Here is a 57,671-nt window from a genome sequence, read left to right as displayed (position 1 = left end):
CGGGAGTGACGAATGGCTGTTGCTCCGCAGCGTCCACCCTTGCGTTCAGGTGACGGACATCTCCACGACGCTTTTCGGCGGCGATGCGAGAAGTGTTCGCCAAGCTCAGGGCCGATAGCCGGCAGTCGGCGCCGTAGCCGAGAACCTCTGCCGGAGCCGTTTTCCGGCCAGTTGTTCATCCGCTTGTCCTAGGCTCGCGGTCGCTGCACCCGGTGCCCCGAGTGCATGCCGTGCTTGCGCGTCGTGCGTCGGTCGCCCGAAGGGAAGGAGACCTCGCGATGACGATGGACAAGAAGAGCAAGAAGCAGTAATTCCCGAGCTTCTCGCCCGGCCTGTCCTGGCGAGACGCCTGCCTGTCCCGCAAGCCTTCCACTTGCCTTCAGGGACCGGCGCGATGATATCGATACCGCTCAGACAAGGCCCCTTCATGCACGCTGACGTACTGGAACTGCTGGACAGTCACCTCGCGCAATTGCAGTCATTGCGTCGCAACCTCACCTCGCCCCGTCCGAGCCGGCCAGGAGAACGCCACGACGCCGCGGCGGCGACCCTGCATTCCACCCAGCATTTCGCGGCCGAACTCAAGCAGATCCTCGATCCGCCCGCTCTCCGGTCAGCGGGCCCGTTGCCCTAGGCGGGGCGCGGACGGGCCGACCTGCCGCCCGTGGTGACGCATCGGCCGTACCGGCACCCGGCGGGCGTGGCCGATTGTTCATCACCGACTCATGTCGGCGCCGGGTACACCGCCTACCGTGAGTGGCGATATCGACGCCCTGCGATGGAGGCTGCGATGACCGTACGCCGCAAGATGGTGACCACTCTGGTCGTTCTGGCCGTGACGGCGGTGCCGGGGATCGCCCACGCGGGTGATGCCCGGCCGTGGAGGACCTCCTTCGACCTTCAGGCCCATCGCGGCGGTATCGGGATGACGACCGAGGAGTCGCCCGAGGCGTTCGGCAAAGCGATGCGCCTCGGGGTCAGCACACTCGAACTGGACACCCATGTGACGCGGGACCTGAAGGTGGTCGTCAACCACGATCGTCAGGTCAGCGCGCAGAAATGCCGCGACACCGGGCCGGTGACGCCGGGCGACCCGCTGTACCCGTACGTGGGCAGGTACCTCAAGGACCTCACACTCGCGCAGATCAAGACCATGGACTGCGGCTACCAGCAGCTGCCCGGATTCCCCGATCAGGAGCAGATCAAAGGCTTCCGGATGGTCGAACTCCGTGAGGTCTTCGACCTGGTCAAGCGCTACCGCGCCGACCGGGTGATGCTCAACATCGAGACCAAGGTCGAGGCGGGCGCACCCGAGCAGACCGCGCCCCGGGCGTTGTTCGTCCGGCGGGTCTTCGAGGAGATCCGCGAGTCCGGCCTGGAGCGCCAGGTCACCGTCCAGTCCTTCGACTGGGGCGCGCTCGCCGCCATGCACCGTCTCGCGCCGCGCCTGCCGCTGGTGGCGCTGACCAACCACGACTTCCTTCAGATCGGCAGACCCGGGGCGTCACCGTGGCTGGGCGGTATCGACGTGGACGACTACGACGGCGACGTCGTCCGCGCGGCTGCCACCGTCCGGGGCGTACGGACGTTGTCGCCGGTCTACGGCTTCCCGCAGAACGGAAAGGTCGGCGACGAGGGTTTCCGGTTCTACCCGGACCGGGCCATGATCGCCGCGGCGCACGCACGCGGCCTGCGGGTCGTCCCGTGGACGTGCGACGACCCGGCCACCGTGGAGGCGCTGATGGACCTGGGTGTCGACGGCATCATCACCAACTATCCCGACCGGGTCCGCGACATCATGGCCGCGCGCGGCATGCGCCTACCCAGGGCGTACCACCCGCGGTGATCCATTGGCGTCAAGCCCGCCCGGTCGGGCCGAGCCTGAGGGCGTCAGCCGGGTGATGTTCACCGGAGCGTCATGTTGAGCAGGCGGGGGCCGGGTACTGGCCGGTGGTGGATGACGAGGGCACCATCATGGTCTTCGCGCCGGTCCCGCAGCTCACCGTCACCATCGAGCAGCAGGGCGAAGCGCCGGAACTACACGTTCACCCCGGTGGGCAGGGTATCTGGCAGGCACGGATGTGCTCCGCGCTAGGAGCGTCGGTCACCCTTTGTGCGGCTGTCGGCGGCGAGATCGGGACCGTCATCACGGGACTGCTGAAACATGAGAACCTTCGGGTGCGTACGGTCACGCGCGAGACCGACAGCGGATGGTACGTACACGACCGCCGCGATGGACAACGGACAGCCGTCGTCGAGCATCCCGGTGTCCCACTGGGCCGCCACGACCTCGACGAGCTGTACACCAACGCGCTCGCCGAGGGTCTGCGAGCCCGGGTGGCCCTGCTCAGCGGTGCGGCCGGACCGCGGGTGGTACGCCCGGACGTGTACCGGCGGCTGGCCACCGACCTGAACGCCCATGGCACGAGTGTCGTCGCCGATCTCTCCGGCGACCATCTGACCGCCGTGCTGGCCGGCGGTGTCACGTTCCTGAAGGTCGGTCACGACGAGTTGATCGAAGCCGGGCGCGCCACCGACGACAGCGACGAGGCGCTCCTCGAAGCGGCGCACCGGCTACGCGAGGAGGGCGCCGGGGCCGTGCTGATCAGCCGGGCCGAGCGCCCCGGTATCGCCCTGATCGACGATGAGGCACTTCTCGTCTGCCTGCCACCGCTACAGGCCGTGGATCACCGCGGCGCGGGCGACTCCATGACCGCCGGCATTGCCTCCGTGATGGCCCAGGGCGGAGACCTCCGGGACGCCGTTCGCACCGGTGCCGCCGCCGGCGCTCTCAACGTCACCCGCCACGGCCTGGGAACCGGCCACCGCGACGCCATCGCCGAACTGGCCCAGCGAGTGGAACTGACCCCGATGCGAGCGTGACGGAAACGCCACATCGGCACAACGGGTCCCCCCGGAGATGAACATGTCTCCAACCGGCTCAGTTGCGGCAACTCCCGTGCCGAACAGGCAATAGCAGACGGGAGGTCGAAAGTGACTGCAGCTCGTGGATTGGGTCAGTGGTGCCGGGACCGGAAGGTCTCCACCAAGGTGCTCGCGGTGGCCGGAGTGGCGATCGCCGGGACGGTGGTGACCGGTGTGTTGAGCGTGGCCGGGATCAACGACATGGCGAGCACCCGCAACGCCGAGGCCGGCCAGATGATGCCCTATATCACCAACCTGAACGACGCGGCGCTGTCACTCAAAGCCGCCGCCAACGACGAGCGCGGCTATCTCCTCGAAGGCGACGAGAAATTCGCCACCGAGGCGCTCGGCCGGCAGGAGAAGGTCGACGCGTCGTTCGCTGCGGCCCGTGAGGTCGCCGCTGGTGAGGGCGCCAAGGTCGACGCGATCGAGGCGGCCAGCGACACCTGGTTCGAGGCCGTCAAGTCAGAGTTCGACCTCTACAAGAGCACACCCGCGGCCGCGACCGACCTGGCACTGGGAGCGAATCGCGACCTGCGCAAGGTGTACGAAGGGCTGCTGACCGAGGAGATCTCCTCGGCCAACCAGGCGATGCTGGCCGGCAAAGGCTTCGACCAGGCGGTGACCCGTACCCGCACTCTGGTGATCGTCGCGCTCGGCGTGGCCCTGCTCCTGGGGGTAGCGAGCGCGCTCTACGTCGCGCGGCTGATCATCGTGCCGCTGCGCAAGGTCAGCCGGGTCCTGGATCAGGTCGCCGAGGGTGATCTCTCCGGTGACCCGGACGTACGGCAGCGCGACGAACTCGGCCACATGGCCGACTCGCTACGGGCCGCGACCAGCTCACTGCGCCAGACCGTCGCCGACCTCGCCACCCATTCCGAGTCGTTGGCCCGGGAGGCCAGCGCGCTCGCCGAGACCAGCCGGCAGAGTTCCGGCAACGCCGAGCGGGGCGCCCAGCAGGCCGCGACCGTGGCCGAATCGGCGGCGACCATGTCGCTGAACATCCAGACCGTCGCGGCCGGGTCCGAGGAGATGGGCGCGTCGATCCGGGAGATCAGTGAGAGCGCCACCCAGGCCGTGCACGTGGCGAACCGGGCGGTCGAGGTCACCCTGAACACCAGCGAGGTGATGGCCAAACTGGGTGCGTCGTCGGCGGAGATCGGCGAGGTGATCAAGACCATCACCGCGATCGCCGAGCAGACGAACCTGCTCGCGCTCAACGCCACCATCGAGGCGGCCCGCGCCGGTGAGATGGGCAAGGGCTTCGCGGTGGTGGCCAGCGAGGTCAAGGAGCTGTCCCAGGAGACCGCACGAGCCACCGAGGACATCGGTACCCGGGTCGCGGCGATCCAGTCCGACACCGCCGGCGCGATCACCGCCATCGAGGAGATCAGCGAGATCATCGGCCGGATCAACGAGTTCCAGACCACCATCGCCTCCGCGGTGGAGGAGCAGACCGTGACCACGAACGAGATGAGCCGCAACGTCACCGAAGCCGCCCAGGCCGGTACCCGGGTCGCCGACACGATCTCCGGCGTGGCCACGTCGGTGCAGCTCACCACGGTCGGCGTCGCCGAGGCCGACAAGGCCGCTACCCAGCTCGCCGGGATGTCGACCGACCTGCGCCGGATCGTCGACCGGTTCCGGGTTTGAGACGGTAGGCGAATTCGACGCACCCGGGACCGGGCCTCCGCTCACCCGGTCACGAGGATGCATCGACCGTGTGACCGGCGGCGTCGAGGACGCCCAGAGCCTCAGCGAGGCGATTCTCGGGGACGAGGACCAGATCGGAATGGAAGGTCGAGGCGACGAAGACCGGGATGGCCGCCGCGCCCAGTGGTGCCACGACGGCCGCCAGCATGCCCGGCAGATCGAGGTCGTGCGGATCGTCCCCGTACAACCCGAGCCAATGCTCCGCCGCCGAATCGGACTGACCATCCTCGATCGTTCGGATGACGGTGAGTCCTTCGGGCCCGCGGACTGCCGCGAACCAGGAGTCGTCGAGTGGTGACGAGCGCTCGCTGTGGTGGTCGATGACGAAGCGGGACGGCAAGATCCGCAGATGCCGGCGCGGGAAGCTCATGGATCCAGGGTAGGGATCTTCAGCGGCGAACCCGCACGCTCCAGACTCCAGGTTCGGCGAATGCCGGCAGGTCGTCCAGGCGCCGATCTGGTGCCCGACCGGACGGATTCTGCGGGCAGGCTCTACCGACAGCGTGGCCGACCGGGGCCTCGAACCATCGCCGGCGCGGGCTGATCAGGTTCTGATCAACCCGCGCCGGGCGCCTGTGAATCAGGCTGGCAGGCCGCCGGTCTGGGTGTTCACCCAGGGGCGGATGGATGGCAGGTCACCGTAGATGGACGGGCCTGTCGCGCAGACGGGGCTGTTGTTGCCGGCCCGGCTGGTCACGCCGATCAGTGCCCAGCGGCCGTCGATCAGGCGTACCTGGGGTCCTCCGGAGTCGCCGTAGCAGGCGCCGGTGGTGTTGCGGGGGTTGGCGGTGCAGATCTCACGGGCGGCGTCGATGTCGAGGCAGTGGTCGTCCGCGAGGATCGAGGTGTCGAGTTCGTTGGCGATGCGAGGGAGCGATCCACAGCCTCGGGTGGGACAGGTCTGGCCCCAGCCGATGATGCGGGTCACGGTGCCGACAGCACCGGATGTGGTCGGGATCGGTGCGGGGACATAGGGCACCGGGGTGGCGAGTTCCAGGAGTTTGACGTCGATGCGGGGGTGGACGACCTCACGGCGAACCGCGACGACGGTGCCGCCGGTGGCTCGGTCGATGCTGCCCACGCGGACCGTACGAGGTGTGCGGCAGTGCTCGGCGGTCACAACCCAGTTCGCTTTGATCAGCGTGCCGGTGCAGCCGGATGCATAGACCATGAACGGGTAGTCCTGGCTGGCTCGTGCACCGCCGATGACGGGCGGTGCCGCTACTGCGGAGGCGGGTGCGAGTAGACCGCCGAGGGTGATTGCGGTGGCGAGGAGGAGTCGGGCTGAGCTGCGCATGTGAAGCTTCCTTTCTGGTGGCGGATGGGTCCGGCGAACTGCGGGTGACCTTCCGGTCCAAGCTAGATAGACAGACATTTATGTATTTAGGGTGTTGCCTCCCCTCGGTAGGCGTGGTTCGGGTGCGCCTGGGCAGGGCTGGGGTTGGTGCAATGCCCGTGGGGGACTACAGCGCTAGTCCGCGATCAGCCCGGCATGGTCCAGCCGGGCCTGGGCCAGGCGGTGCCCCCGGTGCGGGCCGCATCCGAGGCGACGAGGCCGGCCGGCGAGAGGGCTGCAGGCCCCGATGGTCATCCGCGTGCCGCCGCTCGATCGACGATCGGTGCGGCGTCGTCCGATCCGGGCAACTTCCTGGATCCGAACTGACAGCTACGGGTAGTGAGCATGTTGTACATGGCGTCCTCCGGTGAGTTCCTGGCGGTGACACCAGAAGACGCCCCTCGGACGGTGTTCACCGCGCGCGAGTGAACACTTTTCAGGCCTGGTCGGGCATGAGGAGGGAAGTCTCGCCTCAATGGCTGGTGCGCTGGTGAACAGGCTGAACGCCAGGGCCCGGGGTCCTCACCCTCGAATTCATGGCCACACACGGTGATCAGGCGCGGACCGCAGAGAAAAGTCCCGGTGGGGCCATCAGCCAGGTCTTTGCCGGTAGTACGGCCCCCGGCGCGGGCGGGGCAGTCGGCCCTCCATGGCATCGGCGACGCAGAGCGAGAAGGCTCAGGCTCGGGTTTCCGCAGTGATCCAGTCGAGGTAGGGGCTCCACCCGCCGGTGATGGGCAGGACGATCAGTTCGGGGACCTCGTAGCTGTGATGCTCGGGAAGCCACGCCATGAGATCTTCGACCTTGTCGGAGGCGGTCTTGATCCACAGCTGCCATTCCGGCTCGTCGTAGACCTCACCCTTCCACCGGTAGACCGACCGAATCTGAGAGCTCATCTGTACGCATGCAGCGAGCCGCGCGTCGACCAGCTCGCGAGCGAGCCGACGGCCTTCCTCCTCGGACGGGGCCGTGGTCAGGACCAATACATGATCAGTCGCCATCAGGACGTTCCTTCCTCCAGCAGACACTGCCGCCGGGATTCACGGTAGTGACGTCGCCGCCGACGAAACCCATGATTCCCCCCGACAGACCTGATCCTTGCGGGGCGGGTGAGGATCCGGGCCGACGAAGGGCCGGGCCTGTGGGCCCGGCCCCTCATCGTCACCGCTCGTCTTCCTGGGCGAGGACGGCGATCAGGGTGATGGTGGCGGCGGCGAACTCGAGCAGGTCGCCGATGGTCTGCGCGACGGTGGTCCAGTCGATCATGGGGTGCTCCCGCTTCAGTGGAGGGCGGGGTGGCCGGCCGGGCCCCTCGTACGGATCCACTGAAGCAGCAGGTCAAGGTGTTCATCGACGCCTGTGAACCAAGCCGAACCGGATAGCGGGAGCCAGTGTCGGTGGACGGCTGGTCAGGTATCGCGGTGGGCTGCACGGTCTAGGTTGGACGGATGGTGTTCGCCGAACAGCCACCGAACAGCAGCCACAGCCTCGATCCGACAACGGTTCACACGCTGCCGGAGCTCGCGGCAGCGTTCGACGAGCTGCGCGGAATCCGCTCCTACACCGAGTTGATCAAAGCTGCGCAAAAGCTGCCACCCCGTGAGGGACGGCGGCCTGCGCTGTCCAAGGCCACCCTCAACTCCCTGGTGAGTAAGGCGGAGTCGGTGCCGGGGCCGGACACGGTGATCACGTTCCTGACGGTGTGCGGCGTCCACGGACCTGATCAGGATCCGTGGCTGGCGGCGTGGGAACGGGTGAGAACGCGGCACCTGCGTCGGCCCGCCGACGCACGCCGGGTCCGGGAGACCGATCCGCGGCTGCTGGGGGTGCACGCCAGCATCCAGGTGGAGCCGGATGCCGATGATCTGCCGCCGTACGTGCCCCGCGACTTCGACGCCGAACTACGCACCGCGATCACCGCAGCCGCCGGCACGGGTGGAATGGTATTGCTCAGCGGTGGATCGTCGGTGGGCAAGACCCGGGCGTTGTTTGAGACGGCCCGCGCGGTGCTGCCGGAATGGTGGCTGCTGCACCCCGCCGATGCCGCTGGTGTACGCGCATTCGCGCAGGCCCCGGCGCCACGGACGGTGATATGGCTGGACGAGCTGCAGCGCTACCTTGATCAGCCCGGTGGACTACCCGCCGGACTGATGCGAGACCTACTCGCCGCCGGCGTGGTGGTGCTGGCAACGCTGTGGCCGGACGAGGTGACCATCCGATCCGCGCCACGGGTGTCCGGGGAAGACGACTCGCATGCCGAAGACCGGGAGATTCTGAAGCTGTCCCGGATCATCGACGTGCCAGGCGTGTTCAGTACAGAAGAGCGGCGCCGTGCCGGGCAGTTGGTCGGCGATCGACGGATCCAGATCGCGCTCGAGCATGCTGACCCGGGTGTCACGCAGGTCCTGGCAGCGGGCCCGGAGTTGATCCGTCGCTGGCGACATGGCCCGGCCAGGGATTGCTACGGTCAAGCGGTCATCACCGCGGCCCTGGACGCGCGCCGGGTCGGCGCACAGGAACCCCTCACCGTCGCCTACCTGACCGCGGCCGCACCCGCCTACCTGACTCCCGCTCAGCGAGCCACCGCCGCGCCGGACTGGTTCGCCAAGGCGATCAGCTACGCCACCATGCCGGTGCAGGGCGCGGCGTCCTGCCTGATCCCGGTACCGGCGGAGATGGGCCGGATCGCGGGTTTCCTCACCGCCGACTACCTGCACCAGACCGCCCGCACCATCCGCCGGACCGCAGCCCTTCCCGACCAGGTATGGCAGGCCCTGATCACCCACCACCACCCCCAGGACCGGCGGCGACTCACCGACAACGCCGAACGCCGCGGCCAGCTCGAACACACCATCACCCTCTACCGCCGAAGTGCCGGCGACGGCGACACGCTCGCGGCCGCGCAGCTGGCCCACCTGCTGGTCGAGCAGGGCCGGGTGGAGGACTTACGGCAGCGAGCCCACGACGGCGACGAGTACGCGGCCACGCGGCTGGCCACCTTCCTGACCGAGCAGGACCGGACGGAGCAACTGCGGCAGTGGACCGATGACGAGATGGCGGTCGACCTACTGGTAGAGCAAGGCCAGATTGAGGAGGCGATCACACTGTTACGGCAAAGAGTCGGCGCCGGCGACACGTCTGCGTCTCTGAGGTTGGCCGGCCTGCTGGCCGCGCATGGCCGGGTGGAGGAGTTGCGGCAGCGTGCCGACGCCGGCGACGTGTTCGCGGCCATGCGGTTGGCCGACCTTCTGGTCGATCGGGGCCGGCTGGAGGAGTTGCGGCAGCGCGCCGACGCCGGCGACCACAACGCGGCCATACGGTTGGCTGACCTTCTGGTCGATCGGGGCCGGGAGGAGGAGTTGCGGCAGCGCGCCGACGCCAGCGACGGGTTGGCGGCCATACGGTTGGCTGACCTTCTGGTCGAGCACGGCCGGGAGGAGGAGTTGCGGCAGCGCATCGACGCCGGCGACACGTTCGCAACCGGACGGTTGGCTGACCTGCTGGCTGCGCAGGACCGGGAGGACGAGCTGCGGAAGCTCGCCGACACCGGCGACGTGCCCGCGGCCGGACGGCTGGCCCGCTGGCTAGCCGAGCACGGCCGGGAGGAGGAGTTGAGGCAGCGCTCCGACGCCGGCGACGTGTCCGCGGCCGTGCAGTTGGTCGACCTGCTATCTGGGCAGAATCGTATTGATGACCTTGAGGGTGAGGTGCGGGCCGGAACCTTCAACGCGGCCGCGCGGCTGGCCCAGATACGCAGGCTGGCCTGACATGCGGACTCGAAGAAGTCGATCTAAGCCCACCCGGTCTCGTGAGCCGGCCAGCTCAGCTCGGCGACGGCGTGGCTGCGGCCGAGTCCGGCGCACTCGGTGCAGGTCCCACGGGCGGTGTGCCCCCGGGCCAGGCAGCGGTTTCGGCATCGACAGGCCGCGCACGAGACACACCAGCGTCACCGCCGCGCATCGGGGAGAAGGCGCCCCTGTCGACGAGCGTGGGTGGCCAGCGGGAGATGCCGGCCACCGTACGACTCGTTGCTGAGGTTTATCGGCGACGCCAGACCGGTGGGGGCGTGTCGGCGGTTCTGGACCCGGCCGAGAGGGGGTCAGAGTCCGTCGGCGACGGCGGCGGTCACCTGGAGCCAGGCGGCGCGGCTGGCGGGGGTGAGGGCGTCGTAGGCGACGGGTCCGCCGGCGACGAGGGCGGGGTCGTGCGGCACGTCGAGCACGGCCCGGGTCAGCTTGCCGAAGTGCCGGTGCAGCCGGTCGCGCAGCGCCGCGTCAGGCGTTCGGGTGGGTGCGGCCAGGACGGTGACGGCGTTCTCGACCAGGGTTTCGCGGCCGGTGGCGCGTAGGGCGTCGGCGAGCCAGGCGGCGCTCTGTGAGGTGTCCTCGCGGATGGTGGAGACGATGACGAGTTGGTCGGCGGCGTCGACGGCGGCCTGCCAGTTGGAGGCACGCATGTTGTTGCCGGTGTCGATGCACAGGATGCGGTAGAACCGGGACAGGGTGCGGTGCATCCGGTTGAAGGCGGCATCGTCGATGCTGGCGGCGCTGGCGGAGTCCTCGTCGCTGGCGAGGACGTCGAATTGCGAATCGCCCTGGCTGCGTACGTAGTTGTCGAGGTCGCCGACGCGGGCGCTGCGGATCTCGTCGAAGCGGTGCAGATCGCGTAGGAGGTCGACGGCGGTGTTGGTGTGCCGTGCCGGGGTGGCCCGCCAGCCGAGGGTGCCGCGGGTCTCGTTGTTGTCCCACGCGAGGACGTAGCCGCCCCGGTGCACGCCGAAGGTGGCGGACAGCAGCAGCGTGGCGGTGGTCTTGTGGGCACCACCTTTGGGATTGACGATGACCACCGTCTTCGGGCCGCGGAGGCTGCGTTGGACCGACTGTACGGCGAGTCGGTGGTTCAGTTCCGCCGGGCCGGGTCCGGGTGCGATGAGGCCGCCGGTGGCTCGTCCGACCGCCGCGCGCCATCCGGTCTTGGCAGGGCCGGTCGGTGGGGCCGGCCGGTCGGCGAGCAGGTCGTCGAGCGTGGGTACGGGACTCACGCTCTCCGGCCGCGGCGGCGTGACGGTTCGCGGTGGCGGGTCGGTGGGTGCCGGTCGCGGGCCCGGGATCGGCGTAGCGCCGTTGGCCGGCGTAGCGCCGTTGCTCGCCGGCGGGGTGGTGTCGGCGGTGACGCCGGGCCAGATCGGGTCGGCGGGTTCGGACATGCTTCCTCCAGGTCGAGAGGCCGTTGCCGTGCGGGCAGAGCTCAGGCGGTGGTGGCGTTCAACGGCGCGGGGGAGGTCGTCGATTGCGGTGGGGGAGGGGGTACGCGGCGCGGGCGCCGGTCGGGCCGGCGGCGCGGCGGCCGGGCGGATGTAGCACAGCGCGTTCGGCCTTGCCGTGGATGGTTCGAGGGCTTTCGCGAGTCACGGTCGTTCCTCCCACGCATTGATGATCTACGTTGCTCAATTGCTGAGGGTAGCGTGACGATCATCTTCTGTAACCCTCGCCGGGGTGATGAACGTGAATTTCTCCCCACGGTCAACCGTGGAAGGTCAGTGCCGGTCCTGGTCGACGTGTTCGGGGCCGGTGGCGGACCGTTCGGCTTCGGTGAACGCCCGGTAGAGCGAGGCCCGCAGGCTCCACCGGTCGCGTCCGCGCTACGGCTGGTGAAGGGCGCTCTGCCCGCTCGGCGCGTGTCTCGCCAGGTTGATGAGCGTCAGCGCGAGGTCGGCCACGTCGACCAGCTGCTCGCGAGTGGCTCCGAGTTCGGATCGGACCGACAGTCCCTGCCAGATCGTCTGTACGAACTCGGCGAGTGCGGCCGGGTTCGTGGTCGCGGCGAGGTCACCGTCGAGTACGGCCCGCTCGATGCGGGCGCGAAGGCGGGCTTCATCAGATCGTTGCAGGTCGGCGACGTAGGAGCGCACGTCAAGGGTTGCGGAGGTGTCCGCCATGGCTGCGCTGCTGGTCAGGCAACCAGGGTGCCCCTCCTCGGACCGATTGAACTCGTCGATGGAATCCATCAGCACCCGCTCGATCACGCGCTCAATCGACGGTTCGGCCACGGCCCTCTGGTAGATCGCGCTGTAGCGAAGTGCATAGGTGCGGACGGCTTCATCGAACAACTCGGCCTTGGTGCCGAAGGCGGCGTACAGGCTGGAGCTCGAGATTCCCAGGGCGGTGGTCAGCGTCCGGGTGGAGGTTCCCGAGTACCCGTGCTGCCAGAACAGGCGTGCGGCCTCGCGTAGAGCGAGGTCACGGTCGAAGGCACGGGGGCGTCCCGCGGATCTGGTCGTCATGTTTGACAATTCTAGAGCGATCGCTCCACTATCTGATTATGGAGCGATCGTTTCAAAAAAAGGTCCAGGTCAGCGGTAGCTGGGTGACCGTGGAGGTGTACGGCGACCCGGACGAGCCGGCCGTCGTCATGATCCCGGGCGCCATGTCTGACGCCGCCGCCTGGGCCGGGGTGGCCCGGCGCCTTGAGGGCTGGCGGACCGTTGCCATCGTCAACCGGCGAGGGCGGCAGCCTTCCGGTCCACTGACGGACCGGTACGGACTCGCATCCGAAGTCGAAGACGCTGCCGCAGTCCTGCGCGGCTTCACCGACGTCCACACGCTCTTCGGATGGAGCTACGGGGGCCTGATCGCGTTGCACCTCGCCGACACGCTCCCGGTGCCGCATCTGATCGCCTACGAACCGGTCATGGCGCCGTTCGGGGCGAGCGCCCTGCCGGACCTGAAGCAGGCGCAGGAAGACGCCGACCTCGACGCCGGCGTCACCGTCGCACTCCAGCAGGTCACCGGCATGAACGACGAGACGGTAAGAGCGCTGCGCGCCGAGGAGGCGACATGGTCCGAACTGCGGCGCCTCAGCGCACCCGTCTACGACGAGACACTCGCCGTCAACCAGGCCCCTCAGCCGGCGAAGCTCGCCATGCGCGCCGTACGAGTCGACCTCGTCGTGGGCGAACACAACCGGGCTCGATCGCCGTACGGCTCCTCGTTCGACGACGTCGCCCGCCACGTCCCCGGCGCGACCGTCCACGAGCTCAGCGCGCAGGGCCACCTGGCACATCTGGAAGCACCCGACCACCTCGCAGAGCTCATCAACCGGCTTCGAGTCTTCGCGGCCTGACCGTCGGGGTCCAGCCGGAGCCGGGTCAGCCGGATGTGGTCATCCACCGAGGCTACGGGTTGCCGGTGTTCTCCCGGTCGTTGCGCCGGCGCACCGTCGACCACACCCCCGCGACGATCGCCAGGACGGCGAGGACGCCGAGCACCACCGGCCACAACCACGACGAGGATGTGGTCCGCAGTGCTGCGTCCGGCTTCGCCGCCGAGACCTGCGCCGGCGCCGACTGGGCCGCCTCGGCCCGCACCCCGACGGTCACCTCGCTGGTGTACGGCGCCGGCGCCCGGACCGTCACCCGCCACTCGCCGGGGGCCAGGATCGGGCCGCTGGCGTAGAAACCCTGACCCTCGCCGGCCGGTTCGAGTTGCACCGGCCCGACCGCCCGGCCCCCTTCGGCGGTGGCGGTGAGGACCAGCCGGACCAGCGTGTCCAGCTGGTGCCCGTCGGCATGGCGGGCCTGCACGGTGATCCCGGTGGCGCCGTCGCCCGCGACCTCCAGTTTGAGTTTTCCCTTGTGCGCCCACGCCGGGCCGGCCGCCGGCAGGAGCGCCAGCAACAGACCGGCCAGGACGGCGACTGCTCCACGGGTACGACGCATCAAGCTGTTCCTTCCTGCAACGCACGGTCCCGTCCCGCCCGGGCGACGGGACGGGACCGCTGTCGTCAGAGCGGGCGGTCCGGGGAGATCCGGGTGGGGTCCTCGGCGAGTCGCCCGGTGCGGTGGAGCGGTTTGCCGTCGTTCGCCCGTACCCCGGCCCGGCTCGCGGTGCCGCCGAGCCGCTCGATCATCGCGTCGGCGTCGCGGAGCAGGGTGTCGCGCACGTCGGTGTCGGTGACCAGCGCGGCATCGTTGACGAGCGCCTTGAAGGTGCCCAGCTGCCGCACTGCCCGCTCGTCCTCACCGGCTGCCTCCGAGGCCCGGACCGCGTCCAGTCTGGTCGACAGCTGCCGATGTGCCTTGGTGGAGAGCCGTCCGGTCGCCTTGAACCGGTCCAGCAGGTTCTGCATGTCCCGGAACGAGGTGGTGACGAAGAACCTGACCGTCGTCGAGGTGCTGTTGTCGGCCTTGTCGGTCGCGGTCACGGTCAGCTCGTGCAGGCCGAGTGGCAGCTCGTACAGCGCCTGCAGGGAACCGCTGGTGTACGGCCGCCCGTTGAGCGTGCCGGTGGTGGTCTCGATGCCGGAGGTCGGGTCGACCGCCTGCCACGAGGTGCGGATGTCCTGGCTGTCGCCGTACAGCTGGCCGTTGGCCAACCCGGAGACCAGCAGGGTCGGCTTGGTGCCGTCGATCCGCACGACCCCGGACTTGAGCGTCTCGGCGTTGCCGGCCCTGTCCGTGGCCCGGTAGAGCAGCTCGTGCGTGCCGTCGCCGGTCACGTCCACCGGTGTGGTGTACGGCGTCCAGGCACCACCGTCCAGCGACCATTCCAGCAGTCCCACCCCGGAACCGGCGTCCACCGACTTCAGCACCACCGGGACGGTGCCGTCGTGCCAGCCGTTGTCGTTGGCCGGCGCGAACTGGGCCGAGGTGACCGGAGCCGTACTGTCGATCTTGACGGTGACCGACTTGGCCTGCTCCACGTTGCCGGCCTTGTCGGTCGAGCGGAACCGCACCCCGTGGGTGCCGTCACCGCTGACCGGCACACCGGCGGCGGTGTACGCGGTCCAGGTGGTGGCGTCGTCGAGCTGGTACTCGGTGCCGGCCACCCCGCTGCCACCGGTCTCGTCGGCCGCGGTCAGGGTGACCGTGACGCCGGCGGTGTACCAGCCCTCGACCGGCGTGCCCGACACCTTGGCGCCGGTCACCGGCGCGGTCGTGTCGGCGTTCTCGGCGCTGATCCGGAAGTAGTCGAACGCGACGGTCTTCGACGCGGTCTGGGCGGCACCGAGGCTGTACAGCCCCACCTTCGGGGTCGCCCCGACGGCGGCGTTGGTCAGCGGCGCGAACGTCGTCCATTCCGTGCCGTCGGCCGAGTACGCGGCCGTGTAGGTGTTGCCGGCCCGGGCCAGCCGTAGGTGCCACACCGCCGAGGTCAGACTGCCGGCCTGCGGTTGGGGGTCCTGCACCGCGGCGCCGATCTCGCTGCGGAACTCGATCCGCCGGCTGACCGGCTGGCCCGCGGTGTTGTCGGCGACGAAGTCGAGCTTGACGTAGTTGTCGTCGTCGCCGTACACGAGCAGCCCGGCCTGCTGGTACTGCTCGTCCAGCAGACTGGCGTCGACCTTGGTCTGCAGGGTCCAGTCGCCGGCCGGCGCGGTCTGCAGGACGAAGTTCGTCGGCCCGGTGTTGTTGCCGGTGTAGATGTCGCCGTTCGGCACGTCGATGCGCAGGGCGCCGTCGGTGACCCGGTAGGTCGCCGGGTCCTCCCGGACGATCGCGTTCCACCGGCACTTGTCCAGTGCGGCGCCGGTGAACTCGTCCGACGCGGCGACCGGTTCCGCCGGGGCGTCCGGCGTGAACTGGAACCAGTCGAACGCCGCGTCCACCACCGGCGCGGTGGTGCCGCCGTTGAGGGCGAAGACCCCGACGCGCGGGTTCTCGATGCCGGCCAGCGCGGCGGCCCGGCCCACCGGGGTGAAGGTCCGGCCGTCGGCGGAGGCCTCCGCGGTCAGGTTCGTCCCGTCACTGGTCAGCCGCAGGTACACCACGTCGCCGGCCGGCGCCGGGGTGCTGTCGCCGCTCTCGTTGCGGGGAGTCGCGGCGGTCTCCCGGATGAATTCCACCGTGCGCGCGCCGTTGTAGAGCAGGTCGAGTTTGGCGTAGTTGTCGTCGTCGCCGTACACGATCAGACCGGCCTGCTGGTAGGTGGCGGTGATCGGCACGGTGAGCTTGGTGGTGGCCTGCCAGGCGCCGCCGGGCGCAGGCTGCAGGACGAGGTTGGTGGCGTCGTTGCGGGTGCCGTAGAGGTCGCCCGCGGCGGTGGGCAGTCGCAGCGTCCCGTCGGCGACCGAGTGGAGCTGGTTCTCCCGGACCACCGTCCAGCGGTCACGATCCAGCGTGCTGCCGAGGAAGTCGTCCGAGCGGGCCCCGAAACAGGAGGTGTTCGGTGCCTCGACCTTGACCGGGACGTTGGCGTACGACTTCGCGCCCCGGCTGTCGGTGACGGTCAGAGTGGCGGTGAAGGTGCCGGGCACCCGGTACGTGTGACTGGCGTCCAGCGTCGTGGCCGTACCGCCGTCGCCGAAGTCCCAGGCGTACGTCAGAGGAGTGTCGCCCTCGGCGTCGGTGGCCGTGCCGTCGAACGCGACGGTGACCGGCGCGGTGCCGGCGGCCGGTGTCGCGACCGCCGTGACCTTCGGCGGCGCGTTCTCGGTGACGCCCCGGCCCAGGAAGTCCAGCCAGTTGACGTTGAACAGCGGCCCTGTCCCGGCGGCCGGGTCCCGGGCGACGAAGAACAGGGAGCCGGCGTTGGTGCCGGTGACCGGCGCGGTGACGTCGGCCCAGGTCTGCCAGCCGCCGGTGCCCGGCACCGCGACCGTGGCGACGAGCGGGCCGTCGGCGGCGTCGGCGCGGACCTCGATCCGTCCGCCGGCGGCAGCCGACGCGACCCGGAAGCGGATCGAGTCGATGCCGGTCAGGCTGGCCGGGTCCAGCGACCACCAGTCGCCGTCCTCGATGAGGCTGATGTTCTGGCCGCCGCCGGCCGGGTCGCTGCCGGTCTCGCGGACCACGCCCGGGTCGCCGGCGCCGGTGCCGCCGGGTACCCGGCCGGTGCCGGTGAAGTACTCGGCCTGCTTGCGTTTGGGCTGCAGCTGCTCGATCGCCCGCCCGGTGAGCGGGCCGGCACCGCCCGAGCCGCCGTCGTCGGTGTAGGTGGCCTCGAAGACGGCGAAGACGTTGGCCTCCGCGCCGTGCCCCGAGGCGAGGGTGGTCTGCACGGTGCCGGTGCAGCCGGTGTGCTGCTCCAGCGGGTGGGCGTGCTCGTCGTGGCCGAGCAGCACCTGCAACCGCACCCGGTCGCAGTCGATCTCACCGTCCTCCGGGTCGGTGACCTTGATCGTGTAGCGGACCTGGTCACCCCACTCGAAGAAGCCGCCGTCCGGCGGGAACTCGATGCTCACCGTCGGGGCGGTGTTGCCGGCGGTCACCGGGACGTTCGCCACCGCGCTGCGACCCTTGGGGTTGGTGACGGTCAGCTGCGCGGTGTAGTCGCCCGCCGTGGCGTAGGTGTGGGTGGGGTTGGCCTCGGTGGAGGTCGCGCCGTCGCCGAACGTCCAGGCGTAGGTCAGCGCGCCGCCGTCGGGGTCGCGGGATCCGGCGCTGGAGAACCGTACGGTCAACGGCGCCTGCCCGGAGGTCGGGGTGGCGGCGGCCGCGGCGATCGGTGCCCGCTCACCGGCGATGTAGTCGATCCGGTAGATGCCGGAGTCGTCGTTGTTGCCGCCGAAGCCGGTGCCCCACTCGATCATGTACATCGCGCCGTCCGGGCCGAACTCGAAGTCCATCGGGCGGATGAACTTCATCCCGGACAGCAACTGGTTGATGTCGACCAGGGACCGGCCGTCGGCGGTCACCTGCATGGTGTACATCTTCGACTGGTTCCACTCACCCAGCAGCGCCTTGCCGTCGTAGTAGGCGGGCCACTTGCGCGTGGAGTTCAGGTCGGCGTCGTAGCGGTAGACCGGGCCGCCCATCGGGGCGCCGCCACCGCCGATCTCCGGGAAGCGGGCGTTGCCGCTGTAGTCGTAGTCGACGGTGGCGCTGACGGCCGGCGGCAGCGTGGTCAGGCCGGTGTTGTTGGGCGAGTTGTTCACCGGCGCCGCGCAGTTGAACTTCGCCCCGCTCGGCCCGGACGGGAACTGGTAGTCGTTGTAGGCGTAGTTCGCGCCGATGCAGTACGGCCAGCCGAAGTTGCCCGGGCCGGTGACGATGTTCCACTCCACGGTCCCCTCCGGACCGCGGTCGGGGTTGGTCGCACCGGCGTCCGGCCCGTAGTCGGCGACGTAGAGGGTGTTCGTGGCCGGGTCGATGCCGATGCGGAACGGGTTGCGCAGGCCCATCGCGTAGATCTCCGGGCGGGTCCGCGCGGTGCCCGACGGGAAGAGGTTGCCTGCCGGGACCGTGTACGACCCGTCGTCCTCCGGATGGATCCGCAGCACTTTGCCGCGCAGGTCGTTGGTGTTGCCGGCGGTGCGCTGGGCGTCGTAGTCCTGCCGGCCGGCACGCTCGTCGATCGGGGTGAAGGCGTCGGACTCGAACGGGTTGGTGTTGTCGCCGGTGGCCAGGTAGAGGTTGCCGGCGCTGTCGAAGGTCATGCTCCCGCCGGCGTGGCAGCAGGTGTTGCGCTGGGTGTCGACCTGCAGGACGACCTTCTCGGTGGCCGGGTCGATGGTGTCGCCGACGACGGTGAACCGGGACAGCAGGTTGCGGGCCACACCGTCGTTGCGGGCGTAGTAGAGGTAGACCCAGCCGTTGTCGGCGAAGTCCGGGTCGAGCCGGATGCCGATCAGGCCGTCCTCGTTGCCGGTGAAGACATCCAGGTCGACCGCGGTCACCGTGGTGCCGGTGGCGGGCTTGACGATCCGTACCCGGCCGTCGCGCTCGACGTAGAACACCCGGCCGTCGTCGGCGATGTCCAGTTCCATCGGGTTGCTGGTGTTGCTGTCCAGGGTGATCTTCTCGAAGCTCTCGGTCAGCGACGCGCCGCAGTCGGCGTCCAGCTGCCCGGCCGCGGTCTGGATGCCGCCCAGCAGGTGGGCGAGGAACGCCGGATCGGTGTACGACTCGATCGTGTGGCCGCCGCCGGTGTACCAGGCCCGTCCGCCGTCGTAGTCCTGGCACCACGCGGTCGGGTGGTCGGCACCCATCGCACCGGCACCCGCGGTGTAGGTGGTCTCGTCGAGGCTGGCCAGCACGTGCACGTCACCGCGGGGGTTGGACCGGAAGTTGTACCACTCGTCGAACCGCGACCAGCGCTCCGGCAACCCGGCCGTGGACGGGTGGGCGTGGTCCTCCACCTTCACGGTCGCCTGCTGGTTGGCGGGGTGGCTGGCGAAATACGCGCCGACCAGGTCGCCGTACCAGGGCCAGCTGTACTCGGTGTCGGAGGCGGCGTGGATGCCGGCGTACCCGCCGCCGGCTCGGATGTAGCGCTCGAAGGCCGACTGCTGGCCGGGGTCCAGGACGTCGCCGGTGGTGGAGAGCCAGATCACCGCGCGGTACTTGGCCAGGTTCGCGTCGGTGAAGGCGGCACTGTCCTCGGTGGCGTCGACGGTGAAACCGTTGTCGGCGCCGAGCTGCCTGATGGCGGCGATGCCGGCCGGGATGGCGTCGTGCCGGAAGGCGGCGGTCTTGGAGAAGACCAGGACGGAGTACGGCTCCGCGGCCCGGACCGCCGCGGGCTGCGGGCCCGCGGGGGCGGCCTGGGCCGGAGTGCCACTGAGGACGGTCACCAGCAGGGTGCACGCGAGCAGGGCAGCGGTGAGCAGGCTTCTTCCGGGGTGGACACGGCGTGGACGGGGCACGCGTTTCTCCTTGTCGTGAGTGGACAGCGGTCTCACGCCACAACCCACACATCGAGATTTGTTGATTCCCTATACAAAATAGGGCCGCCCGCCGAATGTCCAGCAAGAGTTCAGCGTGTAACGGTTCGGTAACTCGCCGGGCGCGAGGGCCCCGTGACCGTGGGGCGGCCCGGCAGGCGACGGCTGCTCGCCCGCCGAGCCGGCGTCAGCTCAGGGGTTCGACCTTGCGGTCACCCAGGGCGGAGGTGAGCCGCACCGGGACTACCGACTCCTTGGCGATCGCCGGGCAGTCCTTGTCGGCCGCCTCGGGTAGCAGTCCGACGCGGATCCGGACGCGCACCGCCGTTTCGCTCTCCGTCACTTCCGGCTCGGCGCCGTAACAGTCGGCGGGGCCGGCCGTCACGGTGACCTCGATGGTCCGATCGTCGACACTGCGCCAATCGCGCCACTGAACAACCTGCGCGCCGACCAGGTCGCTCCGGGTCGGCAGCACTCCCGGCCGTGTCGGTCCGGTCGGCGCCGGGACGCCCGACGTGTCGCCGCCGGGCTCGGCCGCGGAACCGCAGGCGCTCAGTGCGGCCACCACAGCCAGCAGACAGGCAGCCAGTGGAAGTGGTGGCCGCACTCTCATCGGTTCAACCTACCAATCGGCGTTGGCGGCGTTCATCGCGTCGACGACAGCCTGGTCGAAGTATGGCCCCTTGTTGACGCCCGCGCTGTTCACCGTGGACATGACCGAGCGGACCGAGCCGAGTCCGCTGGCGTTGTCGTAGTTCCAGGTCCACGGTCCGCCGGAGGAACCACCTCCGAAGTTGCAGGTGATCTTGGACTTGTTGTCCAGGATGCTGTTGTCGGTGGCGGTGCCCCAGCAGGCCCACATGACGTTGCCGCCGTCACGGTTGCTCGGATATCCGAAGATCGACGTGTCGAACTCCGTTCCACCGTTGTAGACCAGGCCGTGCCCGCCGATGGTGTTGACGACCGTCGAGTTCCAGTCGCCACCGGAGTAGGTGGTCACGAAGCCGACGTCCCGGTTGAGGTTGCTGTTGTCGATCCACTCGTTGAAGGTCCGCAGCCAGTACGCCTGGAAGCGGCCGACCGGGTCGTGGTCGCTGTTGAAGGCGTTGTAACCCGGCACGAACACGAGGTTCTGCAGCCAGGTGCCGCCCTGTCCGTCATGGACACAGTGACCGGCGGTGATCAGCACCCGCTTGGACGCGGTGTTGATCGCCGACGCCGAGCACCACGAGCCGCTCTCGTAGCCACCGATGAACAACTTGCCGTTGGTGATCGAGAAGTTCGTCACCGGTGTCGGGGCGTTGGTCACGCTCGGCGAGAGCCGGGCGGCCACCGGCTTCGCCGCGACGGCCGCCGTCTTGCTGGCCACGGCGCGGGCGGTGTCCTCGACCCACTGCGCGTCTCCGGGGGCGTCCAGCGGCTTGGCTGCCTTCATCCGTTCCGGCGTCCAGTGCGCCAGCACCTCCGGGTCTCCGCCGGTGCGCTCGAACGAGCTCAACTGTGCGGGCGTGTAGTTACGCACCCCTTTGTCGCCCGGCAGCCGCACCGGGGCCGGTGCACTGCTGGTGCTCAGATCAGAGCCGCTGATCCGGGCCGGCGTGGGGTTCGCCGCGGCGGGAGCGCCCGCGGGGGCGGTGAGTGCGGCGATCGTTGCGACGGCCGCGGCCAGTGCGGCGACCCCCAGGCGTCTCAGGCTTCTTCGATAACGGATTTCACTTGACGAATCCATATGGCTGATTCCCCCTGTTCAGCAACCGTTTCCGGTGCTCTCGAAGCCGTCTTCATGCCGCGCGGCGACGGCTGTCATCGAGAGGTGAAGCTACCGAAGGAATTGCTCGGCATCTATGCCATTTCATGGATCGAGAGTGATCAGGAGGGTTGCCGAGCGAAATCGGAATAAGTGCTACTTGCATACATCGAAGCCAATGTGTAGAGCGACGTGGTCGGGCTCCGTCCTTTTTGTGCACAACCGGCGGCTGATGTGCTCGAAGTTCCGCACAATCGCAGCCGGTCCCGTCTGCCGGCAGAGTCATGAGAATCCTCGGAATTAAGCGGATTCCCCGCAATTCGTCTCGATCAACGCGTCTATCCGACACGGTCGTTCGCGCCCAGTGTGTTGATCGGATCGAGCGCGGCGCGTGGGGTCGTCCTACGCAAAATCTTCAGCCGCGGTCCTGCATTGCGGGATTTCAAGCCACCGCCCGGCCCGGAAGCAGTGATTGATAACGGCCAATCATGCTCGGCTGCAACGCATATTTCGACCTAGCGGTCGATAAGCAGATCATGCGGCAGCAGACCGGGGCGCCGACCTCGCTGCGCCCGGTGTTCGCCTTCGATCAGGCGCACCGGTCGCCGGCGAGTGATCCGGGGCTCGCCTGGTCTTTGGTAGGAAATATGCCCCAACGGTCCGCTCGGGCGGGACGTGGATTTCGTGTGCCAACATCACCTATATGCATGATCACAACCGACCGGTGCACGTCGATGGTCAAGGCGACGGGATGCGGTCGATACCGCACCTGCTGCGCTCACACGCCCGACAGCGCGGCGGCCGGCCGGCGTTCGCCGACGACCGGCGGATCGTGACCTGGGGTGACCTCGAACGGCGCACCGCGCGGATCGCCGCGGGTCTGCGTGTCCACCGTGGCGAGCGGCTGGCGTTCTGCCTCGACGACGGCGTGGACCTGGTCGAGGTGCTCCTCGCGGCGGTCCGGGCAGGCGCCGTCGGGGTCCCGTTGAGCCCGCACTGCACGGATGCCGAACTCGCGTCTCTGCTGGCCGACTGCGAACCGGCGGTCCTGGTGACCGACGAGCGGCATCTTCCCCAGGTGGAACGGGTCACGGCCGGGCTCGGGCACCTGCGCGTGGTGCTCGCCGGCCAGGACCCACCGCCGGCCAACGGTGACGCCGTGCCGCGCGACGACCTCGGCCTGGACGAGCCGGCCTTCATGCTCTACACCTCCGGGACCACCGGCGCTCCCAAAGGCGCCGTCTCCACGCAGCGGGCGGCCCTGTGGTCAGCGGTCACCTGTTACGGCCCACTGCTGGGACTGAACTCGGACGATCATCTGCTCTGGCCGCTGCCCCTGGCGCACAGCTACGCCCACTCGCTCTGCGTCCTGGGCGTGATCGTCGCCGGCGCCAGCGCCCGGATCGTCGGGAAGCCGGATCCTGCGACGGTGGCGCGGCTCATCACCGAGGAGGCGCCGACCGTCCTCGCCGGGGTGCCTGCCACGTACCGCCAGTTGCTGGACACCGGCCCGCCCGCGGCCACCTCGCTGCGCCTCGCCGTGACTGCCGGCGCGGTCAGCGAGCCCGCGCTGCGTTCGGAGGTCGAGGCGCTGCTCGGCGTCCCGCTGCTGGACTGTTACGGCAGCACGGAGACGTGCGGCATGATCGCCGTCGAGCCCGCCGGCGCTCCCCGGGGCACGGGTACCAGCGGTCCGCCCGTACCCGGTGTCGAGGTGCGGCTGGTCGATCCCGCGACCGGTGACTCGGCGAGCGCGGACGGGGAGATCTGGGTGCGCGGGCCGAACCTGATGCTCGGCTATCACCGTAAACCCGAGGCGACCGCCGAGGTGCTGGTGGACGGCTGGTACCGCACCGGCGACCTGGGCCGCATCGACACCTCCGGGCACCTCAGCGTCGTCGGGCGGGTCAGCGACCTGATCATCCGCGGCGGCTCCAACGTGGATCCGGCCGAGGTCGAGCGGGCGCTGCAGGGACTTCAGGGCGTGCGCGAGGCCGCCGTCGTCGCGCGGGAGCATCCCCTGCTCGGCGAGGTGCCGGTGGCCTTCGTCGTGCCCACGGACACCACGATCGAGGCGGCCGCACTGCTGCGCGCCTGCGCCCGGGTGCTGTCCGCGCACAAGGTGCCCGAGGAGATCGTCTTCACACCGCTGATTCCGCGTACGAGATCCGGCAAACCCCGCCGCCGGCTGCTGCGGGAGTCCCTCGCGGTGGCACCGTCGCCGGACACGACCGCCCGGCTGGCGGGCCTGCCCCCCGGTGAGCGGCAGACGGCCCTGGCCGAGCTGGTCCGCACCGAGGTCGCGGCGATCTGCGGGCCGGTCGACGCGATGACGACGGCGTTCGCCGACCTCGGCCTGACCTCGATGGGCGCCATGACGGTGTGGCACCGGCTCAGCCTGCGGACCGGCCTGCGGCTGCCGACCACGATCATGTGGGACCACCCCAGCCCGGCGGCCCTGGTCTCGTACCTGGACGCGCGGTTGCCCGGCGCCGGGCCCGTCACGGTGACCGAGCGGACCAGGGCCGCGACCGATCCGGTGGCGATCGTCGCGCTCGGGTGCCGCTATCCCGGCGGCGTGAACTCGCCGGAGGACCTCTGGCGTCTCGTCGCCCAGGGCGTGGACGCCACCAGCGACTTCCCGGTCAACCGCGGCTGGGATGTCGAGGCGCTCTACGACAGCGATCCCGACCGGATCGGCAAGACGTACACCCGGCGCGGCGGCTTCCTGCACGACGCGGCCGACTTCGACCCGGCCTTCTTCGGCATCTCGCCCAAGGAGGCGCTCGCCACGGACCCGCAGCAACGGCTGCTTCTCGAGGTCGCCTGGGAGGTCTTCGAACGCGCCGGCATCCCCGCGCCCACCCTGCGGGGCACCGACACCGGCGTGTACGTCGGGCACATGCACGGCGACTACGCGAAACGGTTGTCCACTCACGAACTCGAGTCGCACCTGGGCATCGGCTCGGCCGGCAGCGTCGCCTCCGGCCGCATCTCGTACGTGCTGGGACTGCGCGGCCCGGCGCTGACCATCGACACCGCCTGCTCGTCGTCGCTCGTGGCGATGGATCTCGCCGCGAAGGCACTGCGGGCGGGGGAATGCACCCTCGCCCTCGCCGGTGGCGTCACGGTGATGGCGACACCGCAGGCGTACGTCGCCTTCAGCCGCCAGCGAGGCCTCTCCCCGGACGGGCGGTGCCGCTCCTTCTCCGCCGGTGCCGACGGCACCGCGTGGGCCGAGGGCGTGGGCCTGGTACTGCTGGAGCGCCTGGACGACGCCCGGCGCAACGGGCACCCGGTACTCGCGGTGCTGCGCGGCTCCGCGGTCAACTCCGACGGCGCCTCGAACGGCCTCACCGCACCCAACGGCGAGGCGCAACGCGAACTCATCCGCCTGGCACTCGCCGACGCGGGCCTGCGCGGCTGCGACGTGGACGTGGTGGAGGGGCACGGCACGGCCACCCGGCTCGGTGATCCGATCGAGGCCACCGCGGTCCTGGCCACGTACGGGCAGGACCGGGAGAGTCCCGTCTGGCTGGGGTCGGTGAAGTCCAACCTCGGGCACACCCAGGCGGCGGCCGGCATCGCGGGCGTCATCAAGATGATCGAGGCGATGCACCACCAGGAGATTCCGCGCTCGCTCCACGCCGGCGAGCCGTCGCCACACGTCGACTGGACCGCGGGGGCGGTACGACTGCTCGACACCGCGCAGCCCTGGCCGGTGGGCGGGCGCCCCCGTCGGGCGGCCGTGTCGTCGTTCGGCATCGGCGGGACCAACGCGCACGTGATCCTCGAGGAACCACCCGCCGACACCGCCACACCACCGGCGCCGTCGCCGGGCCTGGCCGGCGCGCCCTGGCTGATCAGCGGCGCCGACGAGGCGGGGCTGCGCGCGTACGCCGGGCGGCTCGCCGACGAACTGACCGGCATGTCCCCGCTGGACGTCGGCTTTTCACTGGCCACCGGGCGAACCGCACTCGAGCACCGGGCCGCGGTGCCGGCGGGTGACTTCGACGCGCTGCGGGACCTGGCTCGCGGCGTACCGAACCGGGACGTGCGGCAGGCAACGGCCCGCCGCGCGCCGCGCACGGCGTTGCTGTTCACCGGGCAGGGCGCGCAACGGCTCGGCATGGGCCGCGAGCTGGCGGCTGCCTTCCCGCGCTTCGCCGAGGTCTATGAACAGGTCTGCGCGGCCTTCACGCCGCATCTGGCCACGCCGCTGCGGGACGTGATCGACGGCACGGACGCCGACCTGCTGAACGGTACGGACTACGCGCAGCCGGCCCTCTTCGCCTTCGAGGTCGCCCTGCACGCCCTGTACGAGGCCTTCGGTGTGCGGGCGGCCCACCTCGCCGGCCACTCGATCGGTGAACTCGTCGCCGCGCATGTGGCGGGCGTGCTGTCGCTGCCGGACGCCGCCCGCCTGGTCGCCGCGCGGGGACGGTTGATGGCAGCCCTCCCTCCGGGCGGGACGATGGTCGCCGTCCGGGCGACCGAGAACGAGGTCCAGAGGCTCCTCGCGGACAGCGCCGGTCAGGTGGCCCTCGCCGCGGTCAACGGCCCGGAGTCGGTCGTGCTCTCCGGCGCCCAAGACGCCGTCGATGCCCTGGTCGTACGGCTGGGACGCCCCGCCAACCGGCTCACGGTGAGCCACGCCTTCCACTCCGCACTGCTCGACCCCATGCTGGCCGACTTCCGTGCGGTGGCCGAGTCGGTGACCTACCACCCGCCGTCGGTGCCGGTGGTGTCCGGCCTGATCGGCCGGCCCGATCCGGACGCGCTGGTCACCGCGGGCTACTGGGTCCGGCACGCCCGCGAGACGGTCCGCTACGCCGACGCGGTGACCTGGCTGGAGCGGGCGGGGACGACCGCCTTCGTCGAAATCGGCCCGGACGCCGTCCTCGCCGTCCTCGCCGCGCGATGTGTCGCAGCCGACTCCGACGCGCTCCTCGTGCCGGGCATCCGTTCCGGCACCGCCGAGGTCCTCGACGTGCTCGGGGCGCTGCACGTGCACGGCCTGCCGATCGACTGGCAGGCCGTGTACGCGGGCAGCGGCGCCGGCCGGTGCCCGCTGCCGACGTACCCCTTCCAACGACAGCGCTACTGGCTCGACGCCACCGTCAAGGCCGACGCCGAGATCCACCCCCTGCTCGGCGTCGCACAACCCGCCGCCGATGGACCCCAGGTCCGTCATTCCGGGCTCCTCTCCACCGGTCGCCAGCAGTGGCTCGCGGACCACGTCATCGGTGACGGCGTCGTCGTACCGGCCGCCGCGCTCGTGGAGGCGGCGTTGCACGCGGGAGGCGGGATCGCCCGCCTGGCCGAACTGACGATCGGCACGCCCCTGGTGTTGCCGGGCCCGGCGGAACTCCAGGTCGTCGTGGACGCGCCGAACGGCTCCCCGGATCGTCCGCTGACCATCTGGTCCCGCGAGAACGGCTCACCGGGACCGTGGACGTCCCATGCCACCGCCGTCCTCACCACGACGACAGGCCAGGTCCCTCCGGCCGCGTCCTCCTGGCCACCGCCCGGCGCACAACCCGTGACCGTCGACTACGACGGGCTCGCCGCGGCGGGCTTCCGTTACGGCCCGGCGTTCCGCGTGGTCACGGCCCTGTGGCAGGACGGCGACGGGATCTACGCCGACCTGGCGCTGCCCGTCGGGGAAGCCGCCGTGGCCGACCGCTACAGCGTGCATCCCGCGCTCGTCGACGCGGCGCTGCACGCCAGTCTGCTGGCCGAGCCGCCGGAGAAGCTGCGGGTGCCGTTCGCCCTCCACGGCGTCGAGTTGCACGCCACGGGGGTCACCACGGCCAGAGCGACACTCACCCGCATCGGGCCCGACGAGATCCGGGTGACGGTGACCGACCGGGCCGGCCGGCCGGTCCTGTCCATCGACTCGCTGAAGACCAGGGAGATGGCGGGGGAGAACGCGGCACGGGCGACGGCCCGGCGAGCGCTGCACCGCCTCGACTGGGTTCCGGCGCCGGACACCCGCGACAGCGGTCCGCACGAGATCTTCCGCCCGGTGGCCCCCGCCGACGGCGACCCGCCCACCCGGGCCCGCCTCCTGCTCGACGCCGTCCTCACCCGCCTGCAACAGTGGCTTGCCGACGACCGGCCGGGCCGTCTCGTCGTGGTCACCGAGCAGGCCACCGGAGCAGACCCCGATCCGGCTGCCGCCGCGGTCTGGGGCCTGCTGGGCAGCGCCCAGTCGGAGCACCCCGGCAGGTTCACCGCGGTGGACCTGTGCGGGAACGCCGCCTCCGAGGCGGCGCTGAGCCCGGCTGCGGCGCTGGCCGAACCACGGATCGCGGTCCGCGGCGGCACGATCCTCGCGCCCAGGCTGGCGTCGTCGGGTGCCGCCGACGGCACCCCGCCGGCCCTCGATCAGGCAGGCGTCGTCCTCGTCACCGGCGGCACCGGCGCCCTCGGCGCGATCCTGACCCGCTACCTCGTCACCGAGTGCGGGATCCGCCACGTCGTGCTCGCCGGCCGCCGTGGAACCACGCCGGAATGGGCGGAACAACTCGCCGCGCAGGTCACCGTCGTGGCCTGCGACGTCAGCGACCGGGCGTCGGTTGATGCGCTCGTCACCGCGTGCGGGCCGGCCCTGACCGCCGTGTTCCACCTGGCCGGGGTTCTCGACGACGGCGTGCTGACCGCGATGACGCCCGCACGGATGGCGCGCGTCCTGGCACCGAAGGCGGACGCCGCCTGGCACCTGCACGAGGCCACCAAGGATCTCGACCTCGCCGCCTTCGTACTGTATTCCTCGGTTTCCGGGATCCTCGGCCCGCCCGGTCAGTCCAACTACTCGGCTTCGAACGCGTTCCTCGACGCACTGGCCGGCCACCGCGTCGCGAGAGGGATGCCCGCACAGTCACTCGCCTGGGGACTGTGGGACACCGAGAGCGACGGGATGTCCGGTCAGGTGGCCGCCCGGCGGAAACGCGGGGAAGGTGAGGTCCTGGCACTCACCCCGGCAGAGGGCGCGGCCCTGCTGGACCGGGCATTGCGGACCAGCGAGCCGGTGCTCGTCCCGGTCGCCCTGGATCCGGGTGCACTGACCGGCACCGGGGTCCCACCCATTCTCGCGGGCCTGGCACCCCCGGCCGTGTCCGCGAGCCCGGCACCGTCGGCCGCGGCGGAGCTCGGCGGATGGCAGAACGTGCTCGCGGCGCTACCACCGGCGGAACAGGAACCGAAGCTGGCGACCCTGATCCAGACCGAGATCGCGGCGGTGCTGGGCTTCCCGGACGGCACGGTCCTGGCCCCGGATCGGCACTTCGCCGATCTGGGCCTCGACTCGCTGGCGGCGGTGCACATCCGCAACCGGCTCAGCGCCTTCAGCGGCGTGCGGCTGGACGCGACGGTCGCCCTGAACCATCCGACCCTGGCCGACCTGACGGCGCACCTGTACGCCCGCCTCGCCTCGGATCTGCCCGCCGAGCAGCCCGCCGAGCAGCCCGCCGAGCAGCCCGGCGCCGCCGAACGATTCGCCGCGATCTACCACCGCGTCCTTCGCCACCAGGGCGCCCTCCCGGCGATGACCCTGCGCTACCTGGCCTCGTACGGCCTGCCGACCTTCGGCAGCGATCAGCGGACCGCGCATGTCATCACACCGCGGTCCTTCGCCGCCGGAGACGCGCGCCGGCCCGTGCTCGTGTTCTTCTCCGGCTACTTCGCCCTGGCCACCCCGGCCCCGGTCGAACTCGGCCGGGCCCTCGACGGCGAATTCGACCTGCACGCCCTCACCCATCCCGGCTTCGGTGAGCGTCGCGACATCCCCGACAGCGTCGCGACGCTCGTCGACGTGCATGCCGACACGGTCCGGGACCTCGTCGGCGACCGGCCGTTCGTCCTGGTCGGCCACAGCACCGGCGGTCAGGTCGCGCACGCCGTGACCGAACGGCTCGTGGCCGACGGCAGCACACCCGCCGGGCTGATCCTGATCGAATCCGACCACAGCGACGAAGGCCGGCAGGACAGGCGGGCACTCTGCCTCGTGGAGGCGGACCGCGACCGCCCGCAGGAACTGTTCAACGGCTTCTTCTCCGACAAGGTCACGATCGCCGGCGGCGGGTACGTGCGGCTCTTCGAGGACTGGCGGCCCGCGCCGATCCCGGTACCGACACTCCTGCTCCGGGCGTCGCCGACGCGGGAGATGCTCGACGCCGATCCCGACGGCGGATGGGAGCCGCGATGGCCCCTGCCGCACGAGGCGGTGGACATCCCGGGCGATCACTACAGCGTGCTCAGTGCCGACACCGAGACGACGGCGGCCGCCATGCGTACGTGGCTGCGCGCTCTGCCGGCCGAGTGAGAATCCGACATCAAGGAGCTACGGATGACTGAGACCTTCGACGTCGTGGTCGTCGGCGGCGGCCCGGCAGGTTCGACCGCGGCAACCGTCGTCGCCATGCGCGGACACCGGGTGATGCTGCTGGAGAAGGAGACGTTTCCCCGATACCAGATCGGCGAGTCGCTGCTGCCGTCCACGGTGCACGGGATCTGCCGCATCCTCGGCGTGACGGACGAGGTCGGCCGTGCCGGCTTCACCGTCAAGAACGGCGGCACGTTCCGGTGGGGCCGCAACCCCGAGCCGTGGCGGTTCTCCTTCGCCATGTCGCCGCGCCTGCCGGAGCCGACCTCGACCGCGTTGCAGGTCGAACGCGCCAAGTTCGACCACATCCTGCTGCGCAACGCCGCCCGGGTCGGCGTCGACGTCCGCGAACAGTGTCAGGTCCGCGGCGTCATCGAGGCCGACGGCCGGGTACAGGGCGTCGAGTACACCGACGCCGGCGGCGCCCGGCACACCGTGCACGCCCGGTACGTCGTGGACGCCTCCGGCAACACCAGCCGCATCCACGGCAGGGTCGGCGGTTCCCGGGTCTACTCGGACTTCTTCCGCAACCTCGCGGTGTTCGGCTACTTCGCCGGCGGCGACCGGCTCCCGCAACCGAATGCCGGCAACATCTTCTGTGCGGCCTTCGACGCCGGCTGGCTCTGGTACATCCCCCTGCGCGACAACCTCACCAGCGTGGGCGCTGTCGTCTCCGCCGAGCACCGCGCCGCCGTACAGGGTGATCCCCGCGCCGTCTGGCGCTCGATGATCGAGGCGTGCCCCGAGATCAGCAGCAAACTCGTCGGCGTGCCGGTCGCCACCGAGCAGCCGTACGACCAGGTGCGCGTGCGTAAGGACTATTCGTACTGGAAGCAGTCGTTCTCCTCACCCGGCATGCTGCTGGTGGGGGACGCGGCGTGCTTCGTCGACCCGGTGATCTCCTCCGGCGTGCACCTGGCGACCTACGGGGCTCTGCTCGCCGCCCGGTCGATCAACGCCTGTCTCGACGGCGCGGTGCCCGAGCAGCGGAGCCTCGCCGAGTTCGAGGCCCGGTACCGCCGCGAGTACGCCCTGTTCTACGAGTTCCTGATGTCCTTCTACGACATGCAGAGCGACGAGAGTTCCTACTTCTGGCAGGCCAAGCGGGTGACGGCGGTGGACGCCACGGAAGCCGCCGCGTTCGCCGAGCTGGTCGGCGGGCTCGTGCCGGGCGAGGCCGGCGTCGGCCTCCGGCTGACCGAGTCGGCCGCGGACCTCGCCGGTGCGGTCGGCAGACTGGCGACGGCCGGGGACCGGCACAACCCGCTGGCCGCCGCACGGACCGTGGGGGAGACCTTCCGGCAGGGCCGCAACCTCCAGGAGGAGGCCCTGTACGGCGGCCCCCTCGACGACACCGAGCCGCCCGTCCCCGGCGGGCTCGCCCTGGCGAAGGACGGCCTGGGTTGGATCGCCTGAGGAGCGTCTTCGCCGATCCCGGGGGAGTGGCACACCCGCTGGGCATCGTCGGGTACGGCGCCGCCACGGCACCGTCGATCCGTACCGGAACACCGGCCCTCGACATACCCCTGGCCTCGGCCCTCACCGAGGTGTGGACGACCGGCCGGCCGGTGACCACGGGCTCCGGCGGCGGCATCACCTTCGGCCATGACGGCGACTACGCCTTCTGCGCCGGCGTGGTGCCCCCGTCACCCCGGTACGCGCCAGGGGTCCGGGACGCCTATCTACGGGCGTTCGGGGCACTGGCCGACCTCGGATACCCGTACGTGTTCCGGATGTGGAACTTCGTCGGCCGGATCAACGCGGCCAATGCGGACGGCCTGGAGACCTACCGGGACTTCTGCCGAGGGCGGGCGGAGGCCTTCGAGAGCTCACCGCTGCCCCTCGACACGCTGCCCGCGGCCACCGGTGTCGGCGCACACCTGCCGGGTATCGGCTTCTCCCTGTTGGCGCGTCGCGAGCCCGGGCACGTCGCCGTCGAGAACCACCGGCAGGTGCCGGCCTACCGCTACCCCGATCGGTACGGGCCCCGGCCGCCGAGTTTCGCCCGGGCGAGCCGCCTGCCCGGCGGCCCTTTCCTGATCTCCGGAACGGCCAGCATCCTGGGCCACCGCACGGTCCACGCGGGTGAACTGGCGTCCCAGTGCCGCACGACGCTGGACAACCTCGCCACGCTCGCCCCCGACCTGCGCTCCCTACAGGCGGTCAAGGTGTACGTGCGGCACGCCGCCGACGTCGAGGAGATACGCCGGTTGTGCGCCCCGGTGTTCGACGGTGAGGTCGCCTACTTCACCACCGACCTGTGCCGCTCCGACCTGCTGGTGGAGATCGAAGGGATGGCGCCCGCAACGGCACCGGTCAAGGCAACTGAGACGGTCTGTTGATGCTGTCCAGCACGCCTACGGGTAGCGCTCCGGCGAGCTGTCAGGACGGTGGTGCCAGGGTCGCGGCCAAGGCGCGCACCCGGTCGTGGATCTCGCCGCACATCTGCTCGTCGAACGACTGACACTCCAACGTCCACCGCACCTCGGCGGTGAACCGGTCGGCGCAGTCGATGGCGACCAGTAGTTCCGGGGCCGGCACCGCCGACAGCGGCCGGGGTGCCGCCTCATCCAGCAGGTGGCGCACCGGCGTGCCACTCAGCAGCCGTGCGGCGTGCAGGCTGACCTCGGTCTGTGGGTCCACTCCGGCGGACAGCGCCGTCCAGCCCGGAAGCCGCAGACCGTTGAACCAGGCTGCCGCGATCCGGCTCTTTCCCGCCCCATGCGGACACACGAACAGCACGGTCCGTTGTTGCGTCATCGCCCCACCCACTCTCGATTCCAAAGTAACCGTGGTTACACTATCGCCCTGCCGATGTGTGACACCCGCCGGTCCTCATGATCGCCAGGCGAAGTCGCGGAGCACCCGCAAGTCGCCGGTTTCTCAGCGGCGGCACAGCCGAGGCGGGTGAGGATGCGGGCATGACGACGACGGTGCGCGGACGGTCGGCGATTGCGCTGGTGGCGATGTCACGGCCGTGGTTCTGGCCGGTCTCGTGGGTGCCCGCCTATCTCGGCACCGTTCTGGCCGGACACTCGTGGCTGCCGGACCGCGCCGACGCCCCTCGAGCCGCGGTGGCGCTGCTCGTGCTCGGACCGCTGATCTGGGCGGCGGTGCTGGCCCAGAACGACCTGCACGACCTGCACAGCGACCGCGTCAACCCCCGGAAGGCGACCGCGCCGCTGGTCACCGGGGCGGTGTCGGCGGCACGGCTGCGAAGCTGGTACCGGATCGCGGCACTCGCTTGTGTCGGCGCCGCGCTGTACGTGGGGCCGCTGTTCGTGGTCGGTGTGGCAGGGGTGCTGGCGCTCGGCTGGGCGTACAGTGTGCCGCCGTTGCGGCTGAAGACCCGTCCGGGCTGGGACGTCGCGGTGAACGCACTGGTCGTGGGGCTGGTGTCACCCGCGGCCGGCTGGGCGATCACCGACCCACCGTGGGCGTTCCCCTGGCAGTTCGGGCTGATCGGCGTGCTGTTCGCGGCGGCGCTGTACGTGCCGACGACCGTCACCGACCTCGCCGCAGACTCGGAAGGCGGCGACACCACGTTCGCCGTACGATTCGGCGCGCGTGTCGCGTACCGCATCGGGGTGGGTCTCTGGGGTTCGGCTCTTGCCGTGGCCCTGCTGTGCGCGGCGTCTGACGTGGTGGTGCCGCGCTCGACGCTGGTGCCGCAGTTGTTCGCCGCGCCGGTTCTGCTGGCCGGGTATGCCGTGCTCACGCGCCGCCCGTCGATTCCCCGGATGGCGGCCATCTCGGTGCTGTTCGCGATTCCGACGGTGGGTTTCGCGTATGCCTACGTCGGATAGCCACACACCAGCGGTCCGGTGGCGTGACGCACGCGGGGTCCGGGGCCGCGACGATCCCGCAACGCAGGCGCATGACACGTTGGATGTCGCAACGACGGGTTGCCTGTCGACAACGCGGCGTTGCGGGTACGGTGGTCGGCGTCACCGTCCACATGGGTTGGCAAGGCGGAGGTAAGGCGTGCCGGTCACAGGCCAACGCGTCGTACGGCGGGCGTTGGGGCGGCGATTGACGCGGCTGCGCACGGCGTGCGGGATGAGCCGACGGGATGTGGTGGAAGCGCGGCTGGGCATCTCGGAGCCGACGCTGCACCGCATCGAGACGGGCAAGGTGCCGGTGACCGGGGCGAACGTACGCGCGCTCTGCTGGCTCTACGGCGCGGACCAGAGCATCACCGACGCGCTTGCCGACCTCGCGCTGGGCACGTCACAGCAGGAGTGGTGGGACGCCAGCCCGGTGATTCCCGAGTGGTTCAAGTTGTACGTCGGGCTGGAGGCGTCCGCATCCCGCATGTTCGGGTACGACGGCGAGATCATCCCCGGCGAACTGCAGACCCCGGAGTACGCGCGAGCCGTCTTCGGCGCCGAGCAGCCGGCCGACGAGGAGGTCGCCGAGCGCCACATCAACCTTCGCATGCAGCGGCAGAAGACGCTCTTCGCTCGCACTCCACCGATCCGCCTGGTGACGGTGCTCGGCGAGGGGACGTTGACCCGGCCGGTCGGCGGTGAACAGGTGATGAAGGGCCAGCTCGAGCACCTACGACGGCTGTCCCGGGAGGACACGGTCGACATCCGGGTGCTGCCGTTCTCGGTCGGGGCGCACGCGGCGATGGCCGGTGCGTTCCGGATCCTGGAGTTCGACGACCCGGACGATCCCGACGTGGTCTACCTCGAATCCCACGTCGGTGCCCTCTACCTGGAGGAACAGGTCGAGGTTGACGAATACCGGCGGATCTTCGATCTCATCAGCAAAGATTCCGTGCCGGTCGGAGAGTTCCGGTGACGAACTGAGAAGTACCGGTGGGGGAGTCTGCCCGCCGTGAGCGGGCCGGCGTGATCAGTCGGTCAGGAGCTGGTCGAACTCGCCGCGCTTGGCGCCGAACAGGAACGAGTCCCACTCCTCGATCGTGAACACCACCGTGCCGGCCTCGCGTGCCTTGCTGTTGCGAACCTCGATGAGGCCGTCCTGACGGCGGGCCTCGACGCAACTGCCCCCGTTGCCTGTCGACCTGCTGGAAATGATCCAGCCGGTTTCCTCGCTCATCAGTGCCCCTCCCTCTGGAGTTGCTCACTGTGGGTGATCGACTTGCCACCGATCGAGTGGCCGAATTCGACCCCTAATGCCTGCCCGAAGTGCAAAATCACGATTTTACGTTCGCGGGCGGCTCTTTCACCACGAAAGCGCACGTACCTAGAGTAGCCGAAACCCGCTTCGGACGCATCCTGTCGCCGTGACAGTCGTCCTCGTGAAATCTTGCACGCGTCTCGGCCGACTGCCATGATTCCACTGTGGCGTTTGGCGATTACTCGCCGTCGACTCGACAGCTCCCGCTGGTCCGCCAGAGTGATGAGAGGACGGCCGATGCGGATCCTCGATCCGGCCGCCGCCGACACGGGCGGCGCACTGTCAGCTGACACCCAGCTGGGAACCGAGCCCGAAACCGCCCGTCTCCAGGCTCGCATCGATCAACTCGCGGCGCACGTCCAGCAACTGGAGCAGGAGCGAGCCTCGCTTCGATGGCTGGCCGGCCACGACGACCTCACCGGACTCGCCAACCGCCGCCTCTTTCACACCCTCGCCCCGGAGTTGCTGCGCCGCGACGATCACTCGCCGGCCGTCCTGATCCTCGACCTCAACGGTTTTAAGCCGATCAACGACACCTACGGGCACGACGCCGGTGACGAGGTCCTCTGCGCGGTCGCCCGGCGCATGGTCGACTGCCTCGGTGACCATCTGGTGGCCCGGTTCGGCGGTGACGAGTTCGCCGCGCTGCCTCGCGCCCCGCACGCCGACGTCCCCGAGACGTGGTGGTACGAGCTGGCCGGCTCGCTGAGCGCTGCGATCGCGCCCCCGATGAACGTGCTGGGTCACACGCTGTCCGTCACCGCCTCGATCGGCGTCGTACCGGCTGGGCCCTCCCGCGAGCTTCCCGACCTGCTGCGCCGCGCGGACCAGGCCATGTTCAGCGCCAAGCGGCACGCGAACACCACCGACAAGGCCGGTATCACCTGGGTCGTGGCCACCCAAGCCGGCGACCACACCGAGACGTACGAGCCGGTCGCCATCCCCGTGCCCCCGCCGGGTCCGGCCGCCCCGGGATCCGCAGTGGCGTACCGGCCGGGCGACCCGATATGGGTGCACCGCAGCGGCGCCCGGCGTGCGGGAGTGATCGAGGGCGCCTGCGAATGGGCGGCCCTGGTCCGCTACCGATGCGTGAACGGCGCCGGCACGATGGTCGACACGATACCCACGAACTGCCTCACGATCCGCGCCGAAGCCGACCCCTACCTGGACCGGAAGGCCTCCGCCTCCCTGTGATCACGGTCGCCGCCGCAGGGCTCCCGGTCAGCCCACCGTCAGCACGAGCTTTCCGTGCAGACCCCCGGCCAATACCCGCCGGTGTGCGTCGGCCGCTTCGGTCAACGGCATCGTGACCGCCACGCGCGTGCGCAGCTGTCCGGCCGCCACCCGCCCCACCAGGTCGGCCAACAGGTCGCGGTCGTGCCGGATGAGTTGCAGCTCCTGGCGCACACCACGTGCCGGAACGATGGCCGGCGTGGGCCGGGTCGCGACCACGATTCCCCGGTCCTGGACGGCGGCGGCCGCCGCCTCGCCCACGGGAACCGCGTCGAACACCGCGCCCACCGGCCCTACCGTGGCCAGATCGACGGAACGGGCGATCACCTCGTGCACGCCGAGACCGCGCACCCATTGCTCATCGCCGTGGCTCGCCTGGGCCACCACACGGTAGCCGTCCTGAACGGCGAGCTGGGTGGCGAAACCGCCGACACCACCGCTGGCACCGGTGACCAGAATGCTGCTGCCGGCCGGCAGCATCGCCAATGACACCAGTGCAAGCCCCTGGTGTGCGGTCTGTGCGTTGAGCGGCACCGTGGCCGCGGACACGAAGTCGAGCTCGTCCGGCAGCCGCACCAGCCAGTCGACGTCGGCGGCCACGAACTCGGCATAACCACCGGGGTTACCCCGCGTCAAATACCACGGAATCATCCCGACGACACGATCACCCAACTCGAAATCCGCCGTGCCGGGGCCGACCGAGGCAACCTCGCCGGCGATGTCCCACCCGGGCGAGAACGGCGGCGGAACCGGCCCCCGAGGAATCTCTCCGGTGGTGGCGGCGACATCGGCCGGGTGCACACAGACCGCACGGATCCGGACCACCACCTGCCCGGGCCCCGCTTCGGGCTCGGGCAGCTCGGTCACCTGCAACACCTCAGGACCGCCAAGCGCGGCCGCGACTACTCCCAGCACGCGTCCACTCTAGACCGTCGTCTCCCGTTCCATCGTCCCGCTGAGGAAGTCCCGGATCTCGTACAAGCCTCGGTTCATCGGGCGCCGGCCTTGATGAGAGCCACGGGTCGCAGCCGTCCCCGCCGACGTCGGGTCAGTGGAGGACCAGGCCCTGCCCCGGGGGCGGTGACATCCTCATCCGGTCAGGGCCGGGCAGGCCTGCTGCAGTGCCCGCCACACCCGGTCGGGTGCCCGGAACCGCGGTCCGGACCGGTATCCCTCGGCTATGGCGCATGCCAGATCGAGTTCCCGGGCGGCCTCGGTGAGGGTGCCCGCGGGTATGGGCGCGGTCGCGCCGGGCAGCATGCTGAAGACCGGCCGGCGTGGGTCGAGGATGCCGTAGGCGATGCTCGAGTCGATCTGCCGATCGCACCGGCACGGGTGTTCGGCCCGGACGAGGCCGCACCGGTCGGCGATGATGCCGCGCATGACGCCACGGGCGCGAGCCAGCCGTTGCCGGAACGCCGCGGGGCTGATCTCCAGAGCCTGGGCCCCGTCGACGTCGGCCAGACCGATCAGATCACCGAGCAGGTACGCCAGCCGCAGCGGCCGGGACAGCGCCAGCAGCATGCCGTACGTGCAGGCCATTCGGACCTCGCCCGCGAGTAGCCGGTACTCCGCCTCGTCGTGGTGCGTGAACGGTTCCGGCGCCAGATTGCGGTCGAGCCAGTCGGCGAACGGCTCGGGGCCGGCGACGCTGATCTCCACCGGGCCTCGCGTGGTGCGCAGCAGGTGTCGGGACGCGATCGTGTACACCCAGGTGGTCAGCTTGGACCGGCCTTCGAAGTCGGCGAGATGGGTGATGATCAGGATCAGGATCTCCTGGGTGGCGTCGGCGGCGGCCTCCGGGTCGGAGGTGAACCGCAACGCCAGCCGGTAGATCAGGTCCTGCAGGTGGCGGCACAGCTCTTCCAGGGCGCGGGCGTCACCGGTGACGGCCCGGCGGGCCAGACCTTCCAGGTCCGGCCCGCCGCTCCCCGTCACCGTTTCAGGAGGCACGGTCGCCCGCGAACAGGACCTCGCCGTGTTCCATGGCGACGACCTCCTTGATGTACGCGAATGCGGCCCGGCACTCCGGCAGTTCGACGACCGTAGCCGCCGCCTCGTCGGCCTGGGCTCGGCTGGCCCATCGGACCACGTCGAGCCAGGTACGTTCGTCCAGGCGTACCAGATGCAGGGCCTCGAACCCGTCGAACCGCTCCCGCAGGGCTCGCAGCATGGCGGGGCGCGCGTCCAGCATCGCGTCCACGTCGTCGGGGTCCACGGTGAACCGGGCCAGCTCGATCGCTGTCATGGTCGACTCCTTTCGTCGCCGGGCGATCCGGTGACAGCAGATGAGAGATCATCGGCGCGCCCACTGTGACAGCCCGCCGGTGTGACCCCGGCCACATGAGCCTCGTGACGGCTTCGACATGACGAACCAGCAGCCGCATTGAGCGCCTGTCGCCGAGCTGGATCTGGCTGCCGGGCCCGGCTCGATCACCCGGCTGACCGCGTACCGCCGGCCTCTCTCAAAGCTCTTTCCTGATGGCTGTCGGCAGTGCCCCCGACCTCTCGTGGTCCCACACGATTTCTCGTGCATCATGTGCGCGGGACATCGACCGGGGTCGACACGTCGTGCCTGTCGAACCTATGGTCGCGACGAGTTGACAAACGGGGGGACAGAATGGACAGCCGCAATTATCGGCCTTCCGCTGCGCGTTTCTCACTGGTGGCTCTGCTGGCCGTCGGGCTCGCCGTGGGCGGGTCCGCGCAGCCGGCTGCGGCCGTGCCGGTGGACCCGGTGGTGGCCGACCGGACGATGACGATCAATCTCATGTGCACCGGCGGCCCGGTGGTGGCCCGCGCGGCCCAGGCCGCCCTGCTGGACTCGGACGCCGCCGTGCGGCGGTTCCTGGAGACCGAACTGCCCGGCCTCACCGCGATCGACAACCGGGTCAAGGTGGCCAACCTCATGGCCCTGTCCGGCCCGGCCATGACGGCGGCCGGGCAGACCGTGCTGTCCGGGTCGGAAGCGGATGTGGCGGCGTTCCTCACCGGCGGCCACAACGAGCCGATGCGCAACGACTTCCGGATCCGGATCGCCCGCATCATGACCGCCGGCGGACCGTCCACAAAAGCGGCGGGCCAGACGGCGCTGTCCGGCAGCGACGAGGCGATCTCGCGGTTCCTGCTCGAAGGCCAGTACAGCGCGGCGCGGGCCGACGACCGGATCGCGGTCGCCCGGCTGATCGCCGTCGGAGGACCCGAGATGGTACGGACGGGCCAGCTCGCACTGGCCGGCACACCGCAGGACGTCGCCGACTTCCTCGCCCAGGGCCAGCATGTCGCCCGGGCCCGGGACGCGGAGATCGCCACCGTGGCACAGCTCGCGGAGCTGGCGCGGCAGGCGCAGACCGAGGCGTCGGCGCAGACCGAGATCGCCCGGGCCGAGTCCGGGCGGGCGGTGCAGGCCGCGCAGCTGGCGAAGGAGGCGGCGCAGCGGGCGGCGGCGGAGACCGCGGCGGCGGGCGCCTCGGCGCAGCGCGCGACGGCGGCCGCGGCCCGCGCGGCGGACGCGACCCGGCGGGCGGCGGACGCGGCCCAGGACGCGATCGGCGCGGCCCGCGCCGCCAACGAGGCCGCCCGGGTGGCGTCCACCGCGGCGAGCCGCGCCGCGACGGCTGCCGTGCTGGCCGGACAGGCGGCGACCAAGGCTCACCAGGCCGCCGCAGCGGCGGCCGGTGACGCCGGCAAAGCGGCGGCGGCCCGGCAGGCGGCCGAGCAGGCCCGCGCGGCGGCGCAGGCAGCCGACAGCGCGGCGGACGCGGCGGCACAGGTCGAGGTGGCCGCAGCAGCGGCCGGTTCGGCCGCGGGCGCGGCCCGTGGCGCGGTCGACCATGCCCTCGCGGCGGCGGCAGCTGCCGAAGAGGCCAGCGGCCACTCCAACGTGGCCGGCGCCGAGGCGGCCCGGGCTCGGGAGGCCGCTGCCCGGGCGCGGGCCCTGGCCAACCGGGCGGACCGGGCGGCGAACGCCGCCCAGTCGCTGGCGGCGCAGGCCGCGGCGGCCGCGCGGGAGTCCATGCGCTGGGCCCGGGACGCGGCCGCACACGCTCGCGCGGCGGCCGCCGCTGCGGACGAGGCCGCCGAACACGCCGGGCAGGCCGCCGAGGCGGCCCGGCGGACCGCCGCCGCGGCCGAGGCCGCGGACCGCGCGGCCACCGTGGCCGCCGGGGCGGCTGCCGCGGCGCAGCAGGCCGAACAGACCGCTCGCGCCGCCGACGACGAGCGGTTGCGCACCCAGACCGACGAGGCGATGGCGGCGGCGCAGGAGGCCAAGGAGATCGCGTCCCGGCGGCCGGCCACGATCCCGTGGGACGACCCCGAATCCGTGCGGGTCGACGAGCGGACCGCGGCCCTGCTCGCGACGGCCGTCGCGACGGACACCGACCCGCAGGTCGCGGTGCGCAGCGGACGGCAGGCGGCGCTGCGCCTGATGACAGCCGGCGGACCGTGGAGCCGATCGGCCGCCGAGTCCGCGCTGGGCGGCACCGAACAGGATCTTCGCCGCTGGCTCACGGCGGGCCGGGCGCTCGCCGCCGAGCAGGACGACCGCAGCCGGGTGGCGCAGCTGGCGGAGAGCAGCGCCAAGCCGGCGCTCAAGACGGCCGCCGCCACCGCCCTCGGCGGAACCCACGCCCAGGTCCTGGAGTTCCTCCAGCTGCCGATGTACCCGGGCAAGGTGCAGGACGACCGGGTCGCGGTCGCGCAGATCATGACCCGGGGCGGGCCGGCCATCAAGACGGCGGCGCAGACCGCGCTGCGAGGCACGGCGGCCGATGTCCACGCCTTCCTGCGTACCGGGCAGTATCAGGCGGCCGACACCGACGACCGGGTCGCGGTGGCCGCCGCGATCGCGGCGGGCGGGCCGGAGGTGGACGCGGCCGCGCGGATCGCGCTCGCCGGGCCGCGCGAGTATCTGCGCCGGTTCCTGACCGTGGAGCTGCCCCGGGCACGCCAGCGTGACCACGATGCCGCGGTGCACGTGGCCACCGTGCGCCGGTACGTCGCGGAGGCCTCCGAGTCCGCTGTCACCGCCCGCAAGGACGCTGCCGAGGCGGCGTACCTCGCGGCGATCGCGCGCCAGGCGCAGGAGGAGGCGGCACGCTGGGCCGAACAGGCCCGCCAGTCGGCGGCGCAGGCGGCGGATTTCGCCGAGCAGGCGCGGCAGGCCGCCGTGGCGGCCCAGCAGTCCGCGGACCAGGCGGCCGCCTCGGCCGCCGCGGCGCGCAAGGCCGCCACTGACGCCGCCCGCGCGGCGCAGACGGCCACCAATGCGGCGACCCGCGCCACCGCGTCCGCGGCCCAGGCGAAAGCCTCGGCCGGCAGTGCCGCCACCGCCGCTGCCCAGGCCCGCGACGACGCGTGGCGTGCCGGGCAGGACGCGGCCGGCGCCGCCCAGGCCTTCCTGGACACGTACCAGATCTGGTTTCAGCGGCAGCGCGCCGAAGACCTCGCCCAGCTGCGCAACGGGGAGGGCCGCGAGGTGACGACATACGACGACGGCGACTCCGATCCCACCACCCCGAGCGAAAACGGCCCGTTCGGTGGCAAGGACATCCCATGGAACGAACCGACGGCGGCCATGGAGATGCGGGCCCAGCTCTGGACCACCATCCAGGGGGTGTGCCAGGTGAGCGGCCGAGACGGGCAGGCATGCGCACTGTGGTGGCACTACTACAACCGCAGCGGCGCCGACTTCACCCCCAACGTCGACAACTACCTCAAGGACCGGCAGTTCAAGGCGGCCGTCGACGAGTCTCGGGAGCAGATGCTCGCCCAGGCCCGCAGCAGGTGCGTCAGCAGCGGGCGCTCCACCTGCGAATACTGGATGGACAGCCTCTGGTTCGGGGTCAGCATGACCGAGAACATCGACTACCGGCTCGGGGTACGCGGCGTCCAACTGCGCATCCGCGGCCCCATCACGGTGACGGTCAACAACGGTCAGGCCACGGTCAGCGGACAGTACGGCGTCGACGTCTACAAGGACTGGAACTTCGATCACGGTGAGGAGATCTGGGGCATCTCGTTCGACGACTACGCCGACATGCACAGCTACGGCATAGCCCGGGAGTTCACCGTGCGGGGTCGCAGCAGCGTGCAGAACATCTAGGGTCGTTGCTGTGAAAAAGCGTCTTGTCACGGCCGTGGTCGCCGTGGTCCTGGTGGTGGCGGGCGGGACGCTGGTGGCCGACCGGGGGGCCTGGCTGTTGGATCAGCGGGCCTACCCGGGCAGCCGGCTCGGCAGCAGCCTCGACGAACTGCTCGCCCAGTTCGGTCTGCGCCTTCCCGGCTGCCCGGTCGAGGATTTGCGGTACTGGTCCGGCGACAACATCGAGGACACCTTCTACCTGACGTTCGCCGCGGAGCCGTCCTGCGTCACGGCGTTCGTCACGGACAACGGTCTGACGCCGGGTGAACCGCTGCCGGGCGACAGCCTGGCGCTCGGCAAGGACGGCCGGGTGCAGAAGTGGCGGTGGCCGTTCGCGGAGGCGGGACTCTACGCGACGTACAGCGGTGCACCGAAACCCGAAGTCGAGGTGGACGTGGTTGTCGATCCGCCGGGGCGGCACGTGTACGCGTACGCCTTCGAGACCGGATAGGGCTCGGAGCACACGACCCAGATGATGGGTCCGAAGTCGGCCCGAGGCCCGGCGTTCGCTCGCCGGGGCTCGGGCGCGGTGCTCAGAAGCCGAAGTTCCCGGCCCGCGGATGAGCGGCGGCGGTTTCTCGACATGACGCTCCGGTACCGGGGCACGGTCGAGTCGGCGCGGCTGGTCCTTGTCGGCGACGAGCCCGTGCCCCGTCGCCGAGCGCGTCTGGGCCGATTCGCAGGGTGACACGACCACAGTGGACCGCCCTACGATGGGGTTCAACGACGGTGACAGGGGGACCACGCCATGTCCGACGAGCCGCAGCGCATGTTCACGCCGACCGGGCAGACCGACAGCGCCGCGGCCGACCCGCCGATGCCCGCCCGCATCATCGAGCTGGCAGCCGGCTTCATGGTCTCGAAGACCCTGTTCGCGGCCATCGAGGTGGGACTGTTCGCGGCCGCCGCACCCGACGGCGGCACCCCGGCCGAGCTGGCTGAGCAATGCTCCATTCCCGAGCGCAGTGCCCGCGCGATGGCCGACCTGCTGGCCGACGCGGGCCTGCTGGTGCGCGACGGCGGCCGATTCCGTAACGCGCCCGACGCCGAGGCGTTCCTCGCCGGGCGGGGCCCGTTCGACCTGCGGCCGCTGGCCCGCTACTGGGATCTGGTGAGCTACCCGACCTGGCGGAACGCCACCGAGGCGTACCGTACCCGGCGCGGTGTGCGGCCGCAGCTGGACAAGACGCAGACCGAGGCGTACGAGTCTGCCGTCACACTGGTCACCGCCGAGACCGCCGCCGACCTGGCCCGCGGCTACGACTTCGGCCGGCACCGGCGGCTGCTCGATGTGGGCGGCGGCTACGGCACGTTCGTCAGGCCGATCCTCGCCGCGTACCCCGATCTCAGCGCGACGCTGGTCGACCTGCCGGAGGTGGCGTCGGCGGTCGCCGCGGAGGCGGCGGACGGGCCGTTCGCCGGCCGCCTCACCGCCGTCGGGCAGGACATCTTCGCCGAGCCGTTGCCGGGCGGGCACGACGCCGTGCTGGTCGCCAACGTGGTGCACCTGTTTCCGCCCGAGCAGATCGCCGAGCTGTTCCGCCGGGCGCACGCGACGATCGCCCCCGGCGGGCGCCTGCTGCTGGTCGACTGGTGGCGCACCGACGTGGCGCCGCACCCGTCGGCGCGGTTCGGCGCCGGCGAGTTCCTGATGATCAGCGGCGGCGACCTGTACCAGGTGGACGAGGTCGCCACCTGGCTCGGCGCGACGGGTTGGCGGTTCGCCGGCCTGCACGAGCTGCCGCCTCCCTCCGGCCTCATCGTGGCCGAGCCGGCCTGACGGCGTAGTTCGGCGCCGCAAGGCCGGTGGTCAGGACGGCCGGGTTACGGGACCCTGACCGATGACAGGACGTTGCGTTTCCGATCGCCGGTCCAGGCGGCTTCGAGGATCGCGGTCAGGCTGGCGGTGTCGGTCGGGCCCGGATGGTTCTGGATCAGGCGGGTGACACCACCGGCCATCTCCGCGAAGCGGGGGAGATCGGCGCGCGCCACGCCGATGTCGGCCAGCGTGGCGGGGATGCCGATGTCGGCCAGGAGCTGGTCGAGCCAGGTGAGGAAGGCGTCCGCGGCCTCGGCGTCCGACGCGTCGGACACGTCGAGCCCGGACACCCGGGCCAGGGCGGCGAGCCGGTCGCCGATGGCGTCCCGGGCCGCGTCGAGCGCGTAGGGCAGGAGCAGCCCGACACCCAGGCCGTGCGGCGTGTGCGTCGCCGCGCCGATCGGGTACTGGAGGGCGTGCGGGGCCGCGTTGCCGGCGTGGGAGAAGGCGATCCCGGCGAGCATGGCCCCGTATGACATGTCGGCGCGAGCGTCCGTGTCGCCTCCGTCCCGGACGGCTCGGCGCAAGCTGCGGGCGATCCGTTCCGCGGCCAGCAGCGCGAAGTGGTCGGTGATCCGGTTGCGGCCGAGGAAGACCTGCTCCACCGGGTCGCGCGGTCCGTGGGGCCGGGGCCGCGCGATGTAGCTCTCCACCGCGTGGCAGAACGCGTCGATGCCGGAGTGGGCGGTGACCGTCGGGGGACAGCTGTAGGTGAGTTCGGGGTCGACGACGGCGAAGTCGGGCACGATGTGGACGCTCGAGACCCCCACCTTCAGCGCGCGGTCCGGGTCGGTCAGCACCGAGACGGGGGTGACCTCGGAGCCGGTGCCCGACGTCGTCGGGACCGCGACGAGCGGAATCGTCGGGCCGGGCACCTTCGACTCGCCGTAGTAGTCGCCCGGCGTCCCGCCGTGGCGCCGGATCACGCCGACCATTTTGGCCAGGTCGATCACCGTGCCGCCGCCGATGGCCAGGATCACGTCGGCGTCCACCGCTGCGGCCGCCGAGACGGCGAGGGCCACGTCGCGCAGCGGCACGTCGGGAGTCGCATCGGGGAAGATCTCGACAGCGTCCACCCTGTCCCGGACGGCGGCGATGATCTCGGCCACGGCCGGCTGCCCCAGAAGAGTCCGGTCGGTCACGATGAGAACCCGCGAGCCGCTCTCGGCCACCAGACGGGGGATGTTCTGCGCGACGCCTTCGCCCACTATCAGCTGGCGCGGTCCGCGGACGGTCTCAAGCATGTCGTGCCTCTCCGGAACGTCGGCGGTCGTGGAGGAACAGCGGGCCGGTCACGGCAGGTCGATCGCCGCGTAGGTGAAGTCGAGGTACTCGAGGATCCCCTCGTGCGAGCCCTCCTTGCCGATCCCGGACTGTTTCACGCCGCCGAACGGAGCGGACGGATCCGAGATCAGGCCACGGTTGACGCCGAGCATCCCCGTTTCCAGACCTTCGGCGAACCGGATCGCCCGCTGCAGGTCCCGGGTGAAGACGTAGCCCGCCAGGCCGTACTCGGTGTCGTTGGCCTTGGCCATCACCTCGTCGTCGGAGGTGAACGAGACGATCGGCGCTACCGGGCCGAAGATCTCCTCCGTCAGCATCCGCGCGTCCTCCGGCACGTCGACGAGGACCGTGGGCGGGTAGAACCAGCCCGGTCCGTCCGGGCGCCGGCCGCCCACTAGGACCCGGGCACCGCGATCGACCGCGTCGGCGACGAGTTCGCCGACCTTGGCGACCGCCGGCTCGTCGATCAACGCCCCGACGTCCACGCCGTCGTCGAGGCCGTGACCCATCGAAAGCGCGGCCATCCGCGCGGCGAAGCGCGCCGTGAAATCCTCGCGTACCGGCTCCTCGACGTAGATCCGGTTGGCCGCGATGCAGGACTCCCCGATGTTGCGCATCTTGGCGACCATGGCCCCGTCGACCGCGACGTCCAGGTCAGCGTCGGCACAGACGATCAGGGCCGCGTTTCCCCCGAGTTCCATCGAGGTACGCAACACGTTGTCCGCGGCCTGCCGGAGCAGCCCGCGCCCGACCTCGGTCGACCCGGTGAACGAGAGTTTGCGGGTCCGGCGGTCGGACAGCAGGGCGGAGACCACCTCGCCGGCCCGCTTGGTGGTCACCACGTTGACGACGCCCGGGGGGACGCCGGCCTCCTGCATGATGCGCGCCAGCAACAGCATGGTGAGAGGCGTCAGCGCGGCCGGTTTGGTGATCGTGGTGCAGCCCGCGGCCAGGGCCGGAGCGATCTTGCGGGCGCCCATGGCCAGCGGAAAGTTCCAGGGCGTCACGAACACGCAGGGTCCTACCGGCTTCGGTACGGTGAGGATGCGACAGCCGCCCCCGGGCGCGGTGCTGTAACGCCCTTCGACACGGACCGCCTCCTCGGCGAACCAGCGGAAGAACTCGGCGCCGTACGCCACCTCGGCCCGCGCCTCGGCGAGCGGTTTGCCCATCTCGAGCGTGATCAGGCGGGCGACCTCCTCGGACCGCCCGATCAGGGCCCGGTACGTCGCGGTCAGCAACTCCGACCGTTGGCGCGGCGGGGTCGCCGCCCAGTCCGCCATCGCCGTGCTCGCCGCGTCCAGAGCAGCGAGCCCGTCGGCCGCACCGGCGTCCGCCACCTCGGCGATGGCCTTGCCGGTGGCCGGGTCCTCGACGGTGAAGGTGGCTCCGCTCGCGGCGCCGCGCCAGGTGTCGCCGATCCGGAGCAGCCGGTGTTCGGGGGCCAGGACGTTCATCGGGTCATCCATCGCGTGGGCTCCTTACCGGGTGGCCGCGGACAGCGACTGCCCGGTGCTCGCGTCGAACAGGTGTGCACGATCCAGGTCGACGGTGACGAGCAGCCGCTCGCCCGGTGTGCCGCTGATCGTGGGTCGTGCCTTCACCTTGAGCAGGTCCGTCCCCACCCGGACGTCGACCACCGTCCGGTCGCCGAGCGGCTCGAGCCCGTAGAGCTCCCCGGGCAGTGCGGCGTCGCCCCGCTGCTCGACGGACAGGTCCTCCGAGCGCAGCCCCAGCAGCAGCGGACGACCGTCCTCGGCGGTGGTCCAGCCGGGCCGCGGCAGCGACCAGCCCGCCGCACCGATCAGACGGTCTCCCTCGGCGCGGCAGGCGAGCAGGCTGATCGGCGGGCTCCCGACGAAGCCGGCGACCCACTGGTTGGCCGGCCGCTCGTACACCTCGGCCGGTGTCCCGACCTGCTGCACCCGCCCTGCCTTGAGGACCGCGATCTGGTCGGCCATGGACAGCGCCTCGACCTGGTCGTTGGTCACGTAGACGAAGGTGGCTCCGAGGCTGCGGTGGATGCGGGTGAGTTCGGTACGCATCTCGACGCGCAGTTTGAGGTCGAGGTTGGTCAGGGGCTCGTCCATAAGGAACGCGCGCGGGCTGCGGACCAGCGCCCGGGCCAGGGCGACCCGTTGCATCTCACCGCCGGACAACTGCGCGGGACGGCGCTGCAGCAGGCGTTCGATGTGCAGCAGGCCCGAGATCCGGTCGACGGCCGCGGCGATCTCGCTCGCGGGACGCCCGCGGGCCCGCAACGGCGAAGCGATGTTCTCGTACGCGGTGTGCCGTGGATAGAGAGCGTAGTTCTGGAAGACCATGGCCAGGTCGCGGTCGGCCGGGGCGTCGCCGGTCGCGTCCCGGCCGTCCAGATGAACCGATCCGGCGTCCAGTTTCGTAAGGCCCGCGATCGCTCGCAGGGTGGTCGTCTTGCCCGCCCCGGACGGCCCGAGCACGACGAAGAACGCGCCGTCCGGCACGTCCAGCGTCACCCCGTCCAGGGCCTGGACTTTGCCGAAGGACTTGCTCAGCCCCTGTGCCGTCACGGTTCCCATCAGGCCACCAGTTCTTCCGTGCGTACGTCGTAGATCGCGGGGGTGGCGCCGGTGTGTCGCAGACCGACCCGGGTGTCGGTGGCGAAACGGACCGTGGGAGCCATCCGGACCCGGACGTCGCGCTGTCCGCCGTGGTCGACCACGTAGATGATCTCGTCGCCCAGCCACTCCGCCGAGACCACGCGGGCCGGGATCGAGCGGTCCGCCCCGGGCGCCGTGACCTCCAGCGCCTCCGGCCGGACACCGGCGACCAGGTCCCGGTCGCGCGGCAGGCCCGGCGGGGGCGTGAGGTCCAGCCCGCCCCTGCTGCGCAGCTTCCCGTCGGCCACCTCGACGTCCATGAGGTTCATCGGCGGCGAGCCGATGAAGGCGGCGCAGAAGAGACTCGCCGGACGGTCGTAGACCTCCAGTGGCGTGCCGATCTGCTCGACGCGGCCCCTGTTGAGGATGGCGATCCGGTGACCGAGCGACATCGCCTCGACCTGGTCGTGGGTGACGTAGACCATCGTCGTCCCCAGTTGGCCCTGCAGGTGCTTGATCTCCGTACGCATGTCCGCCCTCAGTTCCGCGTCCAGGTTGGTGAGGGGCTCGTCCATGAGGAAGGCGCGCGGTCGCCGCACCAGGGCGCGAGCGAGCGCGACGCGCTGCTGCTCGCCGCCGGACAGCCGGCGCGGTCGCCGATCCAGCAGCGGACCGAGTCGCATCAGCCGGGCCGCCTCGTCGACCCGTGCGCGTACCTCGGCCTTGGGAAGCCCTTCAGCCCGCAGGGGGAAAGCCAGGTTGTCGCGGGTGCGCAGATGGGGGTAGAGGGCGTAGAACTGGAACACCATGGCGATGTCGCGTTCGGCCGGCGGCAGGTCGTTGACCAGCGTGGTGCCGATGCGGATGTCGCCGGTGGTCTGCCGCTCCAGGCCGGCTATCGCCCGCAGCGTGGTCGTCTTGCCGCAGCCCGACGGGCCGAGCATCACGAACAGTTCGCCGTCGCCGATGGACAGGTCCACGTGCTCCACCGCGATCGTCCCGTCCGGGTAGCGCTTGTGCAGCGCGGTCACCTCGATGCCGGCCATCAGCGTCGCACCGCCCCGAGCGTCACACCGGCGACGAGATGCCTGCGCACCAGGTAGGCGAAGACGAGCACCGGCAGGGCGAACACCACGGAGGAGGCGGCTACCAGACCCCAGTCCACGGTGGTGCCGCCGATCAGGCCGGCGATGGCCGGTGGGGCCGTCCGGACGTCGTCGCTGGAGGTGAGGAAGATGGCGAACACGAACTCGTTCCACGAGAAGATGAGGGCGAACACCGCCGTCGCGGCGATGCCGGGCACGAGCAGCGGCAGGGTGAACTTCCGGAACGCCTGCAGGCGGGTGTAGCCGTCGAGCATGGCGGCGTCCTCGTACTCCGCGGGCACCTCGTCGACGAACCCTTTGATCATCCAGATGGTGAACGGCAGGTTGAAGGCGGTGTAGATGAGGATCAGGCCGAGCGGGGTGTCGATGAGCCCGACCTGGCGGTACATCAGGAAGATCGGGATCACGACCACCACGGGCGGCATGAAGCGGGTGGACAGGATGAAGAACAGCTGGTCCTTCTTGGCCTTCAGGGCGAAGCGTGAGTAGGCCCAGGCCGCCGGGACGCCCAGCAGTGTGGCCAGCACGGTGGAGACGCCGGCGACCAGGACCGAGTTGAGGAACGCGACGGACAGCGCCGACCGGCCGCCGCCGGGGTCGACGAAGACGTCCCGGTAGTGGGCCAGCGTGACCTGGAAGTCGACGAACTTGGCCGGTACGGCGTAGACGTCGCGGTTCTCCTTGATGGACGTCTCGATCATCCACAGCACCGGGAAGAGCATCACGACGGCCAGCACGGTCAGCAGCGCGATCTCGAGCACCGAGCGGCCCCGTCCGCCGCCGCCGATGCGACGCGCGGGGGGTGTGCGGTCCCGGACAGGACTTGCGGGCACGGCCTCGTTCACGGAGACGGCCATCAGTCCTCCTTGAGCTTGTTCAGGTAGCGCAGGTAGAGCTGCGTGAGGACGATGACGACGAGGACCATGAGAATTCCGTACGCCGAGGCGGTTCCGGTGTTGAAGCCCAGGAACGCGACCTTGTAGACGTGGAACGACAGCGTCTCGGTGGAGACCCCCGGGCCTCCGCTGGTCAGGATGTAGACGAGGTCGAACAGCCGGAAGGCCTCGATGGCCCGGAACAGCACGGCGATGAGCAGCAGCGGCCACACCAGCGGCAGCGTGATGGTGCGGAACCGGAACCACTCGGACGCCCGGTCGATCGAGGCGGCCTCGTACAGGTACTTGGGCACCGCCGTCAGGCCGGCCAGGGCGATGAGCATGATGAACGGCGTCCACTGCCAGGTGTCCACCATGATCAGGGAGGCCAGCGCCATGCGCTGCCGGGTGAGCCACTCCACCTGTTCCAGGCCGAGCGAGCCGAGCATGCTGTTGACCACGCCGAACTGCGCGTCGAGCATGAATCGCCAGAACAGGCCGACCACGACCGGCGACAGCATCATCGGGATCAGGAACAGCGTGGTCAGCAGGCCCCGCCCGTGCGTACGCCGGGAGATCAGGTAGGCGATGCTGAAACCGAGCACCGTCTGCAGGACGACCGCACCGACCACGTAGATCAACGTGGTCACGGCCCTGAGATGGACCTGCGCCGAGGTCAGGACCGCGGTGTAGTTCTCGAACCAGACGAAGGAGCCGGACCCCCCGCGAGTGGCCGAGTAGTCGGTGAAGGACAGGTACAACGCCCACAGCAGCGGGAACACCGACATGGCGAGCAACAGCAGCAACGCCGGGGCGATGAAGGCCACGGCGAGCTTGCGGTCGCTCAACCGGCGGGACCGGCCCCGGGCCGGCGGCGTCACGGACGCCACCTGCCCGGGGCGGTCGGTCGTCAGAGGAACGGCGTCACTCACAGTCCGCCGCCGCCCTTCTTACCGCTGGAGTCGAGTACGGCCTGCTGCTCCCTGGCGATGTCGTTGAGCGCGTCACTCGGCTTCTTCGCGCCGTTGAGAGCCGCGTTGACTCCTGTGTTCTCGATGTCGACCAGCCGTGCGTACTGGGGCACGTTCCACATGTCCCGCATCCGCGGCACCGAGTCGGCGTACACCTGGTTGAACGGGCCGGCGTTGAGGAACTCGGGTGACTGGATCGCGTCGGTCCGTGAGGGCACGCCGCCCGCCGCGGCCCACTTCTTCTGGACGTCGGCCTGCTCGAACCACTTCATGAAGTTCAGGGCCTCGGCCTGGTTCGCCGCCGGCGAGTAGGCCGACACGTGCATTCCCATGCCGCCGAGAGGCACCAGGTCCGTCTTCTGCTTCGGCAGGGTGGCGAAGCCGAGCTTGCCGAGGATCTCCTCCTTCGATTTGCCGAGCGTCGACTGCTTCGGGTCGAGCAGGCCGCCGCTCGCGGCGATCCAGTTGAACGCGATGCAGGCCTTGCCCTGCGCGACCGCCGCGTTCACCTCGTCGATGAACCAGTTGCCGGAGCCCTTGGCGGTCAGTGGCTTCATCTTGTTGACCAGGACGTCCATCGCCTCCTGGCCGGCGGCGTCGTTGAGGACACCCTCGATCTTCTTCGCCTTGGCGTCCCAGAGGTTGCCGCCGTAGACGCCGTTGACCGTGTTGTAGGTGACGGCCGCGGCGTCGGAGCCGTTGGCCTGGTGGAAAGCCAGACCGCTGACGCCCGGGTGGTCCGTCTGACACTTCTGGGCCGCTGAGATCATCTCGTCCCAGGTCTGCGGCGGCTGGTCGCCGATCAGGTCCTTGCGGTAGATCATCGTCCAGGTGTCGCCGAGCAGCGGCAGCCCGTACAGGCTGGCGTTCTCGTCGCGCTTACCGGTCTCCGCCTGGGGAAACTGGCCGTAGGCGGCCAGCAGGTACGGGTCGTAGGCGTTGACGTCGATGTTCTTCTTGACGAAGTCGGTGAGGTCGAGGATGTTGCCGTTCGTCACCGCCTCGCCGATGTGCTGCGAGTCCAGGATCGCGATGTCGAAATCGGTCTTCCGCGCGGCGAACTGGGTGAACATGGCGTCGTGCCAGTTCGCGTTCGGCACGGTGTTGACCTTGATGGTCGCGTTCGGGCGTACCTTCTTGTACTCCTCGTTCGCGAACTTCTCCAGCGCCTGGGCGGGAGGCCACTCGAACCAGACGAAACTGAGGGTCACCGGGTCCGTGGTGAGCTCCGGGATGGTCGCGGGTGCCTTCGGCGCGCTCACCTGCGCGGCGTCGTCCTCGCCGCCGCTGCAGGCCGTCATCGTGGCGCCCACCAGCAGCATGGCCGCCGCTGCCAACTGTACCTTTTGAGCAGGTCGTCCTATTCGCCGTAAGGATCGCATCTGTTGCCTGCTTTCTGAGGTGGTGACTTCTATAACCTCGCCAGGTGCTTCGTTGCGTTTTGCGGGTGCCGGCTCCGCCGGTGTCACCCCGGGGCCGGTGACACGAGTGCGCCTCGATGTACTGGGTTGCGGGATGACGATCGCCCGCTACTTTTCCTATACGATCCGGCCGAGGGCGTCAGAATGCCGCAGCGTTGTTACTGATGTCAACGGGGTCGAAGATGCAGGAAGGACCTCATGTCGCGATGGACGACGAAGCGATGACCGCGCTGGACCGAAACGGCGCGGGCGGCGCCATGCCGCCGGGCCGATCCCGCGGCCGGCTGGCCGACGAGGTCTACGACACCCTGCTCGGCCAGCTGATGTCGCTACGGATCGAGCCCGGCTCCCGCGTCACGATCGACGCCCTGGCGCGTGAGCTGGGGGTCTCGCAGACGCCGATCCGGGACGCTCTCAACCGCATGGAGGCCGAGGGCCTGGTCGTGCGGGTGCCGCACGCCGGCTACCGCATTCCCCCGCAGATCACCCAGCACCGCTTCGAGGACATGCTCGAGGTCCGGCTGCTCCTCGAGCCCGCCGCGGCGCGCCGATCAGCGGAGCGGGCGTCACTTGAGCAGGTGAACGGCTTGCGGCGCATGCTGGCCGAGATGGCGGAACTGGAGGGCGGTGCCGGACCCACGGCCTATGGCGCCTTCGGTCTGCGCGATGCCGCTTTCCACGATCTCGTCGCGCTGAGCGCGGAGAACGAGGTCATCCGGGAGACACTCGCTCGCCTGCACAGCCACGTGCACCTTTTCCGGCTGCACCGCGACGCCCAGGTCACCCACCTGGCCATGGCCGAGCACGAGCAGATCGTGGCCGCGATCGCGGCGCGCGACCCCGACGCCGCCGCCTACGCGATGCGCCGGCACATCCTGCGCTCCGGCGAACGTTTCCGGCGGATCTTCGACGAGGTCGAGGACGTGGGTGTGATGGTCGCAGAGGCTTGACGGGCGGATCGCCCCGGGGAATGCTGATCCGATCGAATCGGATCCGATCGGATCCGCCCAGCCGCCCCCGGATGCGAGGAGAAGCGGGTGCCCAGAGCACTGCTCCTGACCGGCGACGCCGCCGAAGAACTCGACACCATGTATCCCTACTATCGCGTGCAGGAGGCCGGCTGGGACGTCGACGTCTCGTCGCGGACGTTGCGTGACGTGCAACTGGTCATCCACGAGTTCGACCCCAATTCCGACGCCTACGTGGAGAAGAACGGCCGGAAACTGCCGGTCGACGTGCCGTGGGCCGAGGTCGACGTCGAGCGTTACCACGCCTTGATCATCCCCGGAGGCCGCGCCCCCGAATGGATCCGCGTCGACGCCGACGTCCGGCGTATCACCGAGCACTTCTTCGCGCGCAACCTGCCCATCGCGCTGGTGTGCCACGGCGCGCAGGTGCCCGCGGTCTACGGGTTGCTGAAGGGCCGCAAGACCGCGTGCTTCCCGCCCATCACCGGCGACATGGAAAACGCGGGCGCGACGGTCATCGACGCTCCCGACGTCGTGGACGGCAACCTCGTCTCATGCCGGGGCTGGCCCGACATGCCGCAGTTCGGCCGGGCGATGATGGACGTGTTCTCGAAGTCCGTCCACTCCGCATCGGCGTGAGGTGACGGAACTTCGGACCGTCACCGTCGGCGGCTCGCCCGTCCACGTCCTGGACAGCCGCGGCGGCCCCGCGGTGCTGATGCTGCACGGCTCCGGACCCGGCACGACCGGGTCCGGAGCCTGGGCCGCGACGGCGGAGGCGCTGGGCCCGTCCTGGCGTTGGGTGGTGCCTGACCAGGCGGGATTCGGCGGCACCCCGGTGCCGCCGGGTTCCCGGGGCGGCCTCGAGCTGTGGACCGGGCAGGCCGCGGGCCTCATGGACGCTCTGGGCGTCGAGCAGTACGCCGTGATAGGGCACTCCATGGGCGGCGCGGTGGCACTGGCGCTGGCAGCCGCGCGGCCCCGGCAGGTCACCCGGGTCGTCGCCGTCTCGACGATGGGCACCCCCGGCGCGCCACTGTCCGCCGACCTCGACGCGATCTGGGCCGCCCCCGCCGACCGGCACGGGGCCCGAGACATGCTGAGCCGCCTGTTCTTCACCCCGGCACTGGTGACCGACGCGGCCGTCGACGCGCGTGCGGCCGCGATGCGAGAGGGGGCAGCCGCCTACGCGTCGTTGTTCCCCCCGCCCCGGGCACGGTGGGCCGACGACCTGACCGTTCCGGCGCCGGAACTGGCCGCTGTCCGCGCTCCCGTACTGCTCGTCCACGGCGCCGAGGATCGGGTCACCCCGCTCGCGACGGCAGCCCTGCCCCTTCTCCGCCACCTGCCCGACGTACGCCTGCACGTCCTCGGCCGCTGCGGTCACGTGCCGGCGGTCGAGCATCCCCATGAGTTCCGGCAACTCCTGTCGGGTTTCCTCAGCCGGGACTGATGTCCCGAAACCAGGCACCGATACCCGCCGGGTCTGGTCGGTGCCGCACGTGTCGCTCCGCCGGCCGGTCCCCGCGACCGAATCCGCGCCCGCCGGTGCCGGCGCTCCGAACGACGCCCCGACGGCCGCGTCGCCGCCGCAAGCCGCCTCCGCTGGCGAACGACGCCCCGACGGCGCCGGAGAAAACCGCGCGCCAAGCCGGCGTACGGAGCGCGACTCATGCGCCGGCTCAGGGGCGACGCGTTCGGCTCACCAGGTTCGCCGGCTCGACTCCGATCGGGCGTGCCGACACGGGCACACCAGCCTGGCCCGACATGCTGCGAGGCAGAACCAATCGTCCGCCTGAGCGCATGGGCGGCCGGAGCGTGTGGCCATCAAACGGCATTCTCGTCACCGTGATTCCCAAGACGGACCGCACCGGGCGCGGGCGAGGTCCGCAAGATTCGACCTCCCCGGCGGGCGGCGAGACGCCAACGCTGGACGGGTGACCCAAGCAGATGTCTCAGGTGTAGATGTTCAGGTCCACGACACGGTCATCGTCTCGGACGGCGTGCCGCTCGCGGCGCGGATCCACCGGCGCGCGGACGCGGGCGCCGGGCCGCAGCCGGGCGTGGTGGTGGCCGGCTCGTGGTTGACGGTCAAGGAGCAGATGCCAGACCTCTACGCGGCACGCTTCGCCGAGCAGGGCTGGACCGCGGTGACGTTCGACTTCGCCGGCTTCGGGGCCAGCCGCGCCGAGCCCGCTCAGACCGAGCTGCCGTACCGCAAAATGGGTGATCTCGCCGCAGTGGTCCGCGCCCTGCGCGGGTCCTCCTGGATCGACGCCGACCGGCTCGGCGTGGTCGGCGTGTGTGCCGGTGCCCAATTCGCGTTGGGCGCGGTGGCTGCCGGGCTGCCGGTGCACGCCTTCGCCGCGGTCGCGGGCTGGTTCCACGACCTGGAGACGGTGACGCCCTTCTACGGCGGAGCCGAGGGTGTGGCGCAGCGGCTCGCCACGGCGCGCGACGCCGCCCGCACCTACTCGCAGACCGGCCGGTTGCTGACCGTGCCGGCGTACGCGGCGGGGGATCCCGATGCCGCGATGAGTCTGGAGATGGACTACTACGCGAACCCGGAGCGGGGCGCGGTGCCCGAGTGGCGTAACGAGATGTCGGTGCTGACGTGGCATCCCTGGCTGACCTTCAACGCTTTCGCCCACCTGCCGGCCGTGACGACGCCGACGCTGCTGGTGCACAGCGACGAAGCGGTGTTGCCGGACAACGTCCGACGGGTCGCGGCCGGCCTGGGGCGGCACGCCACCACGATGTGGGCCAAAGGTGCGCAGACCGACTTCTACGATCAGCCTGACCAGGTCGATGCGGCGGTCGCCGCAGTGGTGGACCACTTCACCGCCGCGGGGCGGTCGTCATGAAGGCCGCGGTGACCGCCACGGTCGTCGACTTCTTCCGGGCCGTCGACGTGCGGGACTGGGACACCGTCCGCGCGCTGCTGGCCGACGAGGTCACCCTCGACTACGTTTCGCTGTTCGGCGGTGAGGCGGAGATCGTTCCCGCCGACGAGGTGGTCCAGCGGTGGCGTGCCCTGCTGCCCGGCTTCGACGCCACGCAGCACCTCCTTGGCCTGCTGGCCGAGTCCGGTCCAGTGGTCCGCGGCAACGTACGCGGCTACCACCTGCTGAACGGCGAGGAATGGATGGTCGCCGGCTGGTACGACCTGACCCTCACCGCCGCAGGTACGCCGCGCATCGCCGGCATCGCGCTCACCGTGGCCTACGAGACCGGCAGCCGCGAGTTGCTCGGCCGGGCTCAGGAGCGCGCCGCGGCAGCCCTGCGGTAAAGCCCGACCTCCGCGCGGTACGTGGCCGGTCCCGCACCGGCGTGCGATCGGAAGACACGCCGGAAGTGGCTGAGGTTGGCGAACCCCACGGCGTCCGCCACCTCGGCCACGGTCATCGCCGTGGTCGTGACCAGCCGGCGAGCCGCGTCCATGCGCCGCGCGGTCACCCACGCATACGGTGGCTCACCCATGGTCGCCTTGAAAGCACGCGCGAAATGGTACGGCGACAGGTGCACCTCAGCGGCCAGCCGGTCGAGCGTCAGAGAGCCGTTCAGTTCGGCGGAGACGAGATCGGTCACCCGGACGACCTGGGCCCGGGAGAGCCGCGTGTGCCCGGGAACGGGCGCCAGCCGCTGCCCGCCGTACTCGGTGAGAAGGTGCCGGACCAGCAGATGCGCCAGACCGCTGGCGGCGGTCTCGCTCACGTACGCCGACGCGACATGTGCCCGGCGCAGGATGCCGGCGAGCCCGACGACCACCGGGTCGGTGCCCCCGACCACCGCCCGTTCGACGGGCCAGCCGCCGGCCCGGCCGCGCCCGCCCACCGAGGCGAGCAGCTCCGTCGTGGGATAGATCTCCAGCGCGTCGGTCGGTTCCCGGACCTCCGACCAGACGATCGGCTCGTTGCCGGAGCAGATGACCGAGCCTCCGGCGTACGTTGCCCTGCTGCACCGCGATCCCGATCGCACCCGCACGTCACGGTGCCCGCTGAACGCCACACCTACCTGGTGGGATCCGGTCATCGTCTCGTTGCGGTGCGGTGGCAGCCAGGCCCAGGCCGAGACGAGTCCCGGCCATTGCAGCCGGCTACCACGCGGGGTGGGCATCACGTCTCTCACCTGGCCTCACTCCTGGAGGCGTCGCGCGGTACCCGGCGGTGGACCTGGCCGCAGTGCAGCCATCGATCTCGATGCGCCTCCGTGATTCCACCCGCTCAGACTAGGCCGTGTCCTGCCGATCAGTTGATCAGTTTTGGTTGATGTGTCGGGTGTTGGTCGTGGCGAGTTGACGGATAAGGCCTGGACGGCGATCGAGCCGGTGTTGCCGGTTCCTGGCCGTCGGTGCGGGCGGTGGCGTGATCACCGGCAGGTGATCAACGGGATTCTGTGGAAGACACGGACCG

44 protein-coding genes (1 of these 44 running past the window's edge) are annotated in these 57,671 nt (G+C 70.6%); 22 read left to right on the top strand and 22 right to left on the bottom strand.

The window, feature by feature from the left end:
• The 5 genes from BC793_RS19185 to BC793_RS19170 form a co-directional block, all read left to right on the top strand.
• A protein-coding gene (locus BC793_RS19185; protein WP_158319310.1) for a PstS family phosphate ABC transporter substrate-binding protein crosses the window boundary here: on the top strand, nucleotides 1-9 show its 3' end. Its footprint begins 1,530 nt before the window's first position; the window shows 9 of its 1,539 coding nt (coding positions 1,531-1,539); its start codon lies beyond the left edge, outside the window; it ends in the stop codon at nucleotides 7-9.
• Between the two features lie 418 nt (nucleotides 10-427).
• Nucleotides 428-634 (top strand): hypothetical protein, encoded by a 207-nt coding sequence (locus BC793_RS48890; protein ID WP_146246337.1) that lies wholly within the window; start codon nucleotides 428-430, stop codon nucleotides 632-634.
• Nucleotides 635-790: 156 nt separating this feature from the next.
• On the top strand, nucleotides 791-1,846 hold the full coding sequence (locus BC793_RS19180; protein ID WP_109594127.1) for a glycerophosphodiester phosphodiesterase family protein: 1,056 nt from the start codon (nucleotides 791-793) through the stop codon (nucleotides 1,844-1,846).
• Nucleotides 1,847-1,950: 104 nt separating this feature from the next.
• Nucleotides 1,951-2,883 (top strand): 1-phosphofructokinase family hexose kinase, encoded by a 933-nt coding sequence (locus BC793_RS19175; RefSeq protein WP_307784576.1) that lies wholly within the window; start codon nucleotides 1,951-1,953, stop codon nucleotides 2,881-2,883.
• Between the two features lie 111 nt (nucleotides 2,884-2,994).
• The gene (locus BC793_RS19170) at nucleotides 2,995-4,578 is read left to right on the top strand and encodes a methyl-accepting chemotaxis protein (RefSeq protein WP_146246336.1); all 1,584 of its coding nucleotides are present in this window, start codon (nucleotides 2,995-2,997) and stop codon (nucleotides 4,576-4,578) included.
• Nucleotides 4,579-4,627: 49 nt separating this feature from the next.
• On the opposite strand, the gene BC793_RS19165 is transcribed toward BC793_RS19170, so the two are convergent.
• From BC793_RS19165 to cutA, 3 genes are all read right to left on the bottom strand, one after another.
• Nucleotides 4,628-5,008, bottom strand: coding sequence for an ACT domain-containing protein (locus BC793_RS19165; protein ID WP_109594123.1), 381 nt, complete (start codon nucleotides 5,006-5,008; stop codon nucleotides 4,628-4,630).
• 210 nt (nucleotides 5,009-5,218) lie between these two features.
• Nucleotides 5,219-5,935 (bottom strand): S1 family peptidase, encoded by a 717-nt coding sequence (locus tag BC793_RS19160; RefSeq protein ID WP_109594121.1) that lies wholly within the window; start codon nucleotides 5,933-5,935, stop codon nucleotides 5,219-5,221.
• Nucleotides 5,936-6,652: 717 nt separating this feature from the next.
• Nucleotides 6,653-6,976 carry a divalent-cation tolerance protein CutA gene (gene cutA / locus BC793_RS19155; RefSeq protein WP_109594119.1) on the bottom strand — a complete coding sequence of 108 codons (324 nt, stop codon included), beginning with the start codon at nucleotides 6,974-6,976 and terminating at the stop codon, nucleotides 6,653-6,655.
• 447 nt (nucleotides 6,977-7,423) lie between these two features.
• On the opposite strand from cutA, the gene BC793_RS19150 reads away from it, so the two are divergent.
• Nucleotides 7,424-9,742 carry a YbbN family protein gene (locus tag BC793_RS19150; protein WP_109594117.1) on the top strand — a complete coding sequence of 773 codons (2,319 nt, stop codon included), beginning with the start codon at nucleotides 7,424-7,426 and terminating at the stop codon, nucleotides 9,740-9,742.
• A 332-nt stretch (nucleotides 9,743-10,074) separates the two neighbouring features.
• Here the strand turns inward: BC793_RS19150 and BC793_RS19145 are convergent, their stop codons facing one another.
• The gene (locus BC793_RS19145) at nucleotides 10,075-11,181 is read right to left on the bottom strand and encodes a MinD/ParA family ATP-binding protein (RefSeq protein ID WP_239170161.1); all 1,107 of its coding nucleotides are present in this window, start codon (nucleotides 11,179-11,181) and stop codon (nucleotides 10,075-10,077) included.
• A 435-nt stretch (nucleotides 11,182-11,616) separates the two neighbouring features.
• The gene (locus tag BC793_RS19140; protein WP_109594115.1) at nucleotides 11,617-12,258 is read right to left on the bottom strand and encodes a TetR/AcrR family transcriptional regulator; all 642 of its coding nucleotides are present in this window, start codon (nucleotides 12,256-12,258) and stop codon (nucleotides 11,617-11,619) included.
• A gap of 38 nt (nucleotides 12,259-12,296) precedes the next feature.
• Between BC793_RS19140 and BC793_RS19135 the strand changes: the two genes are divergently transcribed.
• Nucleotides 12,297-13,097 carry an alpha/beta fold hydrolase gene (locus BC793_RS19135; protein WP_109594113.1) on the top strand — a complete coding sequence of 267 codons (801 nt, stop codon included), beginning with the start codon at nucleotides 12,297-12,299 and terminating at the stop codon, nucleotides 13,095-13,097.
• A gap of 52 nt (nucleotides 13,098-13,149) precedes the next feature.
• Here the strand turns inward: BC793_RS19135 and BC793_RS19130 are convergent, their stop codons facing one another.
• The 4 genes from BC793_RS19130 to BC793_RS19115 form a co-directional block, all read right to left on the bottom strand.
• Nucleotides 13,150-13,692, bottom strand: a complete 543-nt coding sequence (locus tag BC793_RS19130) for a hypothetical protein (RefSeq protein WP_109594111.1) — start codon at nucleotides 13,690-13,692, stop codon at nucleotides 13,150-13,152.
• Nucleotides 13,693-13,757: 65 nt separating this feature from the next.
• Nucleotides 13,758-19,559, bottom strand: coding sequence for a ThuA domain-containing protein (locus BC793_RS19125; protein ID WP_239170160.1), 5,802 nt, complete (start codon nucleotides 19,557-19,559; stop codon nucleotides 13,758-13,760).
• A 205-nt stretch (nucleotides 19,560-19,764) separates the two neighbouring features.
• Nucleotides 19,765-20,190, bottom strand: a complete 426-nt coding sequence (locus tag BC793_RS19120; protein WP_239170159.1) for a hypothetical protein — start codon at nucleotides 20,188-20,190, stop codon at nucleotides 19,765-19,767.
• 9 nt (nucleotides 20,191-20,199) lie between these two features.
• Complete coding sequence (locus BC793_RS19115; RefSeq protein WP_239170158.1) at nucleotides 20,200-21,306, bottom strand: trypsin-like serine peptidase; 1,107 nt, start codon at nucleotides 21,304-21,306, stop codon at nucleotides 20,200-20,202.
• Nucleotides 21,307-22,075: 769 nt separating this feature from the next.
• On the opposite strand from BC793_RS19115, the gene BC793_RS19110 reads away from it, so the two are divergent.
• Genes BC793_RS19110 through BC793_RS19100 form a run of 3 tightly spaced genes read left to right on the top strand, consistent with a single transcriptional unit; the run spans nucleotide 22,076 to nucleotide 32,052 of the window.
• Entirely contained in the window at nucleotides 22,076-29,650 is a 7,575-nt protein-coding gene (locus BC793_RS19110) for a type I polyketide synthase (RefSeq protein WP_109594107.1), read from the top strand.
• Nucleotides 29,651-29,674: 24 nt separating this feature from the next.
• Nucleotides 29,675-31,126, top strand: a complete 1,452-nt coding sequence (locus tag BC793_RS19105) for a tryptophan 7-halogenase (protein WP_109594105.1) — start codon at nucleotides 29,675-29,677, stop codon at nucleotides 31,124-31,126.
• On the top strand, nucleotides 31,114-32,052 hold the full coding sequence (locus BC793_RS19100) for a chorismate transformation FkbO/Hyg5 family protein (RefSeq protein WP_146246335.1): 939 nt from the start codon (nucleotides 31,114-31,116) through the stop codon (nucleotides 32,050-32,052). Before BC793_RS19105 ends, BC793_RS19100 begins: the two co-directional genes overlap by 13 nt.
• 40 nt (nucleotides 32,053-32,092) lie before the next feature.
• On the opposite strand, the gene BC793_RS19095 is transcribed toward BC793_RS19100, so the two are convergent.
• Complete coding sequence (locus BC793_RS19095; protein ID WP_109594101.1) at nucleotides 32,093-32,470, bottom strand: hypothetical protein; 378 nt, start codon at nucleotides 32,468-32,470, stop codon at nucleotides 32,093-32,095.
• A 161-nt stretch (nucleotides 32,471-32,631) separates the two neighbouring features.
• Here BC793_RS19095 and BC793_RS19090 point away from each other — a divergent pair, with 161 nt between their 5' ends.
• Together BC793_RS19090 and BC793_RS19085 are read left to right on the top strand one after the other, a co-directional pair.
• Nucleotides 32,632-33,516 (top strand): UbiA prenyltransferase family protein, encoded by an 885-nt coding sequence (locus BC793_RS19090; RefSeq protein ID WP_158319309.1) that lies wholly within the window; start codon nucleotides 32,632-32,634, stop codon nucleotides 33,514-33,516.
• 178 nt (nucleotides 33,517-33,694) lie between these two features.
• Nucleotides 33,695-34,516 carry a helix-turn-helix domain-containing protein gene (locus BC793_RS19085; protein ID WP_158319308.1) on the top strand — a complete coding sequence of 274 codons (822 nt, stop codon included), beginning with the start codon at nucleotides 33,695-33,697 and terminating at the stop codon, nucleotides 34,514-34,516.
• A 54-nt stretch (nucleotides 34,517-34,570) separates the two neighbouring features.
• On the opposite strand, the gene BC793_RS19080 is transcribed toward BC793_RS19085, so the two are convergent.
• Nucleotides 34,571-34,777, bottom strand: a complete 207-nt coding sequence (locus tag BC793_RS19080) for a DUF397 domain-containing protein (RefSeq protein ID WP_109594096.1) — start codon at nucleotides 34,775-34,777, stop codon at nucleotides 34,571-34,573.
• Nucleotides 34,778-35,095: 318 nt separating this feature from the next.
• On the opposite strand from BC793_RS19080, the gene BC793_RS19075 reads away from it, so the two are divergent.
• On the top strand, nucleotides 35,096-36,052 hold the full coding sequence (locus BC793_RS19075; protein WP_158319307.1) for a GGDEF domain-containing protein: 957 nt from the start codon (nucleotides 35,096-35,098) through the stop codon (nucleotides 36,050-36,052).
• 27 nt (nucleotides 36,053-36,079) lie between these two features.
• Here the strand turns inward: BC793_RS19075 and BC793_RS19070 are convergent, their stop codons facing one another.
• The 3 genes from BC793_RS19070 to BC793_RS19060 form a co-directional block, all read right to left on the bottom strand.
• On the bottom strand, nucleotides 36,080-36,958 hold the full coding sequence (locus tag BC793_RS19070) for an NADP-dependent oxidoreductase (RefSeq protein ID WP_249037383.1): 879 nt from the start codon (nucleotides 36,956-36,958) through the stop codon (nucleotides 36,080-36,082).
• Between the two features lie 222 nt (nucleotides 36,959-37,180).
• The gene (locus BC793_RS19065) at nucleotides 37,181-38,029 is read right to left on the bottom strand and encodes an RNA polymerase sigma factor (protein ID WP_158319306.1); all 849 of its coding nucleotides are present in this window, start codon (nucleotides 38,027-38,029) and stop codon (nucleotides 37,181-37,183) included.
• 4 nt (nucleotides 38,030-38,033) lie between these two features.
• The gene (locus BC793_RS19060; RefSeq protein WP_109594089.1) at nucleotides 38,034-38,339 is read right to left on the bottom strand and encodes an antibiotic biosynthesis monooxygenase; all 306 of its coding nucleotides are present in this window, start codon (nucleotides 38,337-38,339) and stop codon (nucleotides 38,034-38,036) included.
• Nucleotides 38,340-38,756: 417 nt separating this feature from the next.
• Here BC793_RS19060 and BC793_RS19055 point away from each other — a divergent pair, with 417 nt between their 5' ends.
• From BC793_RS19055 to BC793_RS19045, 3 genes are all read left to right on the top strand, one after another.
• Nucleotides 38,757-42,197, top strand: coding sequence for an ALF repeat-containing protein (locus tag BC793_RS19055; RefSeq protein ID WP_239170157.1), 3,441 nt, complete (start codon nucleotides 38,757-38,759; stop codon nucleotides 42,195-42,197).
• 10 nt (nucleotides 42,198-42,207) lie between these two features.
• Nucleotides 42,208-42,687 carry a hypothetical protein gene (locus tag BC793_RS19050; RefSeq protein ID WP_146246334.1) on the top strand — a complete coding sequence of 160 codons (480 nt, stop codon included), beginning with the start codon at nucleotides 42,208-42,210 and terminating at the stop codon, nucleotides 42,685-42,687.
• A gap of 297 nt (nucleotides 42,688-42,984) precedes the next feature.
• Entirely contained in the window at nucleotides 42,985-44,016 is a 1,032-nt protein-coding gene (locus BC793_RS19045; RefSeq protein ID WP_109594085.1) for a methyltransferase, read from the top strand.
• A gap of 44 nt (nucleotides 44,017-44,060) precedes the next feature.
• Here BC793_RS19045 and BC793_RS19040 read toward each other — a convergent pair whose 3' ends face one another.
• The 7 genes from BC793_RS19040 to BC793_RS19010 are packed head-to-tail and all read right to left on the bottom strand — an operon-like array spanning nucleotide 44,061 to nucleotide 52,207.
• A complete protein-coding gene (locus BC793_RS19040) occupies nucleotides 44,061-45,299 on the bottom strand; it encodes an iron-containing alcohol dehydrogenase (protein WP_109594083.1) in 1,239 nt (412 codons plus the stop codon).
• A gap of 48 nt (nucleotides 45,300-45,347) precedes the next feature.
• Nucleotides 45,348-46,808: an NAD-dependent succinate-semialdehyde dehydrogenase gene (locus BC793_RS19035; protein ID WP_109594081.1), complete on the bottom strand. Its 1,461-nt coding sequence runs from the start codon at nucleotides 46,806-46,808 to the stop codon at nucleotides 45,348-45,350.
• Between the two features lie 12 nt (nucleotides 46,809-46,820).
• A complete protein-coding gene (locus BC793_RS19030; RefSeq protein WP_109594079.1) occupies nucleotides 46,821-47,897 on the bottom strand; it encodes an ABC transporter ATP-binding protein in 1,077 nt (358 codons plus the stop codon).
• A complete protein-coding gene (locus BC793_RS19025; RefSeq protein WP_109594077.1) occupies nucleotides 47,897-48,964 on the bottom strand; it encodes an ABC transporter ATP-binding protein in 1,068 nt (355 codons plus the stop codon). The genes BC793_RS19030 and BC793_RS19025 overlap by 1 nt, the downstream gene beginning before the upstream one ends.
• Nucleotides 48,964-49,881 (bottom strand): carbohydrate ABC transporter permease, encoded by a 918-nt coding sequence (locus tag BC793_RS19020; RefSeq protein ID WP_109594075.1) that lies wholly within the window; start codon nucleotides 49,879-49,881, stop codon nucleotides 48,964-48,966. Before BC793_RS19020 ends, BC793_RS19025 begins: the two co-directional genes overlap by 1 nt.
• The gene (locus BC793_RS19015) at nucleotides 49,881-50,780 is read right to left on the bottom strand and encodes a carbohydrate ABC transporter permease (RefSeq protein ID WP_239170156.1); all 900 of its coding nucleotides are present in this window, start codon (nucleotides 50,778-50,780) and stop codon (nucleotides 49,881-49,883) included. Before BC793_RS19015 ends, BC793_RS19020 begins: the two co-directional genes overlap by 1 nt.
• Nucleotides 50,781-50,827: 47 nt before the next feature.
• Complete coding sequence (locus tag BC793_RS19010) at nucleotides 50,828-52,207, bottom strand: ABC transporter substrate-binding protein (RefSeq protein WP_239170155.1); 1,380 nt, start codon at nucleotides 52,205-52,207, stop codon at nucleotides 50,828-50,830.
• A 290-nt stretch (nucleotides 52,208-52,497) separates the two neighbouring features.
• Between BC793_RS19010 and BC793_RS19005 the strand changes: the two genes are divergently transcribed.
• The 5 genes from BC793_RS19005 to BC793_RS18985 all read left to right on the top strand — a co-directional run bounded on the left by BC793_RS19005 (nucleotide 52,498) and on the right by BC793_RS18985 (nucleotide 56,548).
• On the top strand, nucleotides 52,498-53,241 hold the full coding sequence (locus BC793_RS19005; protein ID WP_109594069.1) for a GntR family transcriptional regulator: 744 nt from the start codon (nucleotides 52,498-52,500) through the stop codon (nucleotides 53,239-53,241).
• A gap of 87 nt (nucleotides 53,242-53,328) precedes the next feature.
• Nucleotides 53,329-53,898 carry a DJ-1/PfpI family protein gene (locus BC793_RS19000; RefSeq protein WP_109594067.1) on the top strand — a complete coding sequence of 190 codons (570 nt, stop codon included), beginning with the start codon at nucleotides 53,329-53,331 and terminating at the stop codon, nucleotides 53,896-53,898.
• A 1-nt stretch (nucleotide 53,899) separates the two neighbouring features.
• On the top strand, nucleotides 53,900-54,712 hold the full coding sequence (locus tag BC793_RS18995) for an alpha/beta fold hydrolase (RefSeq protein WP_109594065.1): 813 nt from the start codon (nucleotides 53,900-53,902) through the stop codon (nucleotides 54,710-54,712).
• 484 nt (nucleotides 54,713-55,196) lie between these two features.
• Nucleotides 55,197-56,123 (top strand): alpha/beta hydrolase, encoded by a 927-nt coding sequence (locus BC793_RS18990; protein ID WP_158319305.1) that lies wholly within the window; start codon nucleotides 55,197-55,199, stop codon nucleotides 56,121-56,123.
• Between the two features lie 8 nt (nucleotides 56,124-56,131).
• Nucleotides 56,132-56,548 carry a nuclear transport factor 2 family protein gene (locus tag BC793_RS18985; RefSeq protein ID WP_211340642.1) on the top strand — a complete coding sequence of 139 codons (417 nt, stop codon included), beginning with the start codon at nucleotides 56,132-56,134 and terminating at the stop codon, nucleotides 56,546-56,548.
• Here the strand turns inward: BC793_RS18985 and BC793_RS18980 are convergent.
• Nucleotides 56,518-57,387 carry a helix-turn-helix transcriptional regulator gene (locus tag BC793_RS18980; RefSeq protein ID WP_146246333.1) on the bottom strand — a complete coding sequence of 290 codons (870 nt, stop codon included), beginning with the start codon at nucleotides 57,385-57,387 and terminating at the stop codon, nucleotides 56,518-56,520. The two genes, BC793_RS18985 and BC793_RS18980, sit on opposite strands and share 31 nt — an antisense overlap.
• A 142-nt stretch (nucleotides 57,388-57,529) precedes the next feature.
• Between BC793_RS18980 and BC793_RS18975 the strand changes: the two genes are divergently transcribed.
• Nucleotides 57,530-57,671 (top strand): transposase (locus BC793_RS18975; RefSeq protein ID WP_146246367.1); only part of this gene is annotated, 142 nt, incomplete at its 3' end.

The sequence above is a fragment of the Actinoplanes xinjiangensis genome, assembly GCF_003148685.1.
GTDB lineage: Bacteria > Actinomycetota > Actinomycetes > Mycobacteriales > Micromonosporaceae > Actinoplanes > Actinoplanes xinjiangensis.
This window is presented reverse-complemented; position numbering and strand designations above follow the sequence as displayed.

Bases quoted from the DNA above. Each gene is read 5' to 3' on its own strand.
- BC793_RS48890 (WP_146246337.1), top strand. From the start codon at position 428: ATGCACGCTGACGTACTGGAACTGCTGGACAGTCACCTCGCGCAATTG.
- BC793_RS19180 (WP_109594127.1), top strand. From the start codon at position 791: ATGACCGTACGCCGCAAGATGGTGACCACTCTGGTCGTTCTGGCCGTG.
- BC793_RS19165 (WP_109594123.1), bottom strand. From the start codon at position 5,008: ATGAGCTTCCCGCGCCGGCATCTGCGGATCTTGCCGTCCCGCTTCGTC.
- BC793_RS19160 (WP_109594121.1), bottom strand. From the start codon at position 5,935: ATGCGCAGCTCAGCCCGACTCCTCCTCGCCACCGCAATCACCCTCGGC.
- cutA (WP_109594119.1), bottom strand. From the start codon at position 6,976: ATGGCGACTGATCATGTATTGGTCCTGACCACGGCCCCGTCCGAGGAG.
- BC793_RS19150 (WP_109594117.1), top strand. From the start codon at position 7,424: ATGGTGTTCGCCGAACAGCCACCGAACAGCAGCCACAGCCTCGATCCG.
- BC793_RS19145 (WP_239170161.1), bottom strand. From the start codon at position 11,181: ATGTCCGAACCCGCCGACCCGATCTGGCCCGGCGTCACCGCCGACACC.
- BC793_RS19140 (WP_109594115.1), bottom strand. From the start codon at position 12,258: ATGACGACCAGATCCGCGGGACGCCCCCGTGCCTTCGACCGTGACCTC.
- BC793_RS19135 (WP_109594113.1), top strand. From the start codon at position 12,297: ATGGAGCGATCGTTTCAAAAAAAGGTCCAGGTCAGCGGTAGCTGGGTG.
- BC793_RS19130 (WP_109594111.1), bottom strand. From the start codon at position 13,692: ATGCGTCGTACCCGTGGAGCAGTCGCCGTCCTGGCCGGTCTGTTGCTG.
- BC793_RS19120 (WP_239170159.1), bottom strand. From the start codon at position 20,190: ATGAGAGTGCGGCCACCACTTCCACTGGCTGCCTGTCTGCTGGCTGTG.
- BC793_RS19115 (WP_239170158.1), bottom strand. From the start codon at position 21,306: ATGGATTCGTCAAGTGAAATCCGTTATCGAAGAAGCCTGAGACGCCTG.
- BC793_RS19110 (WP_109594107.1), top strand. From the start codon at position 22,076: ATGCGGTCGATACCGCACCTGCTGCGCTCACACGCCCGACAGCGCGGC.
- BC793_RS19105 (WP_109594105.1), top strand. From the start codon at position 29,675: ATGACTGAGACCTTCGACGTCGTGGTCGTCGGCGGCGGCCCGGCAGGT.
- BC793_RS19095 (WP_109594101.1), bottom strand. From the start codon at position 32,470: ATGACGCAACAACGGACCGTGCTGTTCGTGTGTCCGCATGGGGCGGGA.
- BC793_RS19090 (WP_158319309.1), top strand. From the start codon at position 32,632: ATGACGACGACGGTGCGCGGACGGTCGGCGATTGCGCTGGTGGCGATG.
- BC793_RS19080 (WP_109594096.1), bottom strand. From the start codon at position 34,777: ATGAGCGAGGAAACCGGCTGGATCATTTCCAGCAGGTCGACAGGCAAC.
- BC793_RS19075 (WP_158319307.1), top strand. From the start codon at position 35,096: ATGCGGATCCTCGATCCGGCCGCCGCCGACACGGGCGGCGCACTGTCA.
- BC793_RS19060 (WP_109594089.1), bottom strand. From the start codon at position 38,339: ATGACAGCGATCGAGCTGGCCCGGTTCACCGTGGACCCCGACGACGTG.
- BC793_RS19045 (WP_109594085.1), top strand. From the start codon at position 42,985: ATGTCCGACGAGCCGCAGCGCATGTTCACGCCGACCGGGCAGACCGAC.
- BC793_RS19040 (WP_109594083.1), bottom strand. From the start codon at position 45,299: ATGCTTGAGACCGTCCGCGGACCGCGCCAGCTGATAGTGGGCGAAGGC.
- BC793_RS19035 (WP_109594081.1), bottom strand. From the start codon at position 46,808: ATGGATGACCCGATGAACGTCCTGGCCCCCGAACACCGGCTGCTCCGG.
- BC793_RS19030 (WP_109594079.1), bottom strand. From the start codon at position 47,897: ATGGGAACCGTGACGGCACAGGGGCTGAGCAAGTCCTTCGGCAAAGTC.
- BC793_RS19025 (WP_109594077.1), bottom strand. From the start codon at position 48,964: ATGGCCGGCATCGAGGTGACCGCGCTGCACAAGCGCTACCCGGACGGG.
- BC793_RS19020 (WP_109594075.1), bottom strand. From the start codon at position 49,881: ATGGCCGTCTCCGTGAACGAGGCCGTGCCCGCAAGTCCTGTCCGGGAC.
- BC793_RS19005 (WP_109594069.1), top strand. From the start codon at position 52,498: ATGGACGACGAAGCGATGACCGCGCTGGACCGAAACGGCGCGGGCGGC.